The organism is Streptomyces altiplanensis (assembly GCF_053591575.1).
On sequence record NZ_JBSFUB010000045.1, the window covers coordinates 1 to 55,927 of the forward strand.

Sequence of the window (55,927 nt, forward strand, 5' to 3'; positions counted from 1 at the left end):
TGATGACCGAGGCCCTCACCCGCAAGCCCGCCGAGAAGGCGGGCCCGGGCGACATCTGCGCCATCGCCGGTATCCCGGACATCATGATCGGCGAGCCGGGCCGCCCCGGCTGTCGGTCGGACCATGACGGTGAGGCTCCTGCCGGCCCCCTTGCCTGCCACGGGCCGGGGCTTCAGCGGTTCAACCCCGGCACCACGCACGACCTCGACGGCCTCTGCCTCATTGACGCGACGCGGCACCGTGGGCACCCCGGTCCGGAACAGGATCAGCAACCTGTCCGCCCTGCCCTTCAGGGCTTACGGGCGACGAGTCCCCACTGGTCGACGGCTGTCGGGTGCTCCTGCGTCGGGCGCCAGAACGCGATGGACACGAAGCCCGGTTCGATCAGCTCCAGGCCCTCGGCGCACCCTGTGATCTCTTCCGGTTCCCGTACCAGGTAGGGCGGGTTGTCTCCCGAGTCGTACGCCTCCTGCGCAGCCAGTGTCTGCGGCGTCTTCACCGTGTCGCAGAGCACCAGGTAGCTCCCCGACGGCATCCGGGCCATGTACTGCTGAACCACCTTGATCCCGTCGGCCGGGGGCAGATGCCCCAGGGTCGACAGCAGGAGCACCGCCACCGGCTCGGACAGGTCCAGCGTCTTCGCCGCCTCGTCGACCACCACGTCCGTGTCGGACAGATCCGCATCCACGTAGGCCGTCCTGCCCTCCGGGGCGCTGGTCAGCAGCGCTGCGGCATGAACCAGGACGATGGGGTCGTTGTCCACGTAGACGATCCGGGCATGCGGGGCGACGGCCTGTGCGACCTCGTGGGTGCTGTTCTCCACCGGAAGCCCCGTCCCCACATCCAGGAACTGATGCACTCCCAAGGTGGTGAGGTGGCGCACCGCCCGGGCCTGGAACGCACGCGATGCCTGTGCGATGTCGGCCATCTGCGGGTAGGCGGCCGTGACCGCGTCGGCCAGCTCCCGGTCCACCGGGTAGTTGTCCTTCCCGCCCAGCCACGCGTTCCACACCCGCGCGGAATGCGGTATGTCCGACCGTATCTGCTTGCGGAACTCAACGTCGTCAGAGGTCATCAGATTCTCCTACTCGCTGTGCAGATAGCACAGTTGGCCAGGGGCCGGCGGGCCGCGCTCATGGGCATGACCGTACCCTTGCCCATGCGAGAAGCCGCTCGGCCCCCGGACTTGAGGCCGTCTTCGACGAGTTCGGCATGAACTGCGCGGAACTGCCCAGTCATGGCTGACCTGTTCCCTCACGCGGGCGCAGGAACGGCCGCACGTTGCGTCTGTATCCACTGCGGTCTCCGCGCTCGAAGGGCGTGGCCAGAGCATGGCGATCGCGGCGTAAGGAATCGTTTCAGAGGTGCGTGGTCCAGTTCAGCAGGCGGCGAGGTCGCATTACGCGACGGCGGCCCCCTTACGCGACGGCGGTTCCCTCAAGCTCGACCGTCTGGCCGGGGATCGCAGGCCGCGTCACCCCGAGCATCGTGGTGGCCGGCGCCACCTCGGCGGCGCCCAACCGCGCCGCCAGCACGCCGTAGTGCTGGAAAAGCAGATCGACGTCGGTCGTGTAGACGTTGAGCCGGACGAGGTTCGCGAGAGACATGCCCGCCTCGCCGAGCACGGCCTCCAGATTGCCGATGCTCAGCGCCAACTGCGCTGCCATGTCACCGTCATGCTGGGGCTTGCCGTCGTCGCTCATCGCGGTCTGCCCCGAGACGTACAGGGTCCGGGTGTGCCCGGAGACGACCTCGCCCTGGTTGAATCCCATCTCCACCGACCACGTCACCGGGCTGACCGCAGTTCTTTCCACTGCCACATCAGCTCCATTCGATCAGGGCTCTGGCGTGGGGCCGAGGTCGCCGTCGAGGACGGTCTGGATGATCTGGGGCCGGTCCCGGAGGGCCAGGATTTCGTTGGCGATGGCCACGATGGGCAGGGGGTCCTGGTTGCCGTGCACCGTGATGGCGGCGGCCGACAGGCTGCGCGGCACGGCCCCCGCATCGAGGAGGAGGCGCCATTCCGCCGGGCCGAGCTCCAGGAACTCCAGCGTGGTGAGCTGGTCGATCTCCAGAGGATCGGCGAGCGTGTCAGGGTAGGCGGCGAGGGTCCTCAGGCGGGGCAGCTCGGTGACCGGGGCGAGGCTGAGTGGCTCAGCGTCCCATACGCCGATGGACAGGACCTCCAAGCCGGGGTGCGCGGCGGCCTCGATGCTGGGCAGGCTGCGGGTATTGACATGGGCTACGGCCGACGGCTGGTCTCCGCCCGAGCCGCCATCTCGCTTGCTGTGCTGGTTCATCACCAGGTCGGTGAGCGAGTCGGCGACCAGGGAGGCGCCGATGTTCTCCTCGTGGCTGAGGATGATGATCTGCCCGGTGTGTCCGCGCGGGCCGGGCGTCAGGTCGACCGCCAGCCGGTCGCCACCGCCGTTGTCCCCGAAGGCGATCCAGCCGGGCGAGCCCACCAGGCCCTGCACCGCGGCATCGGCCGGGGTGACGACCGCTTCCATCGCCGCGAACTTCCAAAGACATGGGCGGGACGACGCGTCGGCGATGTACAGGTCGTCCAGCGCGAACAGCTCGCAGCCGACCGCCATGCACGCACGCTCCGCTGCCTTGTGGTCGTCGCCCCAGTCCTCCCACCGTGACCGTGTCACCCGGTAGAGCACCTTGAGTTCCTCGGGCAGGGTGACGCCGAGGCGCGCTTCCGCAGCGGCGATCTCCGCCTCCGTCGCGCCGATGGCATCGGGCAACCGCTCGGAGAGCACCCGCTTCAGCAGCACCGGATCCGCCGACGGAGCCGGCACTGCCCCGGGCACCGGATCGGGAAGACAGCGCCAGGGCTGCGGAACGGCGCCCTCGACCAGGATGAGCGCTCCAGGGTGCGGGGTGCCGATGCCGGACTCCACGGCGGGGCTTTGCCCGAGCAGGCGGAGCGCGGTCTTCCCGTCCGGCGATATCTTCGCTGTGAACGAGATGTCGTCGACACCGGCCTCCGCGAGCGCGCTCTGCACCCGCTCCACCGCCTCCATCTCGTCCCGCATGTCCTCGACCTGGGCGGCCCGGCCGGGCGGCGGCAGCCGTCGCCGCAGGGGCAGACTCCAGCTCCCTCGGCCGACGCGTCCCGCAACGCGGATGGACGGGACGGCCCGCTCCGTCGCCCCGCTGTCCCGCAGAAGCCGCAGCACGGGCTCCCAGGTCGCGAAGTCGTACACCGAGGGCGAGGGAGAGTTCTGATCAACCATGAACAGACCGTACGCGGGACCACTGACATCGAAGGCAGCCGGACCTCGCACCGCTCCAGGCCAGCACTCCAGGCCCACAACGGCATTCAGCGAGGCCGACCAGAACGCTCCCAGGCCGGCTGCGGCGCTCAGTTGCGGCCTCTCTGCGGGTGCCTTCCTTGGTGCTTGCCAGCTGGCGTGCTGATTTGCCGACTGGTGCGTCGTCACACTCGATTTCCTCCCGCAGCGTCTCACGGCACACCCGCCCTCTGTCCGTGGGCAGGCGCTCCTGCGGTCGGTGTGCTCGCCGTTCGGTCCCTCCCGCCGCGGGGATGTCCCCACCGCTCCCTGTGGCCGGGACAACGGCGCTGAGCACGCTGTCTCGCAGACCCTGCGTCGAGCAGGCAGCCCTCCTGCGGGACAACCAGTGACCTCGCTGTTCAGCCCGTGCACGATGCAACCGATGGGCGTCGGCCCCCCTCTTGGACTGTGGGCTGTCAGCCCTTCACCCGCCGCTGTCCGCAGCAGTCGAGGAGCCGTCCTCCATGTCAGACACATCGATTTCCGCGCCTCGGCGCCTCAGCCGCAGGATCACGGCGCTCGTCGCCGCCGGCACTGCCTTGTCGGCCGTCGTCCCGGTCTCGGCGGAAGCCGTGGCCGCCGAGACCCGGACCGTCCCGGCCGATCCGGTGTCCGCCTTGACGTACACCGCCAAGGAACGCAAAGAGGCCCTTGCCTACTGGACTCCGGCCCGTATCAAGGCTGTCGGGAAGTCCGTGGACCTCGGTCCGACCGGGCCCAAAGCCACACGGTGGCGTGGCACTCCGATGAAGACCGTGGGCCGGCTCTTCTTCGTCAACTCCAGGGGCGCCGACACCTGGTGCACGGCCACTGCCGTGCGGAGCACCAACCGCTCCGTGGTGATGACGGCGGGACACTGTGTCCGCCGTGGTGCCTCGCCCGCCAACACCAACACCAACACCACGATGGTCTTCGTCCCCGGTTACGACAAGGGCAGCCGGCCGTACGGCGCGTTCGCGGTCCGCACCGCTCTGACTCCGCGCAGCTGGGCCGAGGAAGCCACCAACGACGTATCCGCGCTCGTCGTCGACGCCGATAAGAACGGCCGTAAGCTCACCGATGTGGTGGGTGGCCAGATGATCGCCTTCAGCCGTCCGGTCGGCGGTAAGGTCTCCGCTTTCGGCTACCCAGCCACCCGCCCCCAGCTCGGTGAGGAACTTCTGCGCTGCGTCGGTACGGCGAAGAAGGAGGACGGCCAGTGCGGCCAGGGTGCGTCGTTGGGGCAGGGGGGTGTCGGCCAGTGCCAGGAAGAGTCCGACGGCGGCGATGAGCAGAGCGGTGAGGGTGGCGACCGTCGGAGCGGAGAGGCCGTCGGCTGCCGAGCCGATGACCGGGCCGTGGTGCACCCGCTGATCCGCGGCCGGTCGGCGTCCCCCTACGAGTGGGCCGTCTCGCCGTCGGTGCCCCGACCGTCCGCGTCCACGCGGTCCCGCTGTCACCGGGGGTTTCGCGGGCGTGCTCGAGCGCCATCCGCGCCTCCACCGCCTTGCCCTTCTTCACCGCCTTGTCCTCCTCCACTGGCTCAGTACCCGAAAGCAGGTTCTGGCTCAGGCGGCGCTTCCCCGGTGGGGAGGGGGACGGCTGGGCAGAGGGCCTGATGGACTTGACGCATGACCACACTGCCACGCCGCCTCCTGCACGCGCTTGACCGGTTCAACGCCGCTCACCCCTGGGACCACAACGCCCATTACCACCGGTGGATCCTGCGTCAGCTTCCCGGGCGCTTCGACAAGGCCCTGGACATCGGATCCGGCAGCGGTGACCTGGCCAGGCTCCTGGCCGCACGCGCCAAGGCGGTGCATGGAATCGACTCCGATCCCGCGATCGTCGCCCGGGCACAGGAGTCGACCCCTGCGGCCGCCCCGGTGACCTTCACTGCCGCAGACGCGCTGACCGGGATTCCCGCTGACTCCTACGACGTCATCACCTGCGTCGCCACCATCCACCACCTGCCGTTCACCGAGGCTCTGGCCCACTTCCGCCGGCACCTGGCACCCGGAGGGACTCTGGTCGTCGTCGGTCTCTGGCGCGCGCAGACCCCCGTCGACCACCTGCTCGGCACCACCGCCGTCCCGCTGAATGCCGCCATGGGCTGGATCAAGAACAAGGGCCGAACGGCACCCCGGCCGGTCTCGATGACCGCACCGACCCGGCCACCAGCCATGACCTTTCCCGACATCGTCGTCGCAACCCGACACGCACTGCCTGGTGCACGGCTGCGCCGACGGCTGTTCTGGCGCTACACGCTGACATGGCGTCAGGTCTGAGCGGCAGAGGCACCTCTGAGCGGCAGAGGTACCCAGGACACAGAAGCCGGGCCGGCACCGGCTTCGGCGCCATGGCAGGGTGCCTGACGGGGGAGGCGCAGCCGATGGCGGGCGGCTGGGACTGAAGCGTCGGGGGAAGGGAATGCTATGCCGGTGAAGACAGGGGCGGGGCACGTCGCCATGCTGACGGTCGGGGTCGCCCTCGCCGTCGGCGGATGTTCGTCGGACACGCGGGACGGTGACGGTTCGGCGGGACCCGCGGCGAGCGCTTCGAGGTCAGCCGCGCCGAAGCCCACCGCGTCGAGGTCCACCGCGCCGAACCGTGCGCTGGTCGAATGGGCCGATCAGATGTGTGAGGCCACACAGCTCTTCGAGACGATGAAGACGGACAGCGCCGGCGAGGTCGAAGAGATCACAGACCCACCCGAGGACGCGCTGATCGCATCCGAGTTCATCGCCATGGGCTACCTGCCGGGCACCTCGTCCTCTCTGGACGAGGTCGCGCAGGCACTCGGCGACGTACGGCCGTCGGGCATCGCCGCCGCGGACCGGCTGCACGACAGCCTGGCCAAGGAGGTCGGGAGGGTCCAGCCGAAGGTCACCGAGCTGACCGGCTCCAGCGCGTTCACCAGCCCCGCGGAGGACTCGGTCGATCGGGCCGAACGTGTCGGCAAGCTGATCGAGTCCCTGAAGATGCCCAGGCCCGGCCTGCCGGCCGTGGCCGCCGAAGAGCCGAAGCTCTCGGCCGCCTACCGCACCGCGCCCAAGTGCGCCCCGCCCGAACCGCTGCCCGAAGCCGCGGACGGCACGGACGCCGGCGCCTGCAGGGACGGGGTCTGCGAGATCCTGGTGACGAAGCAGGCGGACGTCGTGGTCGGCGTATGGAAGGTGCGCGTGTCGCTGACGAAGACCAAGGCCACAGTGCGCAATAGCGGGCCCAGGGGGGGGGCGTGGGAGAGGTCGGGCTGGGCGTCGGCGGAACCGGATCATTCGGCGAAGCGGGCGGCGGCAAGGTCACCGTCAAAGCCGTCGCCGTCAATGAGGACGGCGCCGTGCTGAAGTTCAGAACGAAGTGACACGCTCGCGCCGACCCGTGCGGCGGCCACCACGAAAGCGCCCCGTTGCCCTGCTCCACCACGTCAAGCGTCCCGCCGTCCGCGGGGAACGCCGTCCCGCGCTCCACGACGCCTTCGTCTCCCTCGCCCGCATCCTGATCTGCTGGCGATGCCTCGAAAAGCCCACCCGTGATCGCGTTACGCGCTCCGAGCCGTCCCGGACTTCGGAGAGATGCGGCCTTGGCTCGTCGGTGTGCGGGCGGACCCGGCTCCGAGCCGGGCGACCGGGTCACGCCGGGGTTGCGGCGGTGTGCTTTTCCTGGGATGCGAGGACTGCGGGCATGTTGGCTTCGATGTGGCCGATGAAGGCCATGAGGTGGTCGGCCGTGGTCTCCCCCAGAGGCGTGAGGGAGTAGTTGACGCTCGGGGGCATCGCGGTGAGGACCTCACGGCTGACGAAGCCGTCGCGCTCCAGGGCCTGGAGTGTCTGGGCGAGCATTTTCTCGCTGACCCCGTCGACGCGCCGGCGCAGGGCGTTGAAGCGCGCGGGTCCCTTGCGCAGGCCCGCGAGGACCAGGACGCCCCAGCGGCCCGTGAGGTGGTCCAGTACCTGACGGGAGGGGCAGTGCTTGGCGAAGACGTCGAACTCCAGCGCAGCCGCCCGGCGCTTGTCCTCGGTGGACAACTCGTTCATGAATGCCTCCTTCACCTTTACGTTACCTCGAACACAGCGCGGCGTAAAAGTTTGCACTAACTTTTAGTTAGTGTACTGTCGGTGGAGCCGCCGGGAGGTCACCCGGCCTCGCCTCCCAGTACGCGAAGGAATCCGTCATGATCGTTGTCACCGGTGCCACCGGACAGTTCGGCCGCCAGGTCATCGAGCACCTGCTCCAGCGCGGTGTGCCCGCCGGCCAGATCGCCGCGGCGGTGCGCACCCCCGCCAAGGCGGCGGACCTCGCCGCCCTGGGCGTCGACGTCCGCCTCGCCGACTACGAGAGGCCCGAGACCCTCCCCACCGCCTTCGCCGGTGCCGACAAGCTCCTGCTCGTCTCCTCGACCGGCCCGGACGACACCCGTATCGTCCAGCACCGCGCGGCCGTCGACGCCGCGGCCAAGACCGGCGTCGGCCTGATCGCCTACACCTCGGTCACCGGAGCCCCCACCAATCCGCTGGGCCTGGCGCGAGTGCACCGCGACACCGAGCAGGCCATCGCCGACTCCGGTCTGCCCGCGGTGCTGCTGCGCAACGGCTGGTACACCGAGAACTACACCGCGACCCTCCCCGACGCCGTCGCGCGCGGCGCCATCGCGGGCAGCGCGGGCCAGGGCCGGATCGCCTCCGCCGCCCGCGCGGACTTCGCCGAAGCCGCCGCCGTGGTCCTCACCCGCGACGACCAGGCCGGAAAGGTCTACGACCTGACCGGTGACGCTGCCTGGTCGCTGCCGGAGCTGGCCGCCGAGAGCGCCGCGCAGTCCGGCAAGCCGGTCACCTACGCGGACCTGCCCGCCGAGCAGTACCGGCAGATCCTCACCGGGGCCGGTCTGCCCGGCTTCGTCACCGACCTGATCGTCGACGCCGATGTGAAGATCTCCCACGGCGCACTGGCCGGTGTCACCACCGACCTGAGCGGACTCCTGGGGCGGCCGACCACACCGCTGGCCACTGCCGTCACCCAGGCCCTTGCGGCCTGACACCCGCCATATAGCGCAACACCCCCTGCCACCCGCACAGACGCAAGGAGCAACACGACCATGCGCGTAGAGATCTGGGGCGACGTCGTCTGTCCCTGGTGCTACATCGGCACCACCCGCTTCGAAAAGGCCCTGGCAGGCTTCGACCACCGCGACCAGGTCGAAGTCATCCACCGCTCGTTCGAACTCGATCCCGGACATGACAAGGCGCACGTCGAACCGGTGCACAGAATGCTGGCCGACAAGTTCGGCCCCCGGGGCCCCGGCATGGACCAGCAGGTCGCGAAAACAGCGGCCGGCGAAGGGCTCGCCTACCGCACCGACCGCCAGGTCGGCAGCACCCTGGACGCCCACCGCCTCCTGCACCTCGCCAAGGCGCACGGCCGCCAGCACCGACTGCTGTCCCTGATGTTCGAGACCTACTTCGCCCAGGCCCGGACCCTCTTCACCCACGACGCCCTCCTCCACCTCGCCACCCGCGCAGGACTGGACCAGAACGACGCACGCAGCGTTCTCGACGATCCGGACGCCTACCTCGACGCGGTACGCGCCGATGAGCAGGAAGCCGCCCGGCTCGGAGCCACCGGTGTCCCCTTCTTCGTCATCGACCGCCGCTTCGCCCTCTCCGGAGGCCAGCCGGTCGAGGCATTCGCCCAGGCCCTGAGCACCGCGTGGTCCGAGCGCCCCCTCGCCCCGGCCGCACCGGCCGGGGCCGTGTGCGGGCCGGACGGCACCTGCGAGGTCCCGCACCCGGACGCGTGACCAGGGCGCGTCCGGCGGGCGCCGCACGGGACAGCGGGACCTCGCGCCTTGCGCGTCGGGTCCCTGCGTCCTCTCCCGGCGGGCCGAGCGCCGGTCTGGTCTGATACTCGGCCGGAGAACGTGAAGAGGCCGCGGGGAGGCCCCGGCACCGCCGCCGGGGCCGGCTGCCCGTGGCGGGCTCTTCGGCTCGCGCCCGGGCGCCGGCGAGGCGGTGGGAAGCGGTACCGGTCTCGATGACGGTGCCGTTGAACGTGTGACGGTCGACCATGGCTCCGTGAAGCCGGGGGATCGGTGAAGGTCTTGGCCCGGCCGTCGAAGGACTCGTTGGAGGCGACGGCGACGCTGTTCTTCTTCCCGCGTCCGGTCAGCACCTGGAAGAGGAGTTCGGCGCCGAGGCGGTCGGGTCCCATGTATCCGAGCTCGTCGATGAACGGCTGAGGGATCGCTGACCCCCCTGCGCGGCAAGGACACCGCACACCGCTGCCCTGCTCTCACCGGCCGGAACCGCGGTGTGTCCAGCGGGCCTCAACGCCGGGTCTCGCATCACCCGCTGTCGCGCATGGCGTCGTTTTTCCCCTGGTTCTCCCCTGCGTCGGCGGAGGGGCATTCATCGGCTGTGCGTCGCGCCGGTCCCACACGCCGGCCTCGTCCCACGCGGCCAGGCGGCGCCGGCACGTCATCCCCGAGCCGAAGCCGGGCTCCTGGGGCGGGTGCTCCCGCTGGATCCCTGTGTCCAGTACGAACAGGATCCCGCACAGAGCCCGCCGGTCCGGCGCCCGTCCCGCGGCCGGCTTCGGATCCGGCAACGTCCCCCACGGCCCTTCGTCCGCCGTTGCCAGGTGGTGCGCGCCCGGCAGGGCAGGTGTAGAGAGGAGGTGTGCTGCAGCGGCTCGTCGGTCTTCGTCGGTCGGCGCGAGCGGGTTATGCGATGGTGGCCATCCCGATCGCGCTGATAGCGGCGGTTGCCGTGATCGACGTTCTCGCGCCGCCCGATATCCACCTGGGTCCTCTGCTGGTCGCGGCCCCGGCGATTACCGCGTCGTTCGCCGGCCCCTGGCTGACGGGGCTGGTCGGCGCCCTCGCAGTGGTGACTCAGGCGGTCATCGCGGTGCTGCGCGACCGGGACGAGTTGTTCTCGGCGAACCACCAGGCACAGATCGCCGCCCTGGTCCTGGTCGGATCGAGCCTCGTGGTCTTCTGCGTACTGCGGGAGCGCCGCGCCAGAGAACTGACACAGGTGAGGTACGTGTCCGAGACCGCCCAGCGCGTCGTCCTGCGGCCGCTGCCCAAACGGATCGGATCACTGCGAGTCGCCTCCCTCTATCTCGCTGCCGAGGCCGAGGCCCAGATCGGCGGCGACCTGTATGCGGCGGCACGCACCGGCTCCGGCACCCGGCTGATGGTCGGCGACGTACGGGGCAAAGGCATGACCGCGGTCGGTGACGCCGCCCTGCTGCTCGGCGCGTTCCGGGCCGCAGCCCACCGCCAGGCGACCCTGGCCGAACTGGTCACCTACCTCGATGGAAGCGTGTGCTGGGACCTGGCCGAACCCGGAGAGACGAACGAGACCGGGGAGACCTTCATCACCGCGGTCATTCTGGACATCCCCGATCAGGACAGCAGGGTCGACATGATCGACTGCGGGCACCCGCCGCCTGTTCTGCTGCGCAACGGCCGTGCCATGACGATCGACGCCTACCAGCCCGCGCCTCCGCTGGGTCTGGGCGAACTGGTGCGCCGTCGCTACCACGTCGACGCGTTCAAGTTCGAGGTGGGAGACCTCCTGCTGCTGTACACGGACGGGGTCGTCGAGGCCCGCGACTCCACTGGCGCCTTCTATCCACTCACCGAGCGAATCACGGGCTGGACCGAGAGCGACCCCGACGCGTTCCTGCGTCGCCTCCAGCGTGATCTGCTCGACCACGTCGGCGGACAGCTGGGCGACGACGCCGCCATGATCGCGATTGGGCGCACACCCGCACCTCAGGCGTGATCGCCTCGGCCGGACGCTCGGCGAACCGCCGTACCACCGGGGGCCGGTCCCGCAGCGACTTGTCCAAGCGGGGTCTGCATTTCCTTGTTCGGAGCAAGGAGGGAAGCGCGGTGACAAGAGCTGAGTGCGCCCCGGCGGCTCCGTTCCTCCCCTTCGGTGCATCTTTGCCGCCGTGTTTGCTGCGTGCTTTGCGATACCAGGTCGAAACGTTTCTGCACCCTCGTACGCAGCCCGCTCGTCCCACGTCCCTTTCTTGACGGACTTCATGGGACGCAGCACATGCGCCCGACCACTTCCGGATTTGCATTTGATCCCATTTTCTCTGATGGCCTTGTCACGGCATCGATGTGTACCGGTAGCTATTGCGTACGTCCGCTTCTTCGTTCCGGACTCCCGATGAGCCCTGGGCAGGGCGGCAGTGGACCGGCTTCCGGTGCGCAGCCGGCCAGGGAGGCGGCCGTGACACCTGTACGCGAGGAGAAGTCATGAAGAAGGCTTACGAAGCACCGACACTCGCCCGGCTCGGGACGTTCCGGAAGAAGACCGGGCTGCTGCGGCGCTCCGGCAACGACCGGCTGATCCTGAGCAAGAACTGACGGCCGAGACCCTGATCCGACGTCATGACTGAGCCGCACGAGAGTGCGGGGGCGGGCCCCGGCGACGCGCACTTCACGGTCTTCACCGACCGTGAGGACGCGGCCGTCGTGGCCCGCTCCCTCTCCCTCCCCGGAACACGGATCCTGAAGCACGCCTCGGGCCGGCCCTGGCTGGTGGGGCAGTGGCACGACCAGGAGATCGTCACCGCGCGCGCCGGCCACACGGCCCTCGCCGTCATCGGCTGCTGCCCGATCGACACCGCGGAGCTCGAACGGCATGCGGCGCGGCTGCGCGATCTCGCCGGACTCGACGCACTGGCCCGTTCCCTCCCCGGGAGCTTCCACCTCGTCGCCGCGCTCGACGGGCGGCTCAGGGTGCAGGGCACCGCGTCCGGTCTCCGGCTGGTCTTCCACGCCCGTGTCGGCGGAACGCAGGTGGCCGCCACCCGCGCCGACGTACTCGCCGCCGTTCTCGGCACCGGCCCGGACGAGGAGCAGCTGGCCGTCCGGCTGCTGTGGCCGGTTCCCCATCCGCTCGCCGAGGCGCCCATGTGGCGGGACATCACCGCGGTCTCCCCGTACGACGCGCTGATCGTCGCGGCGGACGGGCGGACCGTACGCCACTCGCGCTGGTGGACACCGCCGGAGCCGGTGCGCACGCTCGCCGACGGCGCGCCCCTCGTCCGTGAAGTCCTCGCCGAAGCCGTCGACGCCCGTACGCGCCAGGGGGGCGTGGTCAGCTGCGACCTGTCCGGCGGTCTCGACTCCACCTCCGTCTGTTTTCTGGCCGCGCGGTCACCGGCCCGCGTGGTGGCGAGCACCTGGCCGGGGCGCGACCCCGCCGACACCGATCTGTACTGGGCGGAACAGGCCGCCCGGTCCCTGCCGGACGTCGAGCACGTCGTCTGGGACGCCGGCGCCTCGCCGCTGGTCTACGACAACCTGCTCGGCATCGACGACCTGCTGGACGAACCGACCATCGGCGTCATGGACCGCTCGCGGGTCCTGCACCACCTGCCCGCCCTGGCCGAGCGCGGCAGCCGGCTGCACCTGACCGGCATCGGGGGCGACCACGTGGCCTGGTGTTCCGAGGCGTACTACCACCGGCTGCTGCGCACCCGCCCGCTGTTCGCCGTCCGCCAGTTGCGCGGCTTCCGGGCCCTGTGGCAGTGGCCGCTCGCGGACACGGCACGTGCGCTGGCCGATTCGCGGCCGTACGGGAAGTGGCTGGCCGACTCCGGCAGTCACCTGCGCGACCCCGTGCCCACCAGCGCCGGCACCGGTCTCGGCTGGGGCATGCCCCCTCGCCTCTTCGACTGGGTCACCCCCGACGCCGAACGGGCCGCCCGGCGGGCGCTGCGCGAGGCCGCCCCGAACGCGGTTCCGCTCCACCCGGACCGCGGCCTGCACGCCGACCTCGAACAGATCCTTTCCTGTACCCGCATCCTCCGCCAGTGGGACCGGATGGCGGCCCGGGCCGGAGTGCCGATGGCATCGCCGTTCCTCGACGACCGGGTGATCGAGGCATGCCTCGCGGTCCGCCCGAGCGAGCGCGTCACGCCCTGGCAGTACAAACCCCTCCTGACCACCGCCATGAGCGGGATCGTGCCCGACGCGTGCCTGCGGCGTACCAACAAGGCCGCCGCGTCCATGGACGCCGCCAACGGACTGCGCGAACACCGCGCCGACCTGCTGGCGCTCTGGGAGGGCTCGCGACTGGAACAGCTCGGACTGGTCGACGGCGCGGCCCTGCGCCGGCTGGCTCAGCGGCCGAGCACACCCGGACTGCGCGACGCGATCCTCTACTCGACCATCGCCGCCGAAGTGTGGCTGCGCGGCCTCGACCGGACGAGCGAGCGCAGGACGCACACGTCCTCATGACCACAGCTCCCAGCGGAAGGACACACGCATGGCACTGAAGTTCGGCGCCGACGTCTCCACTGCCGAGACCGACTACGGCACGGTTCTCCTGGACGAACGCGCCGGGGAGTACTGGGAGCTGAACCCCACCGCCACCCTGGTGGTCAGCACGCTGATGGCGGGCGGCGACGAAGCCGACGCGGTCGCCGCGCTCACCGACGCGTTCGACATCACCCCCGAGCGGGCGAGACAGGACGTCGACGCGCTCGTCCAGCAACTACGGACCTCGGGGCTGGCCCGATGACGACACCCAGCGCACTGGACAGGCCCTCCGGGGTCCCCTTCGCGCGGCGGCTGACCGCCCGTGCCGTCCTGCTCCCCGCCGTCGCGCTCTCCCTCCTGCCGCCCCGCCGGATCCGTGCCGTACTCGGCCTCGTCCGCCGGGGGGCCGCGCCGGCCACCGCCGCACAGGCCAAGAACGCCCGGGACGCGATGTGCGCGGTGAGTCTGCGCTGCGCCGGTCCGAAAGGCTGCCTGCCGCGTTCCCTGGGCGCGGCGCTCGTATGCCGCCTCTCGGGGGCCTGGCCGGCCTGGTGCACGGGGGTGAGCATGGTGCCGCCGTTCACGGCACACGCCTGGATCGAGGCGGACGGCCGGCCCGTGGGCGAGGGCGTACCCGACGACTACTTCACCCGGCTGATGACGGTCGCCCCCGCGATCCGACCGGACCGATGACCGGCACCGGCCCGGACCGGCCCCAGCCGGCGGCCGGGGGCGACCGCTCCACCCGGGCCGCGGTCGCCACCATGTACCGGCTGACCACAGGACACCGGGCCTCCGTCGCCGCCGCCACCGCGCTCACCCTGGCCGGCTCCGCCCTGGGACTCGCCCAGCCGCTCGTCGCCAAACACGCCGTGGACGCGAGCGGGCGGGACCAGGTGCTGTGGCCGCTGCTGCTGCTCCTGGCCGCGCTGTTCGTCACCGAAGCGGCGACGGGCGCGGTGGGCCGCTTCGTCCTGGAGCGCATGGGCGAAGGCGTCGTACGGGGGCTGCGCCACAGCCTGGTGGCGCGGCTGCTCCGGCTGGAGATGAGGGAGTACGGCCGGCACCGCAGCGGCGACCTCATCTCCCGGGTCACCGCCGACACCACCCTGCTGAGGGAGGTCGTGTCCCAGGCACTGGTCGACCTGGTGACGGGGGCCCTCGTCGCGGCGGGCGCCATCGTCCTCATGGTGTGGATCGACCCGCTGCTGCTGCTCCTGGTCGCCCTCACGGTGGCCGCCGCCGCCGCGGTCGTCGCTTCGCTGCTGAAGGGCATCCGGACGGCGTCCGAACGCATGCAGGACTCCGTCGGCGCGATCGCCGCCGACCTGGAACGCGCGCTCGGCGCCCTCCCGATGGTCCGGGTCCACCGCGGCGAGGACCGCGAGGCGGCCCGCATCGGGATATGCGTCGAAGCGGCCCACGCCGCGGGCGTACGGACCGCGAAGCTCGCGTCGGTGATGAGCCCGGCGGTCGAACTCGCCGTCCAGGGTTCCTTCCTGATCGTCCTGGTGATCGGCGGCCTGCGGGTCGACGGCCGCACGAACTCCCTCGGCGACCTGGTCGCCTTCCTGCTGTACGCCTCCTACCTGGTGCTGCCGTTGTCGTCGGTCTTCCGCGCGGTCGGCCTCATCCAGCGAGGCATGGGCGCCTACCAGCGCATCGAGCAGGCGCTGTCCCTGCCCGCGGAGCCCTCGCAGCGGGAAACACCACCTGTCCGGGTACGTACGCGCGAACCGGCCCGGCAGACCGCCCCGCGCGAGGAACCCGTCCTCGCCCTGCGGGACATCGGCTTCGGCTACGTCCCGGACCGGCCGGTGCTGCGGGGTCTGTCCTTCAGCGTCGCGCACCGGCAGCAGGTCGCCCTGGTCGGCCGGTCGGGTGCCGGAAAGAGCACGGTCTTCGCCCTGGTGTCCAGGTTCTACGAACCGGATTCCGGGGTCCTGCTGTTCGACGGCCTGCCCGCCACCGGGCTGAGCCGCGCCGCATGCCGAGAACGCATCGCCGTCGTCGACCAGAACACCCACGTCGTCCACGGCACGCTGCGGGACAACATCACCTACGCCGTACCCGACGCCACCGAGGCCGAGGTACGACGCGTCGTCGAACTCGCCCGGCTCGAAGGTGTCGTACGGCGACTGCCGGGCGGCCTGTCAGGAGTGCTCGGCGAACGCGGCGGCACCCTCTCGGCGGGAGAACGCCAGCGTGTCGCCCTGGCCCGCGCCCTGCTCGCCCGCCCCGCGCTCCTCCTGCTCGACGAGCCCACCTCCCACCTCGACACCGTCAACGAAACGGCGCTCACCACAGTGATGAGGGACGTCACCCGGGAGTGCTCCGTGCTGGTGATCGCACACCGGCTCTCCACGGTGCAGCACGCCGACCGGATCGTCGTACTGGACGACGGCCGCACCGCCGCCTGCGGACGCCACGAGGAACTGCTCACCAGCAGCCCCGCCTACCGCGAACTGGCCGCCGGACAGATGCTCCGCCCGGCCGGCACCCGGCCCTCCACCGTCACGCCCGCCCGTACCAGCCCTCGCCACCCACTGTGAAACCGGCGCGCACCACGTGCCCCGGGAAGGGGCCGGAGCATCGCGCGAGCACGACGGCGGGTGCGCGGCGGTTCAGCGCCATGATTGGTCGAAGCCCGCTTCGGACCACTGCGACAGTCCACCGTCGCCAGCTCCAGCAGCCCCGACCAGACCGTCCAGACCCGGGCCCTCCACGCCTGCCTGCGCCTGCGTAACGCCAACGTCCGCCACCGCGACGTCCTGGCCGCCGAACGCCGAGAACGCGTCCGCATCCGCGGTGAGAAACACATCCGCTGGTGCGGACCTCCTCTCGAGACCGCAGCCCGAGCCGACCGGCGACCCAATGAGGTCATCACAGGACCAGCAGTCGAGTGGGGACGACGGAGAGCCGGACAGGTGGCCTGGTACCGGGCGGGACCTCAACGCCACGCGTGGCGGATCTTCAACCGTCCGAACCCCATGGCCCCGGAGACCCGGATTCTCGGCCCGCCGGGGCGGGAGCTCCGCCGGGCCTTGTAGAGCGTGTCCTTCCACCCGGTGTGCAGGCCCTCGGTGTCGACGATCGCGTCGCGAGGCACCGTGATCTTGGCCCTGCCGGTGCCGAGTTGCAACTCGATGTCGACCACTGGGTGTTCGATGACGGCCCGGGACAGATCGAGGTGCACTCTTCCGAATGCGGACTCGACCTTGAGGATCCGAGGTACCCGCCATGCGCCGCGCCGCCGGATCCGTCCGCCGGCGGCGGCAATCGTGGACGTGGTGCCGGCGTTCTTCTCCGGGAGCGAGGCCAGAGGCGACACGAGCTCGCTGCGTGTCCTGGCGGTGAGAACCTGGTCGAGACCTTCGTCCAGCTCCTCGTGTGAGATGTGCCCTTCGGCGTACGCCTCCTGAAGGCGCTGCACGGCCGTGTCGCGGTCGTCTTCGCTGATCAGCGACGGTGGGTCTTCCGGCGGAGAGGTCACCGTCTCACTCTAGTGCCGTGCCGACGATGCGAACACGTCAAGGTCCGCAGCACGTAAGGCAATTGACGGGGAGGTCGATCGCTCGTCCTCACGGCCTCGGCCACCCGCTCCGGCGGACCTGTGCGGACGGAGCACGGGAGGAGCGTTCGTGCGGGGGAGGCCGCGGCCCCCACTCCTCGGCTCCGTCTCACCGCTGATGCTCACGGTCATGTCCTCGACGTCGCCCCGGCCTCGGCGCCGGCCCGCAACCGCTCTGAAACGTCCGGTCCCGCCCCACCGGGCTGGAGGGGAGGTCACTGCTTCCGCCTGCGGGCCCGCTTCACTTCCTGGTCGACGGCCCAGGCATCGGCGACCGTGCCGAGGTGGCCGAGCTTGTCGGGGTTGATGACCGAGCGGATGGTCTGGATCTGCCCGTCGAGCACGTCGAGGGCGAGGGTGTGGAGGACCTTGCCGTCGCGGTCGTGGAAGAGCGCGCCCGGCTGGCCGTTGACCTCGTGCGGTTCGAACGTGATGTCGACCCGGGCCATCAGCGGGTAGACGGTGGCGAGCAGCCGGGCCACGTTCTCGGCACCGGAGACGGCCCTGGCCAGCTGCGGGGCCTTGCCACCGCCGTCCCCGACGAGCTGGACGTCGGCGGACAGCAGGCTCTGCAGTCCCTCCACGTCACCCTGCGCCAGTGCCTCGAAGAACCGCCGCGCCAGCTCCTGCCGCTCCCGGCGGTCCGCTTCGAACCGGGGCCGTCCCTCGTGCATGTGGCGGCGCGCCCGTACGAGCAGCTGCCGGCACGCCGCCTCCGAGCGCCCCACCGCGGCGGCGATCTCGTCGAAGCCGAAGGCGAACACGTCCCGCAGCACGAACACCGACCGCTCCAGCGGGCTGAGCCGCTCCAGGAGCAGCAGCGCCGCCATCGACACCGATTCGGCCAGCTCCGCCGCGCGGGCCGGGTCCTCGTACGGATCGTTCAGCAGCGGCTCGGGCAACCACGGCCCGACGTACTCCTCCCGCCGCACCCGGGCGGAGCGCAGCACGTCGATCGCGATCCGGGTGACCGTGGCCGACAGGAACGCCTTGGCCGACACGGGCCGGGTGGCCGAGGCGTCGTAGCGGAGCCAGGTCTCCTGCACCGCGTCCTCCGCCTCGCCCACGCTGCCCAGGATCCGGTACGCGATCGAGAACAGCAGCGGCCGCAGCTCCTCGAACTCCTCGACCTTGCCCATGCCGTTTCCTCCTTGCGGTCTCTGTGCCCGGCCGGTCCCGGGCCGGCCGGACATCCTTCGAAGATCATCCGATGGGTGGGCGGGGCGGACGACGCTCGCACCGCGACCGTGCCCCACCTCGTGACCACCGTGCCCGGGACACCGTGCCTGTCCCGGGGCCAAGGCGTGGCGGCGGTTCAGTGGAACTGGCCGACCTGGTAGTCGCCGGCCGGCTGCTGGGCGATGATGTTCAGCCGGTTCACCGTGTTCATGAACGAGACCAGCAGTACAAGGGCGGTGAGCTGCTCCTCGTCGTAGTGCTCGGTGGCTCGCGCCCACACCTCGTCGCTGACCCCGGTGGCCGCGTCCGCGACCCGGGTCCCCTGCTCCGCCAGCTCCAGCGCGGCCCGCTCGGCCCCGGTGAAGACCGTGGCCTCCCGCCACGCCGCGATCAGGTTCAGCCGCACCGGACTCTCGCCGGCAGCGGCGGCTTCCTTGGTGTGCATGTCGATACAGGCCGCGCACCCGTTGATCTGGCTCACCCGCAGCGCCACCAGCTCCTGCGTCGCGGCCGGCAGCGGCGACTCCTTCAGCTCCCGGCCGACTCCCATGAAGTACTTGAGGGCCTTGCCTGCGGTCGGGCTGGCGAGGTAGTTCAGTCGCGCGTCCATCGTGTGCTCCTCCGCGTTCGTCGATGCCTTCAACCCCGAGACGAGACAGCCCTCACGGCTGTGACACGGCGTGGTGTGACCTGCGTCTCTCCGTTGTCCGGGTGCGGGGACGTCACAGGCCGAGCAGCCGCCTCGTCCCGGGTACGGAAGTCCTCGATCAGGGAGTTGACGATGAACGTCGCGCTGTGGATCACCACCGGAGTACTGGCCGCTGTCTGTCTGGTGGGCAGCGCCAAGCTGTTCGTGCCGCGGGAGAAGATGGCCGCGATCGGCTCCTCCGCGCAGTGGGTCCTGGACTTCAGCCCCGGCGCCCTCAAGGCCATCGGCGCCGTCGAGCTGCTGGCTGCGGCCGGTCTGACTCTGCCCTCGGCGCTCGACGTCGCGCCGGTCCTGGTGCCGTCGGCCGCCACCGGACTCGCTGTGCTGTTCGCCTGCGCGCTCACCATGCGTCTGCGCCGTGGTGAGAAGGCCACGGTCGCCGGCGACCTGATCTACCTCGCCCTGGCCCTCTTCGTCGCGTGGGGCCGTTTCGGCCCCGAGTCCTTCACCGGCTGACGACCGGCGCGCATCCAGTGGAGCGCCACAGCGCCAGGCGCCCCACATGACCACCGCACACGGCAGACGAGAGGACCGCTTCCACGGGCGGAGATACGACGGCCCAGCGGTGAGGCGGTGCGTTCCTCAGGGCCGTGGTGGTCCTGCGCACCGTGGTCCCGTTCTTCCAGGCGGCCGCCGCCGGAATGCCGCTGTCCTCCACCCGGCTTCTGCGCCGGCCCTCCCGAGGACCGGCGCTCCCTGAGCGCCTCCTGGTTCGAGCGCCGCTGCACGCCGCTGCACGCCCCTGCGTCGCCCGCCTTCGCTTCAGGCCGGAATGGGCACCCTCTCCGCTAATAGGTAGACTGCCCTACCTAGTAGCGGAGAGGGAATGCGATGAGCGAGACCGGAACGGCGGCAGCGCGCCCCGCCAGGCGGCGGGGGGCCGCGCGCGAGCGGCTGCTCGCCGCTGCGGCGCGCCGCTTCTACGCGGACGGTGTGGCGGCGACGGGGATTGACACGATCACCGCTGAGGCGGGCGTGGCGAAGATGAGCCTGTACAACAACTTCTCCTCCAAGGCTGATCTGGTGTTGGCCTACCTCGACGCACGGCATGAGGAGTGGCTGGGCCTGTACCGGCGCAGGCTGGAGGAGGCGCAAGGCGGTCGCGGCGGCGTGCTGGCCGTCTTCGGCGCGTACGCCGACCACGCCGCCTTCGCCTACGAGCACGGCTTCCGGGGCTGCGGGCTGCTGAACGCGGCCGCCGAACTGCCCGCGGGGGACGAGGGCCGGGCCATGGTGCGCCGGCACAAGGAGGAGGTCGAGGATCTGCTCGCCGGGCATCTCGAGGAGCTGCTGCCCGGGCGGCCCGAGGAAGCGCGCGCGGTGGCGGAACACCTGTCGTTCCTGCTGGAAGGCGCGATGGCACGGGCCGGACTGGAGGGTGCGGGTACGCGTCTGGAGCACGCCCGGGCGATGGCGGCCGACCTGTTGGGCCGGCTGTGACGCGGTCCGCCGGACACGCGGCCGGCTCGGCCGGCGTGGGGGCGGTGTGCGTGCTGACGGCGTCGGTGCTGTGGGGCACCACGGGCACCGCCGCGACGTTCGCCCCCGCGGTGGGGCCGCTCGCGATCGGGGCCGTCGCCATGGGCCTGGGCGGACTGCTCCAGGCCCTCGTCGCCGCCCCCCGTATCCGCCGGGAAGGACCTCGACTGCGTACGCACAAGGGGGTGGTGCTGCTCGGCGCGATCGCGGTCGGGGCCTACCCTCTGGCGTTCTACACCTCCATGCACCTGGCCGGGGTCGCCGCCGGCACCGTGGTGTCGATCGGCTCGGCCCCGCTCGCCTCGGCCCTGATCGAGCGCGTCGTCGACGGGCGCCGCCTCACGCGCCGCTGGACGACCGGCGCTGCCCTGGGGCTGTCCGGGACAGTGCTGCTGTGCACGGCCGAAGCCGCCGGCGCGCACTCCGGCCCCGGGGCCCACTCCGCAGGGGAGACCGTGCTCGGCGTGGGGCTGGGCCTCGTGGCCGGGCTGACCTACGCCCTGTACTCATGGGCGGCCCACCGCCTGATCAGCCGCGGTGTCACCTCGGGCGCGGCCATGGGGACCGTCTTCGGGCTGGGCGGGCTGCTGCTGATGCCGGTGCTGCTGGCCACCGGCGCCCCGCTCCTTTCCTCCTGGTCCAACGCGGCCGTCGGCATCTACATGGCCCTGGTGCCCATGTTCGTCGGCTACGTGCTGTTCGGCTGGGGCCTGGCGCACGTTCCGGCGAGCACCGCGACCACCCTCTCCCTGCTGGAACCCGCAGTCGCGGCCGTACTGGCCGTACTTGTCGTCGGTGAGCGTCTGCCCCTTCTGGGGTGGACCGGCATCGCCTTGGTCGTCGGCTGCCTCACCGTGCTCACCACGCCGACCCGGACGACTCGTCGACCGCGGGTGGATCCCGGCGACGGCCCGGCCGGTCGTGGAGGATCCCACCTCGTAGAGCACCCCGAGCACCCCGAGGACCCCGAGGACCCCGAGGGCCTCGTGGGCAAGGCCGGTCCGCAGACGCGCGAGCGTGGCCAGTAACCGGTCGGTGAAGACGCTTGCGTACTCCGGCCCGGCCCGGCTCCTGCCCGACGCCGGCGGGCTCCTCGCGCCGTTCGTGGCGTTGGAGTCGGAGGGCTCCTGCCTGTCGAGATCTCCTTCGTCGTCCCAGTCGTCGGAGAACTTGTCGTATCCCCGCACTCACCCGTCGGACGTCTTCGCCGAGGCGGGCGACGCCGCCAGGCCCAGTGTGGTCGCCATGGCGGCACCCATGATCGCCGCGACTGCCCGTGACCGCTTTCCGTGAAAGTTCATGTGAGTCCCCGTGGCCGTGATCGTGGTCGTCGGCGCGGCGGGAGGAACTGCCCGGTGCGTGACAGGACTTGTGCCCCTCGCGCCGCGGTGAACATGAGCATCACCGACGCGAGCATGGTCGGCCAGACCTTTGGGCTCTGCCCAAAAAGTCCAGGTCACATAGGGGGAAACGAATGCTCCGTATCCACTTCACCGATGCCGACCTGGTGCGGACCCGTATCGCGTCCGCCCCCTGACCCGTTGTGGGAGATCTGCGCCAGCCTGCACCGTTTCCAGTCCCGCCGGGGACGCTGGGCCTACGCCGACTGGCACCGCACCGTCGGCCCCCGCCTGCACTCCGCAGGGTTCGGGCGCACTTTGCGCGTTCTTGAAACCGCTGGCCCCGCGCGCTGTCTATTTCCCCGACTTCCTCACCCCGCCCGAGGGAGCCGAGGGCCTCGATGCCGGGCTGGAGGCCATCCTGCGCACGCCGAGGCAGCGGATCATGGACGAGATGGACATCCTGGACCGCACCAACGGAGCCCCGCCGCGGGCGCCCCGCCTGGCCGAGACGGACACACGCAGGGAACTCGTCCACGCGATGCGCACCTACTACGACACCGTCATCGCCCCGCTCGGAGCCGCGATTCTGCGCGCCAACACACCGGCACCCCCATGACCTTGCCGAGGCGTGCGCACCCCGGGCAGCCGGGCCAGGGCGGTGCGGGCGCCGGAGTGCGGGCCGTACCTCGACGAAGAGCGCCGGTGGTTTGACCTTGACGCTGCGTCAACTTCTAGCATCGGGGCCATGCCGATCACTGTTCTTGACACCTTCTCCGCCATGGGGCGGATCCTGCTGGCCCCGGTCGCGGACCGCGTCGACCTGCTGCGTTCGATGCTGGAGCCCACCAGGGGCATGTACCGCTACCACCCCGGCGAGGTCGATCTGGTGGCCATGCACCTCGAAGCGTCCGGGTTCCCCGTCGACCGCGACGAGGAGCGTTGCCTCGACGCGCTCGAAACCCTGGCGGCGGCCGGAGCCCGGGAGCGGATGCAACGCGCCCTCGACGACGCTCTCACCGTACTGCTGGAGGCGACGCCGGGGCTGGGGGCCCCGGACATCACCGTGCTGTTCGTGCTCGGCGATCCGGGTGACGAGCACTTCATGGGCCCCTGCCAAGGAGTGACCGGGTTCGGCGGCATCTCGGGCCACATCGTGATCACGCTCTGGCCCTATCCCGAGAACGTGGAGCGGCTGGAGGCCACCGCCGTGCACGAACTCCATCACAACCTGCGGTTCGGCCCGGGCGGGGTCGTGTGGGACCCGATGACCGTCACGGTCGGCGAGCACATCGTCTCCGAGGGCCTGGCCGACGCCTTCGCCCGACAGCTCTACGGCGACGAACTCGGCCCCACCCGCATCGGCGTGCCACACCTGCACGACGACGAGGTCTTCGGCAAGGTACTCACCGGGCTCGACGTGACAGGCATGCAGAACTTCACTGCCTGGGTGCACGGCGACCTCAGTGCCGAGCGCTTCGGCCTCACCCCGGTGGGACTGCCGACGGGCGCCGGGTACGCCGCGGGCAACAGGCTGGTCGACACCTACCTGGCGGCGACCGGGCAGACGGCGGCGCAGGCCCTGCACGCCGACAGCGCGGAGGTCATCGCCGCCACGCTCCGCCGCGGGTGACACTGGAACGATGGAGTGGACGATCCAGGAACTCGCGACGAGAGCCGGCATCACCAGCCGCACCCTGCGTCACTACGACCACGTCGGGCTCTTGGCCCCGTCCCGGGTCGGCGCGAACGGGTACCGCTACTACGGCCCGGGCGCGGTCGCCCGGCTCCAGCGGATCCTGCTCATGCGCCGGCTCGGTATGGGCTTGCAGGCCATCACCGAGGTCCTGGCCGACGAGGTGGACACGTGCGACGGGCTCCGCGAACACATCGCCGCACTGGAAGAGGAACGGGACCGCATCGAACGGCAGATCCGGTCTGTGCGGCACACGCTGGAGGCCCTCCGGGCGGGGGCGGAACCGCGGATGGACGTCATGTTGGCGGGGTTCAACGACCATTACAAGGACGAGGTGATCTCACGCTGGGGCGAGCGCGCGTTCCAGGTGAGCAACGACTGGTGGCACGGCAAGACCCTTGACCAGCAGCGGGCCTGGAAGCAGGCCGCCGAAGACCTCGTCGCCGCATGGGTCGCCGCAGTGAAGGCCGGGGTTTCCCCGACATCGGAACACGCCCAGTCACTGGCTGCCCGGCACGTCCAGTGGCTGAGCCGGATCCCGGGTACCCCCACGGCCGAGGGCGACCGGGAGCGCTCGATCGAGATGGTGAAAGGCCTGGGGGACATGTACGTCGACGACCCCCGCTTCACCGGCATGTACGACGACGTCGCGGGGGCGACGTTCGTCCGCGACGCACTGCGGGCGTACGCGCGGACGCGGATGTAGCTCGCGTGGTGCGCAGAAATGACGGGGGAGTCATGGTCGCGGCCGCACCTCTTCGATCCGAGACTTCAGAGCCCCACGACAGATTTAGTTGTCATGAGATTCTCTGGCAGTTTCACTTGTCATCAAGCTTAGTGACAGTAATACTTGTCGCATGGATGATGCCGCGACGATCCCCACCCCCGACAAAAACGACGAGAACTTCTGGGCCACCGTCATGACTCCGGTGGAGCCCGCCTGGAGCGAGCCCACCGAGGACGACACGTTCGCCATGGACGACGACGTGCTCAACACGGTCCGCGCGCTGGCCGAACGGATCTCGACGCGCGCGCTGGCCTACCGCACCGCCGGCAAGCCCTTCGACCCCGCGCTCATGGCCGCGCCTGACGTACAACTGGCCTTGCTGCGAGCGCTGTACGAAGCAAAGCGGTCCGTCGACCGGCTGGCCGAGAGCGCCGCCACCGTCGCCGGCCGCAGTGGAGCCAGCTACACCCAGCTGGGTGCGGCCTGGGGTGGCATCAAGCGCCAGTCCGCCCGTCTCAAGTGGCCCCACGCGGTGGTCAAGAGGTCCGCCGGCGAGTCCATCCCGCTCCACTACGCAGGCGGCACCGCCGCCATTCATCACGACCCGGACGCCGATGCCTGGTGGTACACCGCCACCGCCGCGGATCAGCAGGATGAGGAGTCCGAAGCCGTCCACCGCACCTCGACCGAGGCCATCGCACGGGCGACCGAGTTCCTCCTGGCGCACGCCCAGCCCAACCGGCAAGCACCCGCCTGAGCGGCCCTGCTCACAGGCGTACGTCTGCGGTACCTGGCCGGAGAGCGCCGACACGAGGGAGTTCACCCGGCTGGATCACCACCAGGAGCAGGTCCCAGGACCTCGCGAGCGGCTGGAGTCCGGAGCGGGCGCACGCATCCGAGCGGGGGGCCTGCCGCGGCGCCCGGACCGCGTCCGACGGCGGCCAGGACCGTCCCGTGGTCGGTGAAGAGCAGGGGAGCGGTAGGACACCGACGGGCCGGTGGGCCCATGAGATCATCGTGTCCACTCCTGCCGGTTACGGGTTGCGCGGCTCGACCGGAGCACGGGTGACACCGAACTGCGGCACCTGGGGGGATGGGCATGGGGTACGGCGGGATGACGGAAGTGCGCCGGAGGCGTACGCGTGCCGAGCGGCTGACCGAAGGACTGACCGTCGCCGTGGCATCGGTCCTCTCGTCCGGCCTGCTGGCCGGTCCGGCAGTGGTCTTCGGTACGACCGCCTGGCACCTCGTTACCGACACCGGCGCCACCACGTTCAGCCGGCTCTCGACGCCGGTGGTCTTCCTCGCTCTCGTGACGCTGCCGCTCGCCCCGGCCCGCGCGGTGTTCCGCGCGGGCCGGCGCAAGGGCAGGGAGCGACTGACGGCGGCGGTCCCGGCGGCGCTGGCGCTGCTCGGGGCGTCCGTCGTGCCGTTCGCGGCCCTGTGCCTGGTCTTCGTGTACGCGGACTGACCTCCGGCTACGGCGGTCCGCCCGACGTTCACAAGGGCAGGTTCGTCGTCACCAGGGAACGAAGCGCTCCGCCTCGGTGCTCAGGAGCCGTACAGCAGGCGCCAACGCATGCATTCCTTCTGACACGGCACACTTGGGGACCTTCGAGAAGGGCGGCGCGGCCGCGACCGCCCCTTCGCATCACGGTGGTTGTCACATTCGCGGGCCCGGCGGTGTCTTCATGTCAAACAGGTCAACAGGCCAACAGGCCGCTGGACAAGGAGACACCATGACACCGCGCATTCCGAAGGCGGAGCTCCCCGCCGCGATGAGGGAAAACATGATCAAGCAGCTCGGTGCCGTGTCCGAGCCCGTCGAGGTGGTGTGGCACAACCCCAAGGTCGCCACGTCCAGCCTGGAGTTTTCGGCCAAGCTGGCTGAATGGGATGTGGCCGACGCGAGCCTCAAGTCGTTCGCGCACATGGCCGTCGCGGTGCAGGTCGGCTGCAGCTGGTGCCTCGACGTCGGTTACTTCCAGGCGCAGAACGAGAACCTGGACCTGGCCAAGGCGAGCCAGGTGCCGCGCTGGCGGGAGTCGGAGGTGTTCACCCCGCTGGAGCGGGACGCGATGGAGTACGCCGAGGCCATGACGAACACGCCGCCGACCGTCACCGACGAGCTGTACGCGAGCCTGCTCGACCGGCTCGGCCCGGCGGCGATGGTCGAGCTCACCGCGTACATCGCCTTCGTCAACATGGCGACCAGGAACAACAACGCGAACGGGATCACGTCCCAGGGTTTCTCCGATGCCTGCGAGATCCCACTGGCCACACGCCCCGAGACGTCCCGGGCAGCGTCGACGGCATGACCGAGGACCCGTTCGTCGCCCATCGCAGCCTTCTGTTCACGGTCGCCTACGAGATGCTCGGGACGGCGGCCGACGCGGAGGACGTGCTGCAGGATTCCTGGCTGCGGTGGGCCGACGTCGACCAGTCGCAAGTGAGCGACCCGCGGGCGTACCTCGTCCGGGTCGTCACACGGCAAGCGCTCAACCGCCTGCGCACGTTGTCGCGCAGCCGCGAGGAGTACGTCGGCGAGTGGCTGCCGGAGCCGCTGCTGACCAGCCCTGATGTCGCCGAGGACGTCGAGCTCGCGGAGAGCGTCTCGATCGCGATGCTGACCGTCCTCGAAACGCTCGGGCCCACCGAGCGGGCGGTGTTCGTGCTCCGCGAGGTGTTCGAGATGCCGTACGGCGAGATCGCCGAGGCCGTCGGGAAGTCCGCGGCCACAGTACGGCAGATCGCGCGGCGGGCACGCGAGCATGTGGCGGCTCGGCGGCCGCGGGTGCAAGTGAGCCGGACGGAGCAGCGGGCCGTGATAGAGCGGTTCCTGGCCGCGTTGCGAACCGGACAGTTGCAGGAACTGCTGGAGGTCATGGCGCCGGACGTGGTCCTGATCGCCGATGGCGGCGGGCTTGCGGCCGCCGCTCTGGCTCCGCTCCACGGGGCCGAACTGGTGGCGACGGTGCTCGCGCGTGCGAACCGGGTGGCGGCCCCGTTCGAGACGGCGACCGTGTGGCTCAACGGCGCGCCTGCGGGCCGGTTCGATACCGACGGCGAGCCGACCGCACTGAGCCTCGTGGTGGAGAACGGGCGGGTCACCCGGATCTACCTGATGAGAAACCCGCGGAAGCTGACACGGCTCGATGAACTGGCGGAACTCACCAGGTAAGCCCGCTGCTGCTCCGGCATCGTGAGTGTTCCGGGCGGTTCTCACCACCCGGTACCCGGTACCCGGAACACTCACGACCGGTGAAGGCGGGTGCGTCTCCGGCCTGTCCGGCGGTGAGAACGAATGCGAGGGGCCGGCAGCGGGCATCGGCCGCGCGCTGGTGTGTGCGGACGATGGTGGAGTCCACCGAGATGTCCCAGTCGGTCTCGTCCGCCGCGTCGGCTGCGGCCCGGCCCTGCTGGAGCAGACGTTCCCAGGTTCCGTCGCCCGGCCACCTGCCACAACACCCGTTGCTGACCGGCAGGAGCGGGTGTTGCGGCCGTTCCACTCCGCATCGCTCGGATCACCCCGCTCCATGACAGGAAGAACGCCCCGGAGACACACCAGCCGCAAGATCACACGAACCCCGATCCCTAATCCGTGACGAAGGGCGCGTGTCCGACCGGGACCTGGCTCACCTGAAGGTCGGAGAAGAGCAAGGTCAGGTTGTGCGCGTTGGTCTCGATACGAACCTCGTGGAAGTCGATCCCGACGGCCTTCGACCAGCGGCGGGTCGCCTCCGACTCGGGGAGGAGCCTGGCTCCCGGGTACAGGCAGTGACACTTCACGCCCCAGACGTAACCGCCGAGGTCGGGGTCAGCGGTTTCGTTGTCGAGGAGACGATCGTCCAAGGAGACCCGCCAGATCTCCGCGGGCACTGACGTCTCACATCGGGCCTCGACGCAGTACCGGAAGAGATACCGCCGGTAGGCCGGCGCCACGCCGGTACGGGGGTCAGCCGTCGCGTAGACGATGACCTCGTAGTCGCGCATGTAGGTGGTGTATCCGTGGTGCACGACAGCGTGGTCGAAGGTCTCGTCCAGCATCTGCTCAAGTACAGCGGTGTCCATGCCGTCCTTTTACCTCACATGACGAGACCTTCGACAGCGAGATTCACAGGCGCTGGGCACCGTTGCCTCAGAGATCGCCCGGACAAGCCCTGGGCGGGGATCCGGACTTGCTGAAACCGGGTAGGTACCGGACCGGTGCCGCACCAAGGAGACCTGATGAAGCCGAAGTCCTTGTTCGTCCTGCTCGCCGTCTTGACCCTGCTGTCGTTTGTCGCCCCGGCCCGGGCAGCCGAGGCCGCGGACCCGTACAACGGCCAGTCGCCCTACAAAGTGATCAACGGCCGCTCCTGCAACTCCGATGGATCCATCCACGACACCGAGGAGATCGTCCGGGGTGACGGCGTCTACGGCACCATCCAGTTCCGCTGGAACCTGCGATGCAACACGGCGTGGGCGTTCGTGAACTTCGGCACCCAGCTCAGTGCCGGCGAGTCGGGCAACGCGCTGATTCGCCGCGCCGGACCCAACGGCAGCCACGCACTCGCCTTCAGCTGCGACACCGCCGGCGGGAACAAGCATGTCCAGGCCGGTCAGACCACCTGCTACACGCCGATGATGAGCCGCAAGTACTCGATGTGGGTGGAGGGATACCTCTACCGCAAGAACAGCGCCGGAGCGTGGGTCACTCACGCCTTCGGCACGACGCGATGGGTTCCCGGCTCCTGAGCGCAGTCGCGCACAGCGCGCCCAGCGGTGTCCCCGGGTTCTCCACGCCGCTCAGGGCGTGCTCCGTATCGAGCAGCGGCGCGCCCTGCGGTGCTTTCCCTTCAACACCAGCGGTGATCCGGCCTGTTGGTTGTCTCCTTGCGGCAAACCGTCCTGGAAACACCAACGATCCAGTGGGCTGCCCGGGCCTCGCTCGCACGGCGGCTCCCAGGTGAACTCGGATCTGTGCGGTCATGGCGAAAGCATTGCAATTTACTTGCGTAGCTTGCGCTAGTCTTGCATGCATGACGCGACGACTTGCTCAGGTGGCTAAGAAGGTGGGGGTCAGCGAGGCCACGGTAAGCCGGGTACTCAACGGCAAGCCCGGTGTCTCGGACGCGACCCGGCAGTCCGTACTGACGGCGCTGGACGTACTGGGATACGAACGGCCCACGCAGTTGCGAGGCGAGCGTGCGCGCCTGGTGGGACTCGTCCTGCCTGAGCTCCAGAACCCCATCTTCCCCGCGTTCGCGGAAGTGATCGGGGGCGCGCTGGCCCAGCAGGGCTTGACGCCCGTGCTGTGCACACAGACCAAGGGCGGCGTCTCGGAGGCCGACTACGTGGAGCTGCTGCTCCAGCAGCAGGTCTCCGGAGTCGTTTTCGCGGGCGGTTTGTTCGCACAGGCCGACGCCTCGCACGCCCACTACCGACAGCTGGCCGAACGCAACATCCCGGTAGTGCTCATCAACGCACCCATCGCGGGACTGGACTTCCCCTGCGTCTCCTGCGACGACGCGGTCGCCGTCGAGCAGGCGTGGCGTCATCTCGCCTCGCTCGGCCACGAGAGAATCGGTCTGATTCTCGGCCCCGCAGATCACATTCCGTCGCGTCGGAAGAGGGAGGCCGCCAAAGCGGCGGCGAAGGCCGCCGGCAAGGAGCTGGCGGAGGAATTCGTCGAGCGGTCGATGTTCTCGCTCGAAGGAGGCCAGGCAGCCGCCTCCCGTCTGCTGGGACGTGGAGTGACGGGGATCGTCTGCGCGAGTGATCCTTTGGCGCTGGGGGCCATCAGGGCCGCTCGTCGACGGGGTCTCAGGGTTCCCGCGGATGTCTCGGTCGTCGGATTCGACGACTCTGCTTTCATGAACTGCACCGAACCGCCCCTGTCGACGGTGCGGCAGCCCATCGAGGCGATGGGGCGAGCCGCGGTTGAACTGCTGTGCGCCCAGATCCAGGGTTCACAGACCCACCCCGGTGAGCTTCTCTTCGAACCGGAACTGGTCGTCCGCGGTTCGACGGCCCAGGCGCCCGCCGCATAGCGCCGCAGCGTATCGTGCCCGGTCTGTCGGGCTTCGGGCACTCGGCCCCCGCCGCCCGGCTGCGGGGGTACCGAGTGCCCGATGTCAGTGTCTTTCCTTCCCGCGGGGTTCCGCGGGCCAAGAGCTTTGTCCGCTCCACCGTCCGTGCGGCCGACTGTCGGCATGTTTCATGTGCGGCGACGTATCTTGCGCGCGGTTCTTCATGATGGTGGAGTAACGGCGTTGTCGTCGGGTTGGATCCGCTTGAGCGGGCGCGTCGCCCGACCGCGGCCGCATCGCGGCGCCATCCGGCCTTTTTTGCCGTCTCGGCTGCCCGCTTCCCGCGGTGAGCACAGTGCCCCTGCCCCCACGCCCGTTGCGCTCCCCCTTGGGGAGAGCGGACGAGGCCGCGCCTTCTCCGGCCGGGCTTCCCCGGTCGCACCCGGAACGCCGGCGCGTGCCTCGTCTTCCGCGTGCGCGTCCCCGTCGTGCCTCCCTGCTTCGTCACCGCCGAAACCGCGCCGGCCCCCGCAGGGCCTTCCGCTCTCCCCGGTGACACCGAGAGGCGCTTCGGGGCCGGACCGCCGATCCCCGCTGCGTCCCGGGCGGCACGTGGACTTTGCCGGGCGACCGTCACCGGAAGGCCGGCTCCCGTCGGTGGCCACTGTCAGGTCCACGGCACTGACCTGCGGGAACGGCGGCCTCAACTCGCCGGACTGTCACGGCCGTTGACAAAGTGGTGACCTGGTAGAAACCTGTCACCTTGATAACGCAAAACATCGACCGAATAACTCAAAACCAGTAGTCATACGCTGCTATTTTCTCGCATGACTCGTGTCAGGTACCTGACGAGGGGTTCTCGTCATCATCCACTCGGCGCACCGGCACACGCGCCTCGTCGCCTCGCCTCCGTCGACCGCGTGTCGGTGAAAGGCCGGGTGCCGAGCCGTGGCCGTCTGCCCGGACCACGGAACAAGAGGCCATCATGAGAGGCAAACACCAGGGCTGGCGGCTGATCGCCGGCGCGGTGACAGCCGGCTTGATCGCGGTCGGGCTGGTGCCCGTCACCGCCCATGCCGCGGCGGAGGAAGTCAACCTGGCTCTCGGCAAATCCGCGAAGGCCGGTGGAGCGCACGGCGCCTACCCTGCCGGGAACGTCACCGACGGAAGCCAGCAGTCGTACTGGGAAGGGCCCGCGGGCGCCTTTCCGCAGTGGGTCCAGGTCGACCTCGGAGGCGATGTCCGGGCCGACCGGGTGGCGCTGAAGCTTCCCACCGGGTGGGAGGCGCGCAACCAGACCCTCAGTGTGCAGGGGAGCACCGACGGCGGCGCTTTCAGCACTCTCGCCGCATCGGGTTCACGCACCTTCGACCCGGCCAGGGCGAACACGGTGAGCATCGGCTTCACGGCCGCCACGGTCCGGTTCGTACGGGTGCAGGTGAGCTCCAACTCAGGCTGGAACGCGGCGCAGCTCTCCGAGCTGGAGGTCTACGGAGAGGGCGACGAGGGGCCGGGGGATCCGCCGGCGAACGGTTCGAACCTGGCGCGGGGCAAGCCCATCGAGGCCACCTCGACGACGCAGAACTACGTCGCGGCGAACGCCAATGACGACAGCCTCACCAGCTACTGGGAGTCCTCCGGGTTCCCGTCCGGTCTGACGGTGAAGCTCGGTGCGAACGCCGACGTCGAGGCCGTGGTCGTCAAGCTGAATCCCGATCAGGCGTGGGGAGCCAGAACCCAGGCGATCCAGGTCCTCGGACGTGAGCAGTCGGCCACCGGCTTCACGTCCCTCAAGGCGCGGGCCGACTACACGTTCAGTCCGGCGGCCGGGAAGAACACCGTCACGATCCCGGTGACCGGCCGGTACGCGGACATCCGGCTCACCTTCTTCTCCAACAGCGGCGGCACCGGTGCCCAGGTCGCGGAGTTCCAGGTCGTGGGCGCGGCGGCGCCGAACCCCGACCTCACCGTCACCGACCTGACCTGGGCCCCCTCCGCCCCGTCCGAGACCGACACCGTGAAGGTCAACGCCACGGTACGCAACGCGGGGACCGCCCCGGCTGCCGCCACCACGGTGAACGTCAGCCTGGAGGGCGCGGTGGCCGGCTCCGCCCCGGTGGCGGCGCTCGCGGCCGGAGCCTCGGCGACCGTCGCGGTCACGGTGGGCAAGCGCCCGGTGGGGTCGTACACCGTCTCGGCGGTCGTCGACCCGACCGACACCGTCGCGGAACAGGACAACAGCAACAACAGCCGGACGGCGTCGGCGAAGCTGGTCGTCGGCCGGAGCCCGGGGCCGGACCTGCGGGTCACGGGCATCACCTCCAACCCGGCCGCCCCGGCGGTCGGCGCGTCGGTCGGCTTCAGCGTGGCGGTACAGAACCGGGGCGCCACGGGTGTCCCGGCCGGAACGGTGACCCGGCTGGTCGCCGGCACCACCACGCTCAATGGCACCGCGGGCGCGATCGCCGCGGGTGACACCGTCACCGTCCCGATCAGCGGCACCTGGAAGGCCACCAGCGGCGGCGTCACACTGACCGCGACGGCCGACGCCACGGGCACGGTCACCGAGACCGACGAGAACAACAACGTCTTCGCGCGCTCCGTCGTCGTCGGACGCGGCGCGGCGGTGCCGTACACCGAGTACGAGGCCGAGGACGCCCGCTACCAGGGCACGCTCCTCACCTCCGACCAGAAGCGGACCTTCGGCCACACCAACTTCGCCACCGAGTCCTCCGGCCGTCAGTCGGTGCGGCTCAACTCGACCGGCCAGTTCGTGGAGTTCACCTCCGCCAACGCCGCGAACTCGATCGTCGTGCGCAACTCGGTCCCCGACGCCCCGGCCGGCGGCGGCGCCGAAGCGACGATCAGCCTCTACGTCAACGACACCTTCAGCCGGAAACTGACCCTCTCCTCCAAGCACAGCTGGCTGTACGGGAAGACCGATGACCCCGAGGGCCTGACCAACACCCCGCAGGCGGACGCGCGACGGCTCTTCGACGAGTCCCACGCGCTCCTGACGCAGACCTACCCGGCGGGGACGAAGTTCCGGCTCCAGCGTGACGCCGGGGACACGGCCTCCTTCTACATCCTCGACCTGATCGACCTGGAGCAGGTCGCACCGCCGACGGCGCAGCCCGCGGGATGCGTCTCGATCACGAACTACGGCGCCGTGCCGAACGACGGCATCGACGACACCGACGCCCTCCAGCGTGCGGTGACGGCGGATCAGAAGGGTGAGATCGGCTGCGTCTGGATCCCGGCCGGCCAGTGGCGGCAGGAGCAGAAGATCCTGACCGACGACCCGCAGAACCGCGGCCAGTACAACGTGGTGGGCATCCGTGACGTGACGATCCGCGGCGCGGGCATGTGGCACTCCCAGCTCTACACCCTCACCCCGCCGCACCAGGCGGGCGGCATCAACCACCCGCACGAGGGCAACTTCGGCTTCGACATCGACGACAACACCAAGATCTCCGACATCGCCATCTTCGGTTCGGGCACCATCCGCGGCGGCGACGGCAACCAGGAGGGCGGAGTCGGCCTCAACGGGCGTTTCGGCAAGGACACGAAGATCAGCAATGTGTGGATCGAGCACGCGAACGTCGGCGTGTGGGCCGGACGCGACTACTCCAACGTGCCGGAGCTGTGGGGCCCGGGCGACGGCGTGGAGTTCAGCGGGATGCGGATTCGCAACACGTACGCCGACGGCATCAACTTCGCCAACGGTACGCGCAACTCGACCGTCTACAACTCCTCGTTCCGCAACAACGGTGACGACGCGCTCGCGGTCTGGGCCAGCAAGTACGTGAAGGACACGTCGGTGGACGTCGGTCACGACAACCACTTCCGCAACAACACGATCCAGCTGCCGTGGCGTGCCAACGGCATCGCGGTCTACGGAGGTTACGGCAACACCATCGAGAACAACATCATCTCCGACACCATGAACTACCCGGGGATCATGCTGGCGACCGACCACGACCCGCTGCCCTTCTCCGGGCAGACCCTCATCGCCAACAACGCCCTCTACCGCACCGGTGGCGCTTTCTGGAACGAGGACCAGGAATTCGGCGCCATCACCCTCTTCGCGCAGGGCCCCGACATCCCGGGTGTCACCATCCGCGACACGGACATCATCGACTCCACCTACGACGGCATCCAGTTCAAGACGGGTGGCGGCGCGATGCCGGGCGTGAAGGTCACCAACGTCCGCATCGACAAGTCGAACAACGGCTCCGGCATCCTCGCGATGAGCGGCGCCCGGGGCAGCGCCACCCTCACGGACGTCACCATCACCGACTCGGCCGACGGTGACGTCCTGGTCGAGCCCGGCTCGCAGTTCGTCGTCAACAGGGCGGACCAGCCGGCCGTTTCCGCGCCGTGAAGCGCCCTTGCCCCGGCCGCGGTGGCGGCCGGGGCAAGAGCCGCGCGCGCATACGCGTTCCCTCACGCACTTATCCGACTGAGCCGCGTCTCGGCGCCGATGGGCGCGAGGCGGAGATCGGGGACAGATGAGAATCAGGAACTGGAGATCACGGAGCATGAGCGCCGTGATCGTGACAAGCCTCCTGGCACTGGGAGGTCCGCTGACGACCGCCCGGGCCGCCGGGGGACCCAACATTGCGCTGGGCGATGCGGCAGCGGCGAGCAGCGCGCACAGCGAGTACGGCGCGCGCAACATCACCGACGGAAACCAGGGCACCTATTGGCAGAGCTCCGGCACCACCCTGCCGCAATGGGTGCAGGCCGACCTCGGCGCCACGACGCGCGTGGACGAGGTCGTGCTGAAGGTGCCGGCGGGCTGGGAGAGCCGCAGCCAGACGCTCTCCGTCCAGGGCAGCGCCGACGGGACCAGCTTCGCCACCCTCAAGAACTCCGCCTCGTACACCTTCAGCCCCGGCGCGGGCAACACCGTCACGGTGTCCTTCCCCGCCACCCGGGCACGGTTCGTCCGGATCAACATCACCGACAACAGCGGCTGGGAGGCGGCCCAGCTCTCGGAACTCGAAGTGCACGCGGCCGACGGGTCGTCGGCCGACCTGGCCGCCGGCCGGACCCTGACCGCGAGCAGCCACACCGAGGTCTACAGCGCACCCCGGGCGAACGACGGCAACCGTGCCACCTACTGGGAGAGCAGGAACAACGCCCTCCCTCAGTGGCTCCAGGCCGACCTCGGCTCCTCCGTCCGCGTCGACCGCGTCGTCCTGCGCCTGCCGGACGCGTGGGAGGCCCGCAGCCAGACCCTGAAGATCCAGGGCAGCGCGAACGGCACGGACTTCACCGACCTGACCGCCTCCCGGGCGTACACCTTCGACGCGGCGAGCGGCCGCTCGGCGACGATCACCTTCGACGTCACCACGACCCGCCACGTCCGTGTCCTGGTCACCGCCAACAGCGTGCAGCCCGCCGCGCAGATATCCGAGTTCGAGGTCTACGGGCCGACGACCGGTGACACCCAGGCGCCGACCGTCCCGTCCGGCCTCGCGTACACCGAGCCCGTCACCGGCCAGGTCGAACTGACCTGGAACGCCTCATCGGACAACACGGCCGTCACCGGCTACGACATCTACGCCAACGACACCCTGCTCACGAGCGTCGCCGGGAACGTCACCACCTACACCGACAACCGGCCCGCGAACCAGACGGTCACCTACTACGTCCGCGCCAAGGACGCGGCCGGAAACCAGTCCGGCAACAGCAACACCGTCACCCGGCGCGCCGACACCGGAGACACACAGGCGCCCACCGCGCCGGCGAACCTGGCCCTCACCGAGCCCGCGAGCGGTCAGGTCAGGCTGACCTGGAACGCCTCATCGGACAACACGGCCGTCACCGGCTACGACATCTACGCCAACAACACCCACCGGGACAGTGTCGCGGGCCACGTCACCACCTACACCGACACCCAGCCGGCCACCGCAACGGTCACCTACCACGTACGCGCCAAGGACGCGGCCGGAAACCAGTCCGGAAACAGCAACACCGTCACCCGCAACGGCAGCGGCGGTACGGGGTCCAACCTCGCCGTCGGCAAGCAGATCAGCGCCTCGTCCTCGGTCCACACCTTCGTCGCGGAGAACGCCAACGACAACAACACGGCCACCTACTGGGAGGGCGCGGCGGGCAGCTACCCCACCACTCTCACCACGAAGCTGGGCTCGAACGCGGACCTCGACCGCCTGGTGCTCAGGCTGAACCCCGACAGCGCCTGGTCGGCCCGGACCCAGACGATCGAGGTCCTCGGCCGTGAACAGAGCGCCTCGGGCTTCACCGGCCTGGTCGCGGCGAAGAGCTACACGTTCGATCCCGCGAGCGGCAACAGCGTCACCGTCCCCGTCTCCGGCCGCGTCGCCGACGTCCAGCTCAAGTTCACCGCCAACTCCAGCTCCTCCGCCGGGCAGCTCGCCGAGTTCCAGGTCATCGGTGTCCCGGCGCCCAACCCGGACCTCGAGGTCACCGGCCTGACCACGACACCCGCGGCTCCCGTCGAGTCGGACACGATCACGGTGAAGGTCACCGTCCGCAACAGCGGGACCGCCGCCGCGCCGGCCAGCGCCGTCGCTCTGCGGCTCGGCGGCACCAAGGTCGCCACCGCCCAGGCCGGGGCACTCGCGGCAGGAGCGCAGACCACGGTCAGTGCCTCCATCGGGGCCCGCGACGCCGGTTCGTACCAGCTGAGCGCGGTCGCCGACGAAGCGAAGGCGGTCATCGAGCAGAACGAGTCCAACAACACCTTCACCAGCCCCACCGCGCTGGTGGTCAAGCCCGTCTCCAGCTCGGACCTGGTCGCCGCCTCGGTGACGACCTCACCGTCCAGCCCGGCGGCCGGGGACACCGTCTCCTTCAAGGTGGCGCTGAAGAACCAGGGAACCGTGGCGAGCGCCGCGGGGAGCCACGGCGTGACGCTGACTCTCGTCGACTCCAAGGGTGCCACGGTCAAGACCCTGACCGACGCGCACACCGGCGCCATCGCCGCCGGTTCGTCGGCCGACGTCGGCCTCGGCCCGTGGACGGCGGCCAACGGCTCGTACACCGTCAAGGTCGTCCTGGCCGACGACGCCAACGAACTGCCGGTCAAACGCGAGAACAACACCTCCACCCGGCCCCTGTTCGTCGGGCGCGGCGCCAACATGCCGTACGACATGTACGAGGCGGAGGACGGCACGGCCGGCGGCGGCGCCCAGGTCGTGGGGCCCAACCGGACGGTCGGCGACATCGCGGGCGAGGCGTCCGGACGCAAGGCGGTCAAGCTCGACGCCACGGGTGAGTACGTCGAGTTCACCACCCGCGCCTCCACCAACACCCTGGTGACCCGCTTCTCGATCCCGGACGCCCCGGGCGGCGGCGGCATCGACTCCACGATCAACGTCTACGTCGACGGGGTGATGAAGAAGGCGCTCCCGCTGACGTCGAAGTACGCCTGGCTGTACGGCGCCGAGACCGCGCCCGGCAACGCGCCGGGATCGGGCGCCCCGCGCCACATCTACGACGAGGCGCACCTCATGCTGGGCGAGACGGTTCCCGCCGGAGCGAAGATCCGGTTGCAGAAGGACGCCGCGAACACCTCCACGTACGCGATCGACTTCGTGAACCTCGAACAGGTCGCACCGATCGCCAATCCGGACCCGGCCGCCTACACGGTGCCGGCCGGCTTCACCCACCAGAACGTCCAGGACGCGCTGGACAGGGTACGGATGGACACCACCGGCAAGCTCGTCGGTGTCTACCTGCCGCCGGGCGACTACCGGACGGCGAGCAAGTTCCAGGTGTACGGCAAGGCGGTCAAGGTGACCGGCGCCGGTCCGTGGTACACGAGGTTCCACGCGCCCTCGACGCAGGACAACACCGACGTGGGCTTCCGGGCGGAGGCGTCGTCGAAGGGGTCGTCGTTCTCCGGCTTCGCCTACTTCGGCAACTACACCTCGCGGATCGACGGTCCGGGCAAGGTGTTTGATTTCGCCAACGTCTCGGACATCGTGATCGACAACATCTGGACCGAGCACATGGTGTGCCTCTACTGGGGCGCCAACACCGACCGGATGACGATCAGGAACTCCCGGATCCGCAACATGTTCGCCGACGGCATCAACATGACCAACGGGTCGACGGACAACCTCGTGTCCAACAACGACGCCAGGGCCACGGGCGACGACAGCTTCGCGCTGTTCTCGGCGATCGACGCCGGCGGCGCCGACATGAAGAACAACGTCTACGAGAACCTGACCTCCACGCTGACCTGGCGGGCCGCGGGTGTGGCCGTCTACGGCGGCTACGCCAACACCTTCCGCAACATCCACATCGCGGACACGCTCGTCTACTCCGGAATCACGATCTCCTCGCTGGACTTCGGCTACCCGATGAACGGCTTCGGGACCGATCCGACGAACCTCGAAAACATCTCGATCGTGCGGGCCGGCGGGCACTTCTGGGGCTCGCAGACCTTCCCGGGCATCTGGGTGTTCTCGGCCTCCAAGGTCTTCCAGGGGATCAGGGTCAGCCACGTGGACATCGTCGACCCGACGTACAGCGGGGTCATGTTCCAGACCAACTACGTGGGCGGTCAGCCCCAGTTCCCGATCAAGGACACGGTCTTCAGCGACATCTCGATCACGGGTGCCCGCAAGAGCGGCGACGCCTACGACGCCAAGTCGGGCTTCGGTCTGTGGGCGAACGAGATGCCCGAGTCCGGACAGGGCCCCGCCGTGGGCGAGGTGACGTTCAACGGTCTCGAGCTGAACGACAACGCCGTGGACATCCGTAACACCACATCCACCTTCAAGATCAACATCAATCCGTGACCCACCCCGCGCCGAGGAGGGTCAGAGCATGACGAGGTCAGCGCAAGCCGCTTGCGAGGCTTGCGCTGACCTTTCATGTGCTCCGGAGGCATGGTTGCGTGGTCCCGCCCCGACCCTCCGGACGCCCCTGCCACTCGCGCGCCACCCGGCCCGGCCCCGGACGGCCGTCGATCACCACGGCGCGCCCACGGGCCGGCCTCAAACTGCTGGGGCCCCTCATTGGCCCCTCGTTGGCCCCTCATGGCCCCTCGCCACACCGTACGCAGGCGCTGCTGCTCCCTCGGCCTCACTCACGCCGACGTCGCGGCGCTCGGACGCCGCCTGCGACTCGTCCTCCTTGCGCATCCACGTCCGCAGCGACTCGAAACATGCCACACATGCCTGGAAGTGCACGCTGTACGGCTGTTGACGATCCATCATCACGGCGCACCGTAATGTAGTCGTAATCTTGCAAGCGTGAATCAAAATATTGCGCATATCTGTAGGTCGCCCTATCGTTACGCAACAATCAGGGCAGTGCTTGGGCGTCACCTCCAAGGAGCCGTAATGAAGTCCCGTAACCTCGCGATCCTTCTGACCACAGGTCTCGTACTCAGCCTCGCGGCCTGCGGTAGGGACTCGTCGGACTCCAACGCGGGAGGCGTGAAGATCACCGTTGCGTGTCAGCCGGCGAAGACCGCGGCGAAGCAGCGCAAGGCATGGAACGACGATGTCGCCGCGTTCGAGAAAGCGCACCCTGGTGTCAAGGTCGACAGCACCGACCAGCAGCCGTGCTTCGACCCGAAGACCTTTGCCGCGAAGCTGGCCGGCGGGCAGATGGAGACGGTCTTCATGGTGCCCGTCACCAACTACGCCGACGTGATAGCCAAGAAGCAGGCGAAGGACATCACCGGCGTGACCGACCTGGTGAAGAACTACGGCGACATCAAGCAGGACGTCAGGGACATGGTCACCAAGGAGGGCAAGGTCTACGGCGTTCCCAACGTGAGCTACAGCGTCGGCCTGGTCTACAACCGCGAGCTGTTCACCAAAGCCGGCCTCAACCCCGACAACCCGCCCAAGACCTGGAGCGAGGTCCGTACCGCGGCGAAGAAGATCGCCGGCCTGGGTGACGGCTATGTCGGCTACGGCGAGTACGGCGGCGGCAACGTCGGCGGCTGGCACTTCGCGCAGTCCATCTTCAGCCGCGGCGGCGAGATGGTCGTCGAAGACAAGGCCGCCTTCAACAGCCCCGAGGGCAAAGCCGTGCTGCAGAACCTGCACGACATGCGCTGGGAGGACGACAGCGTCGGCAGCAAGGTGCTGATCGGCTGGGAGGCGCTGATGCAGCAGATGGCGGCAGGCAAGACGGGCATGATGCTCGGGGCGCCGGACGTCGTCACCGACCTGGTCCAGAAGTTCCAGGGGAATGTCGATGCCTACGGCATCACGGGCGTGCCGGAGGGCAAGGCGTCGCTGACCGGCGGCGAAGCCTACATGATCAACCCCAAGGCGAACGCCGCGCAGACCAAGGCCGCGATGCAGTGGATCGACTTCCAGTTCAATACGCCTGGCAAGGGTCGCCACGACTACGCCCGGGGCAAGGCCAACGGCGAGGCCGTGGGCGTTCCCAACAACGACTACATGGGTGATTCCCCGACCGGCAAGGCCATTGCCAAGGACCGCGAAGCGAACGCCGTCCTGCCGACCGAGAACTACCGGTTCTATGTCGACACCGCGGCCGGAGTCGCTCCCAAGCTGGAGCCGGCGAAGGCCCAGGAACTGTACGCAGTGCTCGACGTGGCCATGTCCGCGGTGCTGACGCGGGAGAACGCCGACATCGACAAGCTGCTCGCGGACGCCGAGGCCAAGGCGAACACGATTCTGGCCCAGGGCTGACAGCGACGGTCCCGGGGTGCCGCCCAGCGGGCGGCACCCCGCATCGGCCCCGCGTCGGAGTCGGAGCCGGGAACTGGAGATCACGATGGAAACACTCACTATGGAGCCGAAGCCGCAGCTCACGCCGCGTCGTAGTCCACCAACGCAGCGCCGTCGGGCAGTGCGGAGCAATCTGACCGCCTACGGATTCCTGTGCGCGGCGTTGTTCTGCTTCGCGATGTTCGCGTGGTGGCCGATCATCAGGGAAGTCGTCCTCAGCTTCCAGCAGACCAATCTCGTCGACGAGCCGACCTGGGTGGGCCTGGACAACTTCCGCACGGTGGTGGAGGATCCCGCGTTCGGCCAGGCCTGGCGGAACACCCTGGTCTTCACCTTGCTGGCCCTCCTGTGCGGCTACATCGTGCCCTTCGCCGTCGCGATCGTGCTCAACGAACTGCGGCACGCCCGGGCGTATCTCCGGTTCGTGGTGTATCTGCCCGTGATGCTGCCGCCGATCGTGTCGGTCCTGCTGTTCCGCTGGTTCTACGATCCCGGTCCGGGGCTGTTCAACCAGGTGCTCGACTTCGTCGGACTGCCTACGTTGGCCTGGCTGGACTCCACCGACACCGCGCTGATCTCGCTGGTGATCGTCTCCACCTGGATGAACCTCGGGTCCGGGGTACTGATCTACCTGGCGGCTCTGCAGAACATCCCCGGTGACCTGTACGAGGCGGCGGAACTCGACGGGGCGGGCATCCTCAAGCGGATCCGGCATGTCACGGTCCCGCAGACGCGGCTGATCCTGCTGCTGATGTTGATGCTGCAGATCGTCGCCACGATGCAGGTGTTCATCGAGCCGTACATGCTCACGGGCGGCGGACCGGAGAACGCGACGGTCACCGTCGCCTACCTGATGTACCAGTACGCCTTCGTCTACGGCGGCAACTACGGGGCCGGCAGCGCGCTCGGCCTGATGCTCATGATCGTCCTCCTGGCAGTCGCCGCGGTTCAGCTCCGGCTGACGCGAGACGAGAAGAGGTAGGCCCATGCTGAACACAACCGCCCGGCCGGAAGCGGCAGATGAGACCCGAGCGGTGGCGCCGGCTCCGCAGCGCAGGAGCAGAAGCAGGACGAAGCGTCGCGGCGCGTGGGCCGAGGGCCACGCCAGGACCATCGTCTCCCCGCTGGAGCTGAAGTCCCGCTGGGGCCGGAGAATATATTGGGCATTGCTCGCCACCGTCCTGGCCGTGTTCACCCTGGTGTTCGTGTTCCCGCTTTACTGGATGGTCACCGGGGCGATGAAGACGGGCGAGGAGATCGCCCAGATGCCGCCCTCCCTGTTCCCGAAGGCGCCGGACTTCTCCGTGTTCGCCGATGCCTGGGAACTCTTCGACATGGGGCTGTTGCTCAAGAACACGCTGTTCTACGCCGTCGGCGCATGGCTCTTCGCGCTCGCGGTGGACGTCACCGCCGCATACGCGCTGTCCAAGCTTCGGCCGATGTTCGGCAACGTGATCCTGGGGGCCATGCTGGCGACGCTCATGATCCCGCCGATCGTCGTCATGATTCCGGCGTACATCACGGTGACCGATGTGCCCATCTTCGGCTGGCAGTTGCTCAACTCGCCCTGGGCCATCTGGTTTCCCGTGGCCGCCAACGGCTTCAACATCTTCCTGCTGAAGCGCTTCTTCGACTCGATTCCGAACGAGCTGCTCGAAGCGGCCGAGATCGACGGCGTACCCCCATGGCGCGTCCTCGTATCGATCATCCTGCCCATCTCCCGGCCCATTCTCGGCGTGGTGTCCATCTTCACCGTCGTCATGGTCTTCAAGGACTTCGTCTGGCCGCTGCTCGTCCTTCCCGACAGCAGCAAGATGACGATCAGCGTGGGCCTGTCGCAGACTGCGGGACAGGTGACGCAGAGCCAGATCATGGCCGGCCTGGTGATCGCGAGCGTCCCCATGATCATCGTGTTCCTCTTCTTCCAACGCAGCATCATGGCGGGCCTCACCGCGGGCAGCCTCAAGGGCTGACCGCCTCCTCCGCAGGGGCGGACCGAGTCCTGCTCCGCCCACGGCGCCCTGCCAAGCCTGACCTCCGCCACCACCGAAAGCACTCCGCCGCCGGTCTGCCCATCCGTGCCCCCGCTCAGACTGGCGGCGGAGTCCCACCTGCCCGAAAGGACCGTCCCGTGGCAGCTGTTCACTCACCCCCCACCGAAGACTGGTGGCGCGACGCCGTCATCTACCAGGTGTACCCCCGAAGTTTCGCGGACGGCGACGGTGACGGCACGGGGGACCTCGCGGGCGTCCGCGCCAATCTGCCGTATCTCGCCGAACTCGGCGTGGATGCCGTGTGGTTCACTCCCTGGTACCTCTCCCCGTTGGTGGACGGCGGCTACGACGTGGCCGACTACCGCACCATCGATCCGGCCTTCGGGACCATCGACGAGGCCGAGAAGCTGATCTCGGAGGCCGCCGGTCTCGGCATCCGGGTGATCGTCGACATCGTCCCGAACCACGTCTCCGACCAGCACGCCTGGTTCCGCGCCGCGCTGGAGGCCGGTCCGGGAAGCCCCGAACGGAAGCTGTTCCACTTCCGGCCCGGCCGTGGTGAGAACGGCGAAATCCCGCCGAACGACTGGCCGTCGCAGTTCGCCGGAACCACCTGGACCCGGGTCCCCGACGGTGAGTGGTACCTCCACCTGTTCACCCCGGAACAGCCCGACCTCAACTGGAACCACCCCGCCGTCCGCCGCGAACACGAGGACGTGCTCCGCTTCTGGTTCGAACGCGGTGTCAGCGGCGTCCGCATCGACTCCGCCGCGCTGCTCGCCAAGCACCCGGAACTCCCCGACTTCGTGGAGGACGTCGACCCGCATCCGTATATCGACCAGGACGAGATCCATGACATCTACCGCTCCTGGCGCGCGATCGCCGACGAGTACGGCGGTGTGTTCGTCGGCGAGGTCTGGCTCCCGGACACCGAACGCTTCGCCCGCTACCTGCGTCCCGACGAGCTGCACACCGCCTTCAACTTCAACTTCCTCGCCTGCCCCTGGGAAGCCGGTCGGCTGCGCCGCACGATTGACGACACCCTCACTGAGCACGCGCCTGTGAAGGCCCCCGCCACTTGGGTGCTCTGCAACCACGACGTGACCCGCACGGTTACCCGCTACGGCCGCGGGGACACCGGATTCGACTTCGCGACGAAGGCCTTCGGCACCCCCACCGACCTCGCCCTGGGAACCCGGCGGGCCCGTGCCGCCGCCCTGCTCACGCTTGCCCTGCCCGGCTCGGTCTACCTGTACCAGGGCGAGGAACTCGGCCTGCCCGAGGCGGACATCCCACTGGACCGCGTCGAGGACCCGATGCACTTCCGCTCCGGCGGCACCGACCCCGGCCGCGACGGCTGCCGGGTGCCGCTGCCCTGGGCCGCCGACGCCCCCCACTACGGTTTCGGTTCGGGCTCCGACCCCTGGCTGCCGCAGCCCGACGACTGGGCGCGCTACGCCGTCGACCGGCAGAGCACCGACCCGGAGTCGATGCTCGCGCTCTACCGGCGGGCGCTGGGGCTGCGACGGTCCTCGGGCGGCTTCGGTGACGGCCCGATGACCTGGCTGCCCGCGGCGGACGGCGTCCTCGCCTTCGCGCGGACGCACGGTCTGATCTGCGTCGTCAACCTGTCGGATCGTCCTGCCGCCCTCCCGGCGCACCGGGAACTGCTTCTGGCGAGCGGCCCGCTCGACGGGGAGGGCCGACTGCCGCGGGACACCGCGGTCTGGCTGCGCGCCTGACGGTCCGGTCCCGGCGACGACCGCACACCTCATCGACCCGGCAGAAACGAGCGTGCCCCTGCTCGACCGGCTCGGTGCTCTGAGCGTGGAGGGACTGCGTCCCGCGTGGGCCGGCGTGCTCCTGCTGGTCCTGTCCGGCCGCGCCTGAGCGACTCGGGCGGTGAGCTGAGACGCGACCGGGCGCCGGGACCGGGAGCCGGAGCAGGGCCAAGGGCTTTTCCAGGGCGACCGCGTGACGTGGCGCTGCCGGCGTTCCGGCCTCGGCGTAGTACGCCGAACCGGCACGCCGCCCCGTGCCACGCCGCTGGCCCTGCCGCTCGGCGCCGATCACCTGGGATTTCCCCCTCCGCGGCCATCACCAGCTCGCGCAGAGCGGCGAAACGCAGCAGAAGACGGGTTTCCTCTCGCCCTCCTCGCCCTCGACGCCCTCCGGACCGACGGCCGCCGAACTGCTTACGAGCCGTACGACCGCTGCCGCGCCGTACGGGCGGGCCCTGGCCACCTGGTCACCTGGTATGAGCTGGCGTCGCCGCAGCCGCTGATGCCCGGTGCCGCCCCACCGTGGCGACTCGCTCAGGCCCTCGCCCGGCCGTCGGTGGGGATGTCCAGTCGGCCGGCCACGGTGGTGAGGGCTGTTCCCAGGGGGAGCGCGATGCGGGTGAGGGCGTGCTGGTCGCCCCGTGTCGGGTCCCGGTTGATGATCAGCACCGGCTTTCCGGCCCGGGCCGCCTGGCGGACGAACCGGAGCCCGGACATGACCGTCAGCGAGGAGCCCAGGACCAGCAGCGAGGCCGCCTCACGGACCAGCTCGCGGCAGTGCTCGACCCGCCGCGGCGGAACGGCTTCGCCGAAGAACACCACGTCCGGTTTGAGGATGCCGCCGCAGAGCGTGCAGGACACCACGCGGAAGTCCCCGACCTGTTCGTCGGTGAGGTCGGCGTCACCGTCCGGGTTGATTCCGGCGGCCACCGGCGCGAAGCCAGCATTGGCCTCTTCCAGCCGCCGGGCGAGGTCACGGCGCGGACTGAAGGCGCCGCAGGAAAGGCAGACGACCCGGTCAAGGCTTCCGTGGAGTTCTACGACGCCCTCGCTGCCGGCAGCCTGGTGCAGGCCGTCGACGTTCTGGGTGATCACACCCGAGAGCAAGCCGTGCCGCCCGAACGCTGCCACAGCGCGGTGCCCGGCGTTGGGCCGGGCGCGGCCGAAGGTGCGCCATCCGAGGTGGCTGCGCGCCCAGTACCGGCGCCGGGCCCGGGCGCTGGTGGTGAAGTCCTGGTAGGTCATCGGGGTGTGCCGGGTCAGGCTCCCGCCCTCGCCCCGGTAGTCGGGGATGCCCGACTCCGTGGAGATGCCCGCCCCGCTGAGCACCAGCACACCGCCGGTGCTCAGCGCATCGGCGACCGGCTCCAGATCCGTGGTGGCCGGCGGCAGGTCCTCGGCGGGGGTCCAGTTCAGAGTGGGGCGCATGCGCATGCCACCAGGGTACGGAACAGGCTCCACCCCCCCCGTTTCCGCCGTGGGTGGCGTCATTGGCTCGGGATGCTGCCGTGGACGATCCGCAGTGGGGGAGGGGCGGGAGGTCGTCCCAGGAGGGGATCCTCCCGCTCCGACGGCGCCCTCAGCCGTTCGATGAGGTGCAGATGCAGGGTGCAGGTGCAGGTGCTTCCCTCGTACAGCATTTTGTCGCACTCGTCGTGGTGCTCCCGCATCGGCAGTCGCTTCGGCTGCGCGGGAGCGTCACCCGCACGCGGCCCACTCCGTAGCGTAGGACGTGTTCGTCTTGCCGCTGATGCCATGGATACCGTCGCAGCAGTCCGGCGAGATGGTTGGCAGCGCCCGTGGACAGCGGCAGACGGCACTGGTGAACAAGCGCGCAGGAGTCCTCGGCGTACTCTTCGGCTGTCGTCACACAGCTTCAACTACCGCCGGAGACACTTCGGTTACGCCACACCGCACCGGCTCCGACGTGGGAGGGTGGTTTTAAGCTCCCGTCCGGTGTGCTGAAGCCGTTGCACAAGAGGCGGGGCACGGCTGGAGGCATAAGTGAAGAGCTCTGACGTGTCCCGCGATGCTCGTCTGGCCGCCCACGGCGCCGTTTCCACATCGCTGGCGCTGCGCAGCGATCACGGACTGCGCGAGTTCGTGGACGCCGGCACACCGCTCGGGTCGGGTGTCGGCGGGAAGACGGTCCTGCTGAAGGTCGAGGGAACCCCGGTCTTCGTCAAGCAGGTACGGCTGACCGATCTGGAGCGACGGCCGGAGCATGTTCACTCCACCGCGAATCTGTTCAGGCTCCCCGTCTTCTGCCACTACGGCATCGGCACCATCGGCAGTCCGGGATTCGGCGCCTGGCGGGAGCTGGCGGTGCACACCATGACGACGAACTGGGTGATCGCGGGAGACTACGAGGGCTTCCCCCTGATGTACCACTGGCGGGTGATACCGGACTCTGGCCGGCCACTTCCCGGGGAACTGGCCGATGTGGACCGGGCTGTCGCTTACTGGGGAGGCGGATCCGGGATACGCCGCCGGATCGAAGCTCTCCAGCAGTCCACGGCAAGCCTCATGCTGTTCCTGGAGTACATCCCGCAGAACCTGCACGACTGGTTGGGCGTCCGGATCGGATCCGGTGACGAGGCGGCCGAGCGGGCCTGCGCCATGGTGGACGGCGAGCTGGAAGCCGGCATCTCGTTCATGAACGCCCGCGGGCTGCTTCACTTCGACGCCCACTTCGAGAACATCCTGACCGACGGCCGGCAGCTCTTCTTCGCCGACTACGGCCTCGCGCTCTCCACCCGCTTCGCGCTCACACCGGATGAGACCGACTTCTTCGGCCAGCACCGTACCTACGACCAGTGCTACACCATCACGCACCTGGTGAACTGGCTGGCCGTGGCTCTGTACGGATACGAGCCGGAAGAACGCAAAGCGTTCTTACACACCTGCGCCCAAGGGGTGTTGCCCGAGGCGCTGCCGGCGTCGGTCGCGGCACTCCTTGCCCGTTACGCGCCGGTCGCTGCGGTGATGGGCGACTTCTACCGCGAGTTCCAGCAGGAGGACCGGGCAACTCCCCATCCACTGGCATCGATTCGTCGGACAGGGCAGCAGGAGGCAGCCCGTCCATTGCCTGACGCGTCGACGGGTTTGAACCTGTGACAGGCCCCATCTGAACCGCTTGGCAGCCGTCAGCAGCCGTCACTGGCCGTCAGTGGCCGTCAGTGGCCGTTCGGCAGACGGTCGGCCGTCACCTTCGCCCGGAAACCCCACGCAGTCGAATCCACTGGGCCGACGGAGGGCGCACCGGTGTCACGGCGGCCGGTCTCGTGGGAGTCAGGAAGACCGTGGGTCACCGGCGCGTCCCGCGAGAGCCGGAAGTGTCCGTCCCAGGCGGGCGAGCGGGGACAAGGCCATCACCACCGGGGACGACATCATGCCCGCGGCCGTCACCAGGAGGCTGGTGCGCAACCCCCACCCCATCGCGAGAAACCCGCCGAGCAGGGAGCCGAGCGGAGCCGTCCCCATGCCGACAAACGTGATCGTCGCGGCCGCGCGGCCTTGCATGCCGTCCGGAGTGACGGCCTGCCGCACCGCCATGACCGTGACATTCACCAACTGGCCGGCGGTCCCGAACACGAAGTTGATCGCCAGGAGCGCGGGAACCGTCACCGCGGAGGAGCCGTGCAGCGCGGGCACACACAGAAACACGCCGTCGCCGAGCGCCGCCGCGGACACGAGCACCGGGCCGTAACCGAACCGGCTCGGCATGCGAGCGGCCAGCAGCGTGCCCAGCAGCGCGCCCGGCCCCGTCGCCGCGAGCGCCAGCCCGACGGTGGTGCCGGACAAGTGCAGTTCCCGCGGCAGGAAGAGCAGATAGACGGTCATCATGGCCGCGAGGGAGAACTGGAAGGCGGCCGAGGCGAGGCACACGGTCCGCAGCGAGGTATCGCCAACGACAAAGCGGAGGCCCTCATGGATCCGCCGCCATACCCGCGGGGGACGTTCCGAGCGCTCCGGGATCGATTCGGTCCGACGGATCCGCCGGATCGACAGGAACGACAGCGCGAAGAGCAACGCACTGGAGGCAGCAGCGATCGGCGCCGACAGCAGTGACACCAACGCACCGCCGAGGGCGGGCCCGCCGATCTGCGCCGCGGACCGGCTGCCCTCGAGCGCGCTGTTGCCCTGCAGCAACTGACCGCGTTTCACCAGCCGTACGAGAGAAGCCTGATAGGCCACGTCGAAGAACACGGACAGCGCCCCGACGGCGAAGGCGACCACGAGCAGCGCGGACGGGCCGAGCCAGCCGAGGAGACCGGCCACGGCGGCGGCGCCCAGCGTCAGGGTCCGGCCGGCGTCCGTCACCACCATCACCGTGCGGGTCCGCCACCGGTCCACCCACGCGCCGACGAAGAGCGAGAGCAACAGGAGCGGTGCCTGCCCCACCGCGCGGAGGAGGCCCAACTCGCCGGCGCCGGCGTCGAGCGTCAGGACGGCGAAGAGCGGGAGAACGATCAGGGTGGTGTGTTCGCCGAGTTGGGAGGCCGTCTGCCCCACCCAGAGTCTGCGGAAGTCGCGATCCCGCCACAGACTTGGCGGAACAGATCGACTGGAACCGGGTACGGCGGAGGAAGTGGGCGGCACGAAGATTCCTTGGCTTGCCGACGACGAGGCCCATCACCCGGCGCACACCAGGTGCGCCTGCGATTCAGGCAGGGGAAGGCTCGCTGTGCCGCACCATCAAGACGGCACGCGATGACAGGCCGATCACGGCCTACAACGTCAACGCGCGCTCGGACGACCGGGCATGTCTTGGTTCCTCGTGGGTTACTGGCTGCACCCGCACACTAGCCCTCGGCGGTCAGGCAGGAAAGACGACGGATGCCGGGGCGGGCGGCCAAAGCGACTCACGTCACTCAGGCTTCGCTGGTACGCGCTCACGGTCCGGTGTCCCCGCACAAGATGTCCGGGCGCGCCCACAGGCCGTGGCGTGGTGTCGATGCGCAGTCGGCCAGTCGGCCAGTCGGCCAGTCCGGCAGGGCGATCTTCCGCACGTCGTACAGCGGAACCGGCAGGGCATCAAGGGCCGAGCGGCCCAGAATCCCCCGAGAACCGGCTGTCCACATACGCGATCAGCGCCGCTTCGCCACGCTCAAGCCTCTCCCGCCGGGGACCATCTCGCCGTGGGCACCCTGGTCCTCCGCCACGAGCCGGACGAGCCCCCGCTCAGCACCCTCTTCCTCGTCCAGCGCCCGGGCGCCGAAGCCAACCCGGACGTCGTCCGTGTCCGCGACGCACTCCGCCGCACCGCCGTCAACTGGTAGACCACGGACGCCAGGGCGTCCCCCTGACGGGGCCGGCAGCCGTAGAGGCAGAGAAGGCGCTGGGTCGCCCGGCCCGCACCGCCGGGCTGTCACCTGGGCAGGAACGCCCTGCCGGCTCTATGCCCTGCGTCGCGCCCCAGGCGCTCTCCCGTGGGCCCGGCCGATGGCTTCGCGTGGGAGTGCTCCACCCGTCAGGCGTCGAAGCGGCGGCGGGCGGCCTCGATGTGACCGAGGTACTGGTGGGTCCAGCCGCACATTCCGTCGACCGTGGCCCGCAGGGCCCGGCCCGGCCCGGTGAGGGTGTACTCGACCCGCGGCGGCACGGTGGGGTACACCTTCCGCTCGACCAGGCCGTAGCGCTCCAGCATGCGCAGGTTCTGGGTGAGCATCTTGTGGCTGATGCCCTCGACATCGTTTCGCAACTCGCTGAAGCGCAGGGTGCGCTCACCGAGCGCCTCGATGATCAGGAGCGCCCATTTGTTGGCGACGTCGGAGAAGATCTCCCGCGCCAAAGAGTCCGCTCGCCTCAGGTCCGCGTCGTCGGGCGAGCCGGTGAACTGCTTGGTCACCATCAGGTTCCCCAGTCACTGAAAAGTGCGTTCTTCCATGTCAGCGCCCACTCTCCTACGGTTCCTGAGTAACCACAAGAGACCGATGGTGTCTTGATTCAGGAGAAGCGAGAGCCCACGGGCCCTCATGGCAAGGAGGCAGGCAGCATGGCTATCACCCTGGTAAACCCCAGCGGATTGCCGGAGATCCCCGTCTACCGGCAGGTGTCGATCGCGTCCGGGTCGAAGTTGGTCTTCGTCGCGGGGCAGGTCGCCTGGGATGCCGATGGGGTCACTGTCGGCGAGGGTGACCTCGCCGCTCAGGTCGAACGGTCCTACCTCAATGTCGGCACCGCACTGGCCGGGGCCGGCGGTTCCTTCGACGACGTGGCGAAACTGACCGCCTACGTCGTCGACTGGACCCCCGACAAGATGCCTCTGTTCCTGGAGGGGATCGCTCGGGCGGCCGCGAAGCTGGGGGTCACCCCGATGGCGCCGGCCACGCTGATCGGTGTGGCGGCACTGGACGTACCCGACCATCTGGTCGAGGTCGAGGCCACCGCGGTCATCGACTGAACAACCGGCTGAACAGGTGACTCCGACCTGATCTCATTCCTTGGGCCTCGAGCCTCGAACGGCATCGCGAACTGGTTCGCTCACCCGGGCCTTCGCCGGACTCCGGGGCGGCCTTCGTCTGATCGTGTACTCCGACCAAGGTGGGCGTGACCACGGCGGAGGCCGCAAGGGTGAGAGTCTGTCGCCTGATGCTGTTCCCAGGGAAGCGCCCCGCTGCCGGGCGGTGCTGTGCCCACCAGTGACCGGCGCCGGATGCCGTGGCTGCGCCGCGAGGAGGTCGAGGTTCCGCCCCGCGTGCAGTGGCTGATCGACTCCACCACGATGTCCTCCGCGTTCCGCACCATGTGCGCCGTACACGACGTACGGAGCCGCCACGAGGGCGTCAAGCGGCTGAGGACATCCCGGGATCGGCCGCCTGGACTGCACTCCACCCGCAGGGCGACGGGCCCGCGCAGCAGCCGGACCCGGCCGCCGGCCCTCGCGCGACCACCTGGACGGCCCGCACGGTGACGGCCGTGGCGGGGAGCCGCGGCGTTTGTCCGCAACACGGCCGCGAGGGCCGGAGGGCGTGAGCGGGCAGCGGACTGTGCCAGCCGTACTGCTCATGAGCGTGGCTCCTCGTATGCCGAGGGTCTGATCCGCTGTGACCGGGTGTCGACCAGCGAGGTGCCGACCGGCGGCCTGGGCATGGCGGCCACGCCCAGGAGCACCGTCCGAAAGGCCACCCGCCCCACAGTGGTCGGAGGGATCTGCCCGCAGAGGAGTCGCTCGACCCGTCGGGCACCGCCCGGGTGCACCTGTCGAAGTGACACTTCTCCATGGGGTGCAACCCACGGGTTGCGCATCGGGAGTCAAGGTGCAACCCTGGAGTTGCATCCGATGGTGACGGTGAAGGAGTCCCTCATGAGCGAGGACCGGATCGAACGCGAAACCCTGATCGCGGCATCCCTGGAGCGGGTCTGGTCGCTGGTGGCCCAGCCCGGGTTCTGGGTGGCCGACAAGGCGAGCCTGCCCGGCACCGTGGCCAAGGAGGGGGAGTCGATGGTGCTGAAGAACGCCGAGCACGGCGACTTCCCGGTGCGCGTGGAGAGGGTCGAGCCGCCGACGTACCTGGCATACCGCTGGACCAGTGCTTTCCCCGGTGAAGAGCTGCGGGAGGACAACAGCACCCTTGTGGAGTTCACGTTGACCCGGGAAGGCGACCGGACGCGGCTCCGTGTCGTCGAGAGCGGCTTCGCGGCGCTGGCCGGATCCGAGGAGCTGCGTGGTCAGAACCTCAAGGACCACAGTGAAGGCTGGCCGCTGGAGCTCGACGCGCTCAAGACGCGTGCCGAACAGCCCTCCGCATGACGGAGGATCGTCCCGCCGCCGAGGCCGTCGACAGCGTCCTCGGCGCGCTGGCGGACCCGACGCGACGTCAGCTGCTTGATCTGCTCGCCGCGCAGGGCGAGGCCACTGCCACGACACTCGCCGGGCGACTTCCCGTCTCGCGGCAGGCGGTGGTCAAGCACCTAGCCGTCCTGGACGCCGCCGGCCTGGTTTCCGGAGGCCGGGTCGGGCGCGAGGTGCGGTACGCGGTGCGGCCCGCGGCGCTGGACGCGACGGCGCGGTGGATGGCCTCGCTCGCGGCCGACTGGGACCGGCGGTTGGCGAACATCAGACGTGTCGCTGAGGAGGCCGAGCGGGATGCGGATCCGGCACGCCCCGACTGAAGGAAGTGCACCATGGACACGGCAGTACTTCGCGCCGCCTACGACAGGTTGCTCGATGCGGCGGCCACCCCCGACCTCGGCGACGCGGAGGATGGAGGCTGGAACGCCGACCAGGTACTGGCTCACATCCTCAGCGTTGACGCCTCGATCGCAGCGGTCGCTCTGGGTGTCGTCGCCGGGTCGCGGCCCGCCTTCGACAACCGCATCTGCCTCGACGCCTGGAATCTTGACCGGATCATCGCCGAGCACTCAGGCCGGGCGGACCTGATCGATCATGTCCGGAGCCAGGCCGCCGTCCTGTGCGACATCGCCGATCAGCTCCACGACGAAGCCGCCTCGGTTCTGGTGCCGTCGCTCCTGCTGTCCAACGGTGTACTCGTGCTGGACCAGCCGATTCCGCTGGCGGGCCTCATCGATGGCCTCGCCGGGGACCACGTACCCGGGCATACGCGGCAACTGCTCAGCCTTCGTGCCGCGGTCCCCGGCCGCGCCTGAAAGGCGGCGAACGGCGCCGGCCGCGCTAGCCACCCAAGTCCCTCCTGAGCCAACGGGCTCTTCCGCCCCTTCCGCCAGGAGGCTGCTGTCACTCAGGGTGCTTTCGCTGCCGCATTCCGTGCACCCCTGTGCTCTGTGAATGGCCGGTCTCACGCGCGGGAACCCTGTTATGGAGACATTTGATCGACTATCGTCGTTTTGCCCGATAGGTTCCGCCGCCCACCGTGGTGTGACCGCCTGGCCATCACCCTGGAATGCCATGCTGAGTCACCGAACCGTCCCCGCGACACTCGCCGCCGTCATGGTCGCGCTGCTCGGCTGCTCCACCGGGGCCGACGCGGCGAGCGGCGACGGCAGACCTGCGGCCGCGTCCGCCGCGGCCTCCTCCACGAACGCCCCGACCGCCCCGACCGCTGTGTCCCCGGCCCCGGGCGCCGCCACGGCTCCGGTCGCCGCGCCCACCATCGCCGTCACACCGTCGCCCGAGCCCCCGCCTCCGAAGAGCGACGCACGCACCCGGCCCGCCGTGCTCGCCATCCCCGAGCTCGGCCTGGAGGACCTGCGCGTCGTCCCGTACGAGGGCACCACCGACGACTGGGCCGGCACGCGGATCCAGGACAAGGGGCTCGCGGCCAGCCCGCACGGGGACAAGGGCGGCGTCGGCCCCGGAGAGATCGGCAACTACCTGGTCACGGCGCACCGGCTCTCCGCAGGCGGGCCGCTGCGTGATCTTCCGGCCCTGGACACCGGCGACTCCGTCCTCGTCACAGCAGGCGGCATGGTGCATGAGTACCGGATCACGGAGACCAGGAAGACCTCCTTCCGGTCGGAGCGCTCTCTGGCCGAGCAGCGGGCCGCGGTCCCGGGCGAGCCGGGAAAGAAGCCCACCAAGGCGATGATCACGATCTCCACCTGTGCGACGCCCGAGGACAACGCCGACGGCAACTTCTGGCGCGACGACCGCGGCAACCCCGAGCACCGCATCGACAAGGTCGGCGTCCTGGTCTCCTCCGGGTCCGAAAGCGACGCATCGAACGCCTCCTAGTGCTGCAACGGTTCTTTGCGTGACGGGCGGTCAGGCCATTCGGTGGTGTGGTTACGGGCGGGGCCCTTGCTGGTGCCAGGCTGCGGGCGGGCGAACTGGCGGCTGTGCATGGGGGGTTCGGGTACCGGTTCAACCGGGTCGGGCCCGGTCGAGCGGCATACTCGTCTTTGGTGGATCCGCGCGGCCGAGGACGTGCCGCTGGACTGACGGGGAGGGCACATGACAGGCAGCGGAAAAAGCACCGGAACGTGGCGGGCGGGGGTCGACAGGACGGTCCGGCTCGGCACGCTGCCCGTGGCGGCGACGGCGCTGACGGGCACCATGGCGCTTTACATGACCCTGGTTGCCTTCGGCAACATCACTGACTTCGGGACCAATCAGCAGTTCGTCCGGCACGTCCTCGCGATGGACACGACCTTCAAGGACCCGGACCTGATGTGGCGTGCGATCGAGTCGCCGGTCGTGCAGAACGTGGCTTACGTCGCCATCATCGTCTGGGAAAGCCTGGCCGCGGTGCTCCTTCTTCTCGCCACCTGGCTCTGGGGCGTGGGACTGCGCCGCGGAGCGTACGAGCGTGCGCGTCGGGTGAGTACGCTCGGCCTCGTGATGGTGCTGCTGCTGTTCGGACTCGGCTTCATGGCCATCGGCGGGGAATGGTTCGCCATGTGGCAGTCGTCCGACTGGAACGGCCTGGACGCCGCGGCACGCAACATCGCACTGGCCGCGTTCACGCTGGTGGTGGTGCACCTGCCGGCCGCGCACCGGGGCGGGGTCCGGACTGTGGAGGAGTGACCCGAGGAAACCGCGCTGTCCGGGTGGGATCCCAGCGGTCAGGTCTGCGATCCGGTCAGACGACGACGGCAGTATGTTTCGACGGGAGGAAACCGCCAAGGCCGGCTGACCGCCCGAGGCGCGACTCGACGGCCCGCTTCAGGACAGACGGCCGGAGGACTGGCCCTGAGGCCCGGTCACTTGCGCCAGAACAGGTGGTGCGTCACGCCGGGTGAGGAACTGCGCAGCAGCGGCCCGACCAGGTCGGGTCGTTCGAGGTACAGCATGTGGTCTGCGTCCACCTCGGTGACGGTCAGTTCGTCGCCGAGTACGCCACGGCAGTCGGCGACGTACCCGGAGCGTACGAAGCCCGATCGCCGCGCGATCATCAAGAGCGTGTCCGCCGTGGGTGAAGGAAGGATCCGCGGGCGGGCCCTCTCGGAGCACGCGGTGACCACAGCCGCTGCTTCGACGGGCCAGAGCCACCGGAACCGGGTCGCTGTCCACGGCGCGGCCGGTGTTGTCCGTGAGCCGTGCGAGCCGTGTGAGCCGTGCCGGTCCTGCGGGAACTGCCTCGCGTCCGGTTCTCCGTTTTCCGGGTGACTACATGAGGGCGTGGGGGGTACTCAGCGGGGTTTTCCTTCCCTGGTTAACGGGCGGCGGCCGGGGCACGTGCTCAGGTATGAACGGCGACCAGAACCTCCACCGTCCGCAGGCCCGGCGA

Annotated in this window: 54 protein-coding genes and 2 pseudogenes; 40 read left to right on the forward strand and 16 right to left on the reverse strand. The window is 69.6% G+C overall.

Annotated elements, in window-relative coordinates; genetic code table 11:
• The 4 genes from ACWD0Y_RS20190 to ACWD0Y_RS20205 form a co-directional block, all read right to left on the reverse strand.
• Window positions 1–272 (reverse strand): hypothetical protein (locus ACWD0Y_RS20190; protein WP_450261748.1); only part of this gene is annotated, 272 nt, incomplete at its 3' end.
• 17 nt (window positions 273–289) lie between these two features.
• A complete protein-coding gene (locus ACWD0Y_RS20195; RefSeq protein ID WP_450261695.1) occupies window positions 290–1,075 on the reverse strand; it encodes an SAM-dependent methyltransferase in 786 nt (261 codons plus the stop codon).
• 343 nt (window positions 1,076–1,418) lie between these two features.
• Window positions 1,419–1,814, reverse strand: a complete 396-nt coding sequence (locus ACWD0Y_RS20200) for a RidA family protein (RefSeq protein WP_450261696.1) — start codon at window positions 1,812–1,814, stop codon at window positions 1,419–1,421.
• Between the two features lie 21 nt (window positions 1,815–1,835).
• Window positions 1,836–3,245, reverse strand: a complete 1,410-nt coding sequence (locus ACWD0Y_RS20205) for an SMI1/KNR4 family protein (protein WP_450261697.1) — start codon at window positions 3,243–3,245, stop codon at window positions 1,836–1,838.
• A 524-nt stretch (window positions 3,246–3,769) separates the two neighbouring features.
• On the opposite strand from ACWD0Y_RS20205, the gene ACWD0Y_RS20210 reads away from it, so the two are divergent.
• From ACWD0Y_RS20210 to ACWD0Y_RS20220, 3 genes are all read left to right on the forward strand, one after another.
• A complete protein-coding gene (locus tag ACWD0Y_RS20210; protein ID WP_450261698.1) occupies window positions 3,770–4,903 on the forward strand; it encodes a trypsin-like serine peptidase in 1,134 nt (377 codons plus the stop codon).
• 12 nt (window positions 4,904–4,915) lie between these two features.
• Window positions 4,916–5,572, forward strand: coding sequence for a class I SAM-dependent methyltransferase (locus ACWD0Y_RS20215; protein ID WP_450261699.1), 657 nt, complete (start codon window positions 4,916–4,918; stop codon window positions 5,570–5,572).
• A gap of 147 nt (window positions 5,573–5,719) precedes the next feature.
• Window positions 5,720–6,631: a hypothetical protein gene (locus ACWD0Y_RS20220; protein ID WP_450261700.1), complete on the forward strand. Its 912-nt coding sequence runs from the start codon at window positions 5,720–5,722 to the stop codon at window positions 6,629–6,631.
• Window positions 6,632–6,916: 285 nt separating this feature from the next.
• Here ACWD0Y_RS20220 and ACWD0Y_RS20225 read toward each other — a convergent pair whose 3' ends face one another.
• A complete protein-coding gene (locus ACWD0Y_RS20225; protein ID WP_450261701.1) occupies window positions 6,917–7,321 on the reverse strand; it encodes a winged helix-turn-helix transcriptional regulator in 405 nt (134 codons plus the stop codon).
• Between the two features lie 137 nt (window positions 7,322–7,458).
• Here ACWD0Y_RS20225 and ACWD0Y_RS20230 point away from each other — a divergent pair, with 137 nt between their 5' ends.
• The gene (locus ACWD0Y_RS20230) at window positions 7,459–8,319 is read left to right on the forward strand and encodes an SDR family oxidoreductase (RefSeq protein WP_450261702.1); all 861 of its coding nucleotides are present in this window, start codon (window positions 7,459–7,461) and stop codon (window positions 8,317–8,319) included.
• 60 nt (window positions 8,320–8,379) lie between these two features.
• Window positions 8,380–9,081 (forward strand): DsbA family oxidoreductase, encoded by a 702-nt coding sequence (locus ACWD0Y_RS20235; RefSeq protein ID WP_450261703.1) that lies wholly within the window; start codon window positions 8,380–8,382, stop codon window positions 9,079–9,081.
• Between the two features lie 166 nt (window positions 9,082–9,247).
• Here the strand turns inward: ACWD0Y_RS20235 and ACWD0Y_RS20240 are convergent.
• Together ACWD0Y_RS20240 and ACWD0Y_RS20245 are read right to left on the reverse strand one after the other, a co-directional pair.
• Window positions 9,248–9,509 (reverse strand): annotated as a pseudogene (locus ACWD0Y_RS20240) (ATP-binding protein); the annotation flags it as partial.
• A gap of 63 nt (window positions 9,510–9,572) precedes the next feature.
• The gene (locus tag ACWD0Y_RS20245) at window positions 9,573–9,887 is read right to left on the reverse strand and encodes a transposase (RefSeq protein ID WP_450261704.1); all 315 of its coding nucleotides are present in this window, start codon (window positions 9,885–9,887) and stop codon (window positions 9,573–9,575) included.
• A 122-nt stretch (window positions 9,888–10,009) separates the two neighbouring features.
• Between ACWD0Y_RS20245 and ACWD0Y_RS20250 the strand changes: the two genes are divergently transcribed.
• The 7 genes and pseudogenes from ACWD0Y_RS20250 to ACWD0Y_RS20280 all read left to right on the forward strand — a co-directional run.
• A complete protein-coding gene (locus ACWD0Y_RS20250) occupies window positions 10,010–11,074 on the forward strand; it encodes a PP2C family protein-serine/threonine phosphatase (protein WP_450261705.1) in 1,065 nt (354 codons plus the stop codon).
• 485 nt (window positions 11,075–11,559) lie between these two features.
• Window positions 11,560–11,670, forward strand: a complete 111-nt coding sequence (locus ACWD0Y_RS20255) for a keywimysin-related RiPP (protein WP_450261706.1) — start codon at window positions 11,560–11,562, stop codon at window positions 11,668–11,670.
• Window positions 11,671–11,694: 24 nt separating this feature from the next.
• On the forward strand, window positions 11,695–13,551 hold the full coding sequence (locus ACWD0Y_RS20260; protein WP_450261707.1) for a lasso peptide isopeptide bond-forming cyclase: 1,857 nt from the start codon (window positions 11,695–11,697) through the stop codon (window positions 13,549–13,551).
• 28 nt (window positions 13,552–13,579) lie between these two features.
• A complete protein-coding gene (locus tag ACWD0Y_RS20265) occupies window positions 13,580–13,834 on the forward strand; it encodes a lasso peptide biosynthesis PqqD family chaperone (protein ID WP_450261708.1) in 255 nt (84 codons plus the stop codon).
• The gene (locus tag ACWD0Y_RS20270) at window positions 13,831–14,265 is read left to right on the forward strand and encodes a lasso peptide biosynthesis B2 protein (RefSeq protein ID WP_450261709.1); all 435 of its coding nucleotides are present in this window, start codon (window positions 13,831–13,833) and stop codon (window positions 14,263–14,265) included. The genes ACWD0Y_RS20265 and ACWD0Y_RS20270 overlap by 4 nt, the downstream gene beginning before the upstream one ends.
• The gene (locus tag ACWD0Y_RS20275) at window positions 14,262–16,124 is read left to right on the forward strand and encodes an ABC transporter ATP-binding protein (RefSeq protein WP_450261710.1); all 1,863 of its coding nucleotides are present in this window, start codon (window positions 14,262–14,264) and stop codon (window positions 16,122–16,124) included. The genes ACWD0Y_RS20270 and ACWD0Y_RS20275 overlap by 4 nt, the downstream gene beginning before the upstream one ends.
• A gap of 87 nt (window positions 16,125–16,211) precedes the next feature.
• Window positions 16,212–16,427: pseudogene (locus ACWD0Y_RS20280) on the forward strand (IS630 family transposase); the annotation flags it as partial.
• A gap of 95 nt (window positions 16,428–16,522) precedes the next feature.
• On the opposite strand, the gene ACWD0Y_RS20285 reads toward ACWD0Y_RS20280, so the two are convergent.
• From ACWD0Y_RS20285 to ACWD0Y_RS20295, 3 genes are all read right to left on the reverse strand, one after another.
• Entirely contained in the window at window positions 16,523–17,065 is a 543-nt protein-coding gene (locus ACWD0Y_RS20285) for a DUF1707 SHOCT-like domain-containing protein (RefSeq protein ID WP_450261711.1), read from the reverse strand.
• Between the two features lie 293 nt (window positions 17,066–17,358).
• A complete protein-coding gene (locus ACWD0Y_RS20290; RefSeq protein ID WP_450261712.1) occupies window positions 17,359–18,282 on the reverse strand; it encodes an RNA polymerase sigma-70 factor in 924 nt (307 codons plus the stop codon).
• A gap of 176 nt (window positions 18,283–18,458) precedes the next feature.
• Window positions 18,459–18,932 (reverse strand): carboxymuconolactone decarboxylase family protein, encoded by a 474-nt coding sequence (locus ACWD0Y_RS20295; protein WP_450261713.1) that lies wholly within the window; start codon window positions 18,930–18,932, stop codon window positions 18,459–18,461.
• Between the two features lie 171 nt (window positions 18,933–19,103).
• On the opposite strand from ACWD0Y_RS20295, the gene ACWD0Y_RS20300 reads away from it, so the two are divergent.
• The 11 genes from ACWD0Y_RS20300 (at window position 19,104) to ACWD0Y_RS20350 (ending at window position 27,454) form a co-directional block, all read left to right on the forward strand.
• Complete coding sequence (locus ACWD0Y_RS20300) at window positions 19,104–19,487, forward strand: DoxX family protein (RefSeq protein ID WP_450261714.1); 384 nt, start codon at window positions 19,104–19,106, stop codon at window positions 19,485–19,487.
• 375 nt (window positions 19,488–19,862) lie between these two features.
• Entirely contained in the window at window positions 19,863–20,471 is a 609-nt protein-coding gene (locus tag ACWD0Y_RS20305) for a TetR/AcrR family transcriptional regulator (protein WP_450261715.1), read from the forward strand.
• Complete coding sequence (locus ACWD0Y_RS20310; protein ID WP_450261716.1) at window positions 20,468–21,538, forward strand: DMT family transporter; 1,071 nt, start codon at window positions 20,468–20,470, stop codon at window positions 21,536–21,538. Before ACWD0Y_RS20305 ends, ACWD0Y_RS20310 begins: the two co-directional genes overlap by 4 nt.
• Window positions 21,539–21,545: 7 nt before the next feature.
• Entirely contained in the window at window positions 21,546–21,803 is a 258-nt protein-coding gene (locus ACWD0Y_RS20315) for a hypothetical protein (RefSeq protein WP_450261717.1), read from the forward strand.
• A 375-nt stretch (window positions 21,804–22,178) separates the two neighbouring features.
• Window positions 22,179–22,469 (forward strand): hypothetical protein, encoded by a 291-nt coding sequence (locus ACWD0Y_RS20320; RefSeq protein ID WP_450261718.1) that lies wholly within the window; start codon window positions 22,179–22,181, stop codon window positions 22,467–22,469.
• A gap of 129 nt (window positions 22,470–22,598) precedes the next feature.
• Window positions 22,599–23,483, forward strand: coding sequence for a DUF2268 domain-containing protein (locus ACWD0Y_RS20325; RefSeq protein ID WP_450261719.1), 885 nt, complete (start codon window positions 22,599–22,601; stop codon window positions 23,481–23,483).
• Between the two features lie 10 nt (window positions 23,484–23,493).
• Window positions 23,494–24,252, forward strand: coding sequence for a MerR family transcriptional regulator (locus ACWD0Y_RS20330; protein WP_450261720.1), 759 nt, complete (start codon window positions 23,494–23,496; stop codon window positions 24,250–24,252).
• Between the two features lie 151 nt (window positions 24,253–24,403).
• Entirely contained in the window at window positions 24,404–25,030 is a 627-nt protein-coding gene (locus ACWD0Y_RS20335) for a hypothetical protein (protein WP_450261721.1), read from the forward strand.
• Between the two features lie 357 nt (window positions 25,031–25,387).
• Window positions 25,388–25,744 (forward strand): hypothetical protein, encoded by a 357-nt coding sequence (locus tag ACWD0Y_RS20340; RefSeq protein ID WP_450261722.1) that lies wholly within the window; start codon window positions 25,388–25,390, stop codon window positions 25,742–25,744.
• Window positions 25,745–26,012: 268 nt separating this feature from the next.
• Window positions 26,013–26,591: a carboxymuconolactone decarboxylase family protein gene (locus ACWD0Y_RS20345; protein WP_450261723.1), complete on the forward strand. Its 579-nt coding sequence runs from the start codon at window positions 26,013–26,015 to the stop codon at window positions 26,589–26,591.
• Window positions 26,588–27,454, forward strand: coding sequence for an RNA polymerase sigma-70 factor (locus ACWD0Y_RS20350; protein WP_450261724.1), 867 nt, complete (start codon window positions 26,588–26,590; stop codon window positions 27,452–27,454). Before ACWD0Y_RS20345 ends, ACWD0Y_RS20350 begins: the two co-directional genes overlap by 4 nt.
• A 413-nt stretch (window positions 27,455–27,867) precedes the next feature.
• Here the strand turns inward: ACWD0Y_RS20350 and ACWD0Y_RS20355 are convergent, their stop codons facing one another.
• On the reverse strand, window positions 27,868–28,344 hold the full coding sequence (locus ACWD0Y_RS20355) for a YxiG-like protein (RefSeq protein ID WP_450261725.1): 477 nt from the start codon (window positions 28,342–28,344) through the stop codon (window positions 27,868–27,870).
• Window positions 28,345–28,500: 156 nt separating this feature from the next.
• Between ACWD0Y_RS20355 and ACWD0Y_RS20360 the strand changes: the two genes are divergently transcribed.
• The 8 genes from ACWD0Y_RS20360 (at window position 28,501) to ACWD0Y_RS20395 (ending at window position 44,735) form a co-directional block, all read left to right on the forward strand.
• Window positions 28,501–29,010 (forward strand): DUF2690 domain-containing protein, encoded by a 510-nt coding sequence (locus ACWD0Y_RS20360; protein WP_450261726.1) that lies wholly within the window; start codon window positions 28,501–28,503, stop codon window positions 29,008–29,010.
• A 284-nt stretch (window positions 29,011–29,294) separates the two neighbouring features.
• Window positions 29,295–30,305, forward strand: coding sequence for a LacI family DNA-binding transcriptional regulator (locus ACWD0Y_RS20365; RefSeq protein WP_450261727.1), 1,011 nt, complete (start codon window positions 29,295–29,297; stop codon window positions 30,303–30,305).
• A gap of 964 nt (window positions 30,306–31,269) precedes the next feature.
• Window positions 31,270–34,668: a CARDB domain-containing protein gene (locus tag ACWD0Y_RS20370; protein ID WP_450261728.1), complete on the forward strand. Its 3,399-nt coding sequence runs from the start codon at window positions 31,270–31,272 to the stop codon at window positions 34,666–34,668.
• Between the two features lie 127 nt (window positions 34,669–34,795).
• The gene (locus ACWD0Y_RS20375) at window positions 34,796–39,082 is read left to right on the forward strand and encodes a discoidin domain-containing protein (RefSeq protein WP_450261729.1); all 4,287 of its coding nucleotides are present in this window, start codon (window positions 34,796–34,798) and stop codon (window positions 39,080–39,082) included.
• 546 nt (window positions 39,083–39,628) lie between these two features.
• Window positions 39,629–40,960, forward strand: a complete 1,332-nt coding sequence (locus ACWD0Y_RS20380; RefSeq protein WP_450261730.1) for an ABC transporter substrate-binding protein — start codon at window positions 39,629–39,631, stop codon at window positions 40,958–40,960.
• An 85-nt stretch (window positions 40,961–41,045) separates the two neighbouring features.
• Window positions 41,046–41,981 carry a carbohydrate ABC transporter permease gene (locus tag ACWD0Y_RS20385; protein WP_450261731.1) on the forward strand — a complete coding sequence of 312 codons (936 nt, stop codon included), beginning with the start codon at window positions 41,046–41,048 and terminating at the stop codon, window positions 41,979–41,981.
• Window positions 41,982–41,985: 4 nt separating this feature from the next.
• Window positions 41,986–42,972 (forward strand): carbohydrate ABC transporter permease, encoded by a 987-nt coding sequence (locus ACWD0Y_RS20390; protein WP_450261732.1) that lies wholly within the window; start codon window positions 41,986–41,988, stop codon window positions 42,970–42,972.
• A 158-nt stretch (window positions 42,973–43,130) separates the two neighbouring features.
• On the forward strand, window positions 43,131–44,735 hold the full coding sequence (locus ACWD0Y_RS20395; RefSeq protein WP_450261733.1) for a glycoside hydrolase family 13 protein: 1,605 nt from the start codon (window positions 43,131–43,133) through the stop codon (window positions 44,733–44,735).
• A gap of 355 nt (window positions 44,736–45,090) precedes the next feature.
• Here ACWD0Y_RS20395 and ACWD0Y_RS20400 read toward each other — a convergent pair whose 3' ends face one another.
• Both ACWD0Y_RS20400 and ACWD0Y_RS20405 read right to left on the reverse strand, forming a co-directional pair.
• The gene (locus tag ACWD0Y_RS20400; RefSeq protein WP_450261734.1) at window positions 45,091–45,237 is read right to left on the reverse strand and encodes a hypothetical protein; all 147 of its coding nucleotides are present in this window, start codon (window positions 45,235–45,237) and stop codon (window positions 45,091–45,093) included.
• A gap of 71 nt (window positions 45,238–45,308) precedes the next feature.
• Entirely contained in the window at window positions 45,309–46,208 is a 900-nt protein-coding gene (locus ACWD0Y_RS20405) for an NAD-dependent protein deacetylase (protein WP_450261735.1), read from the reverse strand.
• 585 nt (window positions 46,209–46,793) lie between these two features.
• Between ACWD0Y_RS20405 and ACWD0Y_RS20410 the strand changes: the two genes are divergently transcribed.
• A complete protein-coding gene (locus ACWD0Y_RS20410; RefSeq protein ID WP_450261736.1) occupies window positions 46,794–47,891 on the forward strand; it encodes a protein kinase family protein in 1,098 nt (365 codons plus the stop codon).
• 174 nt (window positions 47,892–48,065) lie between these two features.
• Here the strand turns inward: ACWD0Y_RS20410 and ACWD0Y_RS20415 are convergent, their stop codons facing one another.
• Window positions 48,066–49,376 carry an MFS transporter gene (locus ACWD0Y_RS20415; RefSeq protein ID WP_450261737.1) on the reverse strand — a complete coding sequence of 437 codons (1,311 nt, stop codon included), beginning with the start codon at window positions 49,374–49,376 and terminating at the stop codon, window positions 48,066–48,068.
• A gap of 539 nt (window positions 49,377–49,915) precedes the next feature.
• On the opposite strand from ACWD0Y_RS20415, the gene ACWD0Y_RS20420 reads away from it, so the two are divergent.
• Entirely contained in the window at window positions 49,916–50,056 is a 141-nt protein-coding gene (locus ACWD0Y_RS20420) for a hypothetical protein (protein ID WP_450261738.1), read from the forward strand.
• A gap of 191 nt (window positions 50,057–50,247) precedes the next feature.
• Here ACWD0Y_RS20420 and ACWD0Y_RS20425 read toward each other — a convergent pair whose 3' ends face one another.
• Window positions 50,248–50,628, reverse strand: a complete 381-nt coding sequence (locus tag ACWD0Y_RS20425) for a winged helix-turn-helix transcriptional regulator (protein WP_450261739.1) — start codon at window positions 50,626–50,628, stop codon at window positions 50,248–50,250.
• A gap of 144 nt (window positions 50,629–50,772) precedes the next feature.
• Here ACWD0Y_RS20425 and ACWD0Y_RS20430 point away from each other — a divergent pair, with 144 nt between their 5' ends.
• The 7 genes from ACWD0Y_RS20430 to ACWD0Y_RS20460 all read left to right on the forward strand — a co-directional run bounded on the left by ACWD0Y_RS20430 (window position 50,773) and on the right by ACWD0Y_RS20460 (window position 55,224).
• Entirely contained in the window at window positions 50,773–51,180 is a 408-nt protein-coding gene (locus ACWD0Y_RS20430; RefSeq protein ID WP_450261740.1) for a RidA family protein, read from the forward strand.
• A gap of 228 nt (window positions 51,181–51,408) precedes the next feature.
• Window positions 51,409–51,690, forward strand: coding sequence for a hypothetical protein (locus tag ACWD0Y_RS20435; RefSeq protein ID WP_450261741.1), 282 nt, complete (start codon window positions 51,409–51,411; stop codon window positions 51,688–51,690).
• Window positions 51,691–52,083: 393 nt separating this feature from the next.
• A complete protein-coding gene (locus tag ACWD0Y_RS20440) occupies window positions 52,084–52,530 on the forward strand; it encodes an SRPBCC domain-containing protein (RefSeq protein ID WP_450261742.1) in 447 nt (148 codons plus the stop codon).
• Entirely contained in the window at window positions 52,527–52,892 is a 366-nt protein-coding gene (locus ACWD0Y_RS20445) for an ArsR/SmtB family transcription factor (protein ID WP_450261743.1), read from the forward strand. Before ACWD0Y_RS20440 ends, ACWD0Y_RS20445 begins: the two co-directional genes overlap by 4 nt.
• A 12-nt stretch (window positions 52,893–52,904) precedes the next feature.
• Window positions 52,905–53,387 (forward strand): hypothetical protein, encoded by a 483-nt coding sequence (locus tag ACWD0Y_RS20450; protein WP_450261744.1) that lies wholly within the window; start codon window positions 52,905–52,907, stop codon window positions 53,385–53,387.
• 259 nt (window positions 53,388–53,646) lie between these two features.
• Window positions 53,647–54,432: a class E sortase gene (locus ACWD0Y_RS20455; RefSeq protein ID WP_450261745.1), complete on the forward strand. Its 786-nt coding sequence runs from the start codon at window positions 53,647–53,649 to the stop codon at window positions 54,430–54,432.
• Window positions 54,433–54,651: 219 nt separating this feature from the next.
• Entirely contained in the window at window positions 54,652–55,224 is a 573-nt protein-coding gene (locus tag ACWD0Y_RS20460) for a DUF2165 domain-containing protein (RefSeq protein WP_450261746.1), read from the forward strand.
• 176 nt (window positions 55,225–55,400) lie between these two features.
• Here ACWD0Y_RS20460 and ACWD0Y_RS20465 read toward each other — a convergent pair whose 3' ends face one another.
• Window positions 55,401–55,592: a hypothetical protein gene (locus ACWD0Y_RS20465; protein WP_450261747.1), complete on the reverse strand. Its 192-nt coding sequence runs from the start codon at window positions 55,590–55,592 to the stop codon at window positions 55,401–55,403.
• Window positions 55,593–55,927: the final 335 nt, after the last annotated feature.

Coding starts and splice junctions, on each gene's coding strand:
- ACWD0Y_RS20195 (WP_450261695.1), bottom strand. CDS start 1,075: ATGACCTCTGACGACGTTGAGTTCCGCAAGCAGATACGGTCGGACATA.
- ACWD0Y_RS20205 (WP_450261697.1), bottom strand. CDS start 3,245: ATGGTTGATCAGAACTCTCCCTCGCCCTCGGTGTACGACTTCGCGACC.
- ACWD0Y_RS20210 (WP_450261698.1), top strand. CDS start 3,770: ATGTCAGACACATCGATTTCCGCGCCTCGGCGCCTCAGCCGCAGGATC.
- ACWD0Y_RS20215 (WP_450261699.1), top strand. CDS start 4,916: ATGACCACACTGCCACGCCGCCTCCTGCACGCGCTTGACCGGTTCAAC.
- ACWD0Y_RS20220 (WP_450261700.1), top strand. CDS start 5,720: ATGCCGGTGAAGACAGGGGCGGGGCACGTCGCCATGCTGACGGTCGGG.
- ACWD0Y_RS20225 (WP_450261701.1), bottom strand. CDS start 7,321: ATGAACGAGTTGTCCACCGAGGACAAGCGCCGGGCGGCTGCGCTGGAG.
- ACWD0Y_RS20230 (WP_450261702.1), top strand. CDS start 7,459: ATGATCGTTGTCACCGGTGCCACCGGACAGTTCGGCCGCCAGGTCATC.
- ACWD0Y_RS20235 (WP_450261703.1), top strand. CDS start 8,380: ATGCGCGTAGAGATCTGGGGCGACGTCGTCTGTCCCTGGTGCTACATC.
- ACWD0Y_RS20250 (WP_450261705.1), top strand. CDS start 10,010: ATGGTGGCCATCCCGATCGCGCTGATAGCGGCGGTTGCCGTGATCGAC.
- ACWD0Y_RS20255 (WP_450261706.1), top strand. CDS start 11,560: ATGAAGAAGGCTTACGAAGCACCGACACTCGCCCGGCTCGGGACGTTC.
- ACWD0Y_RS20260 (WP_450261707.1), top strand. CDS start 11,695: ATGACTGAGCCGCACGAGAGTGCGGGGGCGGGCCCCGGCGACGCGCAC.
- ACWD0Y_RS20265 (WP_450261708.1), top strand. CDS start 13,580: ATGGCACTGAAGTTCGGCGCCGACGTCTCCACTGCCGAGACCGACTAC.
- ACWD0Y_RS20270 (WP_450261709.1), top strand. CDS start 13,831: ATGACGACACCCAGCGCACTGGACAGGCCCTCCGGGGTCCCCTTCGCG.
- ACWD0Y_RS20275 (WP_450261710.1), top strand. CDS start 14,262: ATGACCGGCACCGGCCCGGACCGGCCCCAGCCGGCGGCCGGGGGCGAC.
- ACWD0Y_RS20290 (WP_450261712.1), bottom strand. CDS start 18,282: ATGGGCAAGGTCGAGGAGTTCGAGGAGCTGCGGCCGCTGCTGTTCTCG.
- ACWD0Y_RS20295 (WP_450261713.1), bottom strand. CDS start 18,932: ATGGACGCGCGACTGAACTACCTCGCCAGCCCGACCGCAGGCAAGGCC.
- ACWD0Y_RS20300 (WP_450261714.1), top strand. CDS start 19,104: ATGAACGTCGCGCTGTGGATCACCACCGGAGTACTGGCCGCTGTCTGT.
- ACWD0Y_RS20305 (WP_450261715.1), top strand. CDS start 19,863: ATGAGCGAGACCGGAACGGCGGCAGCGCGCCCCGCCAGGCGGCGGGGG.
- ACWD0Y_RS20325 (WP_450261719.1), top strand. CDS start 22,599: ATGCCGATCACTGTTCTTGACACCTTCTCCGCCATGGGGCGGATCCTG.
- ACWD0Y_RS20330 (WP_450261720.1), top strand. CDS start 23,494: ATGGAGTGGACGATCCAGGAACTCGCGACGAGAGCCGGCATCACCAGC.
- ACWD0Y_RS20335 (WP_450261721.1), top strand. CDS start 24,404: ATGGATGATGCCGCGACGATCCCCACCCCCGACAAAAACGACGAGAAC.
- ACWD0Y_RS20340 (WP_450261722.1), top strand. CDS start 25,388: ATGACGGAAGTGCGCCGGAGGCGTACGCGTGCCGAGCGGCTGACCGAA.
- ACWD0Y_RS20345 (WP_450261723.1), top strand. CDS start 26,013: ATGACACCGCGCATTCCGAAGGCGGAGCTCCCCGCCGCGATGAGGGAA.
- ACWD0Y_RS20350 (WP_450261724.1), top strand. CDS start 26,588: ATGACCGAGGACCCGTTCGTCGCCCATCGCAGCCTTCTGTTCACGGTC.
- ACWD0Y_RS20355 (WP_450261725.1), bottom strand. CDS start 28,344: ATGGACACCGCTGTACTTGAGCAGATGCTGGACGAGACCTTCGACCAC.
- ACWD0Y_RS20360 (WP_450261726.1), top strand. CDS start 28,501: ATGAAGCCGAAGTCCTTGTTCGTCCTGCTCGCCGTCTTGACCCTGCTG.
- ACWD0Y_RS20365 (WP_450261727.1), top strand. CDS start 29,295: ATGACGCGACGACTTGCTCAGGTGGCTAAGAAGGTGGGGGTCAGCGAG.
- ACWD0Y_RS20370 (WP_450261728.1), top strand. CDS start 31,270: ATGAGAGGCAAACACCAGGGCTGGCGGCTGATCGCCGGCGCGGTGACA.
- ACWD0Y_RS20375 (WP_450261729.1), top strand. CDS start 34,796: ATGAGAATCAGGAACTGGAGATCACGGAGCATGAGCGCCGTGATCGTG.
- ACWD0Y_RS20380 (WP_450261730.1), top strand. CDS start 39,629: ATGAAGTCCCGTAACCTCGCGATCCTTCTGACCACAGGTCTCGTACTC.
- ACWD0Y_RS20385 (WP_450261731.1), top strand. CDS start 41,046: ATGGAAACACTCACTATGGAGCCGAAGCCGCAGCTCACGCCGCGTCGT.
- ACWD0Y_RS20390 (WP_450261732.1), top strand. CDS start 41,986: ATGCTGAACACAACCGCCCGGCCGGAAGCGGCAGATGAGACCCGAGCG.
- ACWD0Y_RS20405 (WP_450261735.1), bottom strand. CDS start 46,208: ATGCGCATGCGCCCCACTCTGAACTGGACCCCCGCCGAGGACCTGCCG.
- ACWD0Y_RS20425 (WP_450261739.1), bottom strand. CDS start 50,628: ATGGTGACCAAGCAGTTCACCGGCTCGCCCGACGACGCGGACCTGAGG.
- ACWD0Y_RS20430 (WP_450261740.1), top strand. CDS start 50,773: ATGGCTATCACCCTGGTAAACCCCAGCGGATTGCCGGAGATCCCCGTC.
- ACWD0Y_RS20440 (WP_450261742.1), top strand. CDS start 52,084: ATGAGCGAGGACCGGATCGAACGCGAAACCCTGATCGCGGCATCCCTG.
- ACWD0Y_RS20445 (WP_450261743.1), top strand. CDS start 52,527: ATGACGGAGGATCGTCCCGCCGCCGAGGCCGTCGACAGCGTCCTCGGC.
- ACWD0Y_RS20450 (WP_450261744.1), top strand. CDS start 52,905: ATGGACACGGCAGTACTTCGCGCCGCCTACGACAGGTTGCTCGATGCG.
- ACWD0Y_RS20455 (WP_450261745.1), top strand. CDS start 53,647: ATGCTGAGTCACCGAACCGTCCCCGCGACACTCGCCGCCGTCATGGTC.
- ACWD0Y_RS20460 (WP_450261746.1), top strand. CDS start 54,652: ATGACAGGCAGCGGAAAAAGCACCGGAACGTGGCGGGCGGGGGTCGAC.
- ACWD0Y_RS20465 (WP_450261747.1), bottom strand. CDS start 55,592: ATGATCGCGCGGCGATCGGGCTTCGTACGCTCCGGGTACGTCGCCGAC.